The organism is Polaromonas sp. P1_E11 (genome assembly GCF_056405995.1).
The window spans coordinates 225731-283401 of the sequence record NZ_JBFUBA010000002.1; the positions used below are offsets into that span (position 1 = coordinate 225731).

The 57671-nt window shown below is 61.9% G+C and carries 45 protein-coding genes and 4 tRNA genes; 16 read left to right on the forward strand and 33 right to left on the reverse strand.

Annotation, left to right across the window (positions count from 1 at the left end; translation table 11 throughout):
- Positions 1–137: 137 nt before the first annotated feature.
- Positions 138–2135 carry an acetate--CoA ligase gene (gene acs, locus AC1D11_RS08550; RefSeq protein WP_477649752.1) on the reverse strand — a complete coding sequence of 666 codons (1998 nt, stop codon included), beginning with the start codon at positions 2133–2135 and terminating at the stop codon, positions 138–140.
- Positions 2136–2283: 148 nt separating this feature from the next.
- On the opposite strand from acs, the gene AC1D11_RS08555 reads away from it, so the two are divergent.
- Complete coding sequence (locus tag AC1D11_RS08555) at positions 2284–2898, forward strand: YqhA family protein (protein ID WP_477651054.1); 615 nt, start codon at positions 2284–2286, stop codon at positions 2896–2898.
- Positions 2899–2918: 20 nt separating this feature from the next.
- Here the strand turns inward: AC1D11_RS08555 and nhaA are convergent, their stop codons facing one another.
- From nhaA to fumC, 4 genes are all read right to left on the reverse strand, one after another.
- Positions 2919–4112, reverse strand: a complete 1194-nt coding sequence (gene nhaA / locus AC1D11_RS08560) for a Na+/H+ antiporter NhaA (protein WP_477649588.1) — start codon at positions 4110–4112, stop codon at positions 2919–2921.
- A 69-nt stretch (positions 4113–4181) separates the two neighbouring features.
- A complete protein-coding gene (oxlT, locus tag AC1D11_RS08565; protein ID WP_477649587.1) occupies positions 4182–5516 on the reverse strand; it encodes an oxalate/formate MFS antiporter in 1335 nt (444 codons plus the stop codon).
- Positions 5517–5894: 378 nt separating this feature from the next.
- The gene (locus AC1D11_RS08570) at positions 5895–6023 is read right to left on the reverse strand and encodes a hypothetical protein (protein ID WP_477649586.1); all 129 of its coding nucleotides are present in this window, start codon (positions 6021–6023) and stop codon (positions 5895–5897) included.
- A 103-nt stretch (positions 6024–6126) separates the two neighbouring features.
- Positions 6127–7518, reverse strand: a complete 1392-nt coding sequence (gene fumC / locus AC1D11_RS08575) for a class II fumarate hydratase (RefSeq protein ID WP_477649585.1) — start codon at positions 7516–7518, stop codon at positions 6127–6129.
- 184 nt (positions 7519–7702) lie between these two features.
- Here fumC and AC1D11_RS08580 point away from each other — a divergent pair, with 184 nt between their 5' ends.
- Both AC1D11_RS08580 and murI read left to right on the forward strand, forming a co-directional pair.
- Entirely contained in the window at positions 7703–9253 is a 1551-nt protein-coding gene (locus AC1D11_RS08580; RefSeq protein WP_477649584.1) for a fumarate hydratase, read from the forward strand.
- A complete protein-coding gene (murI, locus tag AC1D11_RS08585; RefSeq protein ID WP_477649583.1) occupies positions 9250–10053 on the forward strand; it encodes a glutamate racemase in 804 nt (267 codons plus the stop codon). Before AC1D11_RS08580 ends, murI begins: the two co-directional genes overlap by 4 nt.
- A 79-nt stretch (positions 10054–10132) precedes the next feature.
- Here murI and AC1D11_RS08590 read toward each other — a convergent pair whose 3' ends face one another.
- Positions 10133–11128, reverse strand: coding sequence for a Bug family tripartite tricarboxylate transporter substrate binding protein (locus AC1D11_RS08590; protein WP_477649582.1), 996 nt, complete (start codon positions 11126–11128; stop codon positions 10133–10135).
- A 288-nt stretch (positions 11129–11416) separates the two neighbouring features.
- Positions 11417–12322, reverse strand: a complete 906-nt coding sequence (locus tag AC1D11_RS08595; RefSeq protein ID WP_477649581.1) for a LysR substrate-binding domain-containing protein — start codon at positions 12320–12322, stop codon at positions 11417–11419.
- Positions 12323–12453: 131 nt separating this feature from the next.
- On the opposite strand from AC1D11_RS08595, the gene AC1D11_RS08600 reads away from it, so the two are divergent.
- From AC1D11_RS08600 to AC1D11_RS08620, 5 genes are all read left to right on the forward strand, one after another.
- A complete protein-coding gene (locus tag AC1D11_RS08600; RefSeq protein WP_477649580.1) occupies positions 12454–13041 on the forward strand; it encodes a cysteine dioxygenase family protein in 588 nt (195 codons plus the stop codon).
- A 58-nt stretch (positions 13042–13099) separates the two neighbouring features.
- A complete protein-coding gene (locus tag AC1D11_RS08605) occupies positions 13100–14692 on the forward strand; it encodes a rhodanese-like domain-containing protein (protein ID WP_477649579.1) in 1593 nt (530 codons plus the stop codon).
- A 68-nt stretch (positions 14693–14760) separates the two neighbouring features.
- Entirely contained in the window at positions 14761–15756 is a 996-nt protein-coding gene (locus tag AC1D11_RS08610; protein ID WP_477649578.1) for a Bug family tripartite tricarboxylate transporter substrate binding protein, read from the forward strand.
- 26 nt (positions 15757–15782) lie between these two features.
- A complete protein-coding gene (metC, locus tag AC1D11_RS08615) occupies positions 15783–16988 on the forward strand; it encodes a cystathionine beta-lyase (protein WP_477649577.1) in 1206 nt (401 codons plus the stop codon).
- Between the two features lie 120 nt (positions 16989–17108).
- A complete protein-coding gene (locus AC1D11_RS08620; protein ID WP_477649576.1) occupies positions 17109–18125 on the forward strand; it encodes a YeiH family protein in 1017 nt (338 codons plus the stop codon).
- 66 nt (positions 18126–18191) lie between these two features.
- Here AC1D11_RS08620 and oppF read toward each other — a convergent pair whose 3' ends face one another.
- From oppF to AC1D11_RS08660, 8 genes are all read right to left on the reverse strand, one after another.
- The gene (gene oppF, locus AC1D11_RS08625; RefSeq protein WP_477649575.1) at positions 18192–19178 is read right to left on the reverse strand and encodes a murein tripeptide/oligopeptide ABC transporter ATP binding protein OppF; all 987 of its coding nucleotides are present in this window, start codon (positions 19176–19178) and stop codon (positions 18192–18194) included.
- The gene (locus tag AC1D11_RS08630) at positions 19171–20175 is read right to left on the reverse strand and encodes an oligopeptide/dipeptide ABC transporter ATP-binding protein (RefSeq protein ID WP_477649574.1); all 1005 of its coding nucleotides are present in this window, start codon (positions 20173–20175) and stop codon (positions 19171–19173) included. The genes oppF and AC1D11_RS08630 overlap by 8 nt, the downstream gene beginning before the upstream one ends.
- 8 nt (positions 20176–20183) lie before the next feature.
- On the reverse strand, positions 20184–21107 hold the full coding sequence (locus AC1D11_RS08635; RefSeq protein ID WP_477649573.1) for an ABC transporter permease subunit: 924 nt from the start codon (positions 21105–21107) through the stop codon (positions 20184–20186).
- 12 nt (positions 21108–21119) lie between these two features.
- Entirely contained in the window at positions 21120–22040 is a 921-nt protein-coding gene (oppB, locus tag AC1D11_RS08640; RefSeq protein ID WP_477649572.1) for an oligopeptide ABC transporter permease OppB, read from the reverse strand.
- A gap of 166 nt (positions 22041–22206) precedes the next feature.
- Positions 22207–23829 (reverse strand): peptide ABC transporter substrate-binding protein, encoded by a 1623-nt coding sequence (locus AC1D11_RS08645; protein WP_477649571.1) that lies wholly within the window; start codon positions 23827–23829, stop codon positions 22207–22209.
- Positions 23830–24430: 601 nt separating this feature from the next.
- Positions 24431–25930, reverse strand: a complete 1500-nt coding sequence (locus AC1D11_RS08650) for an efflux transporter outer membrane subunit (RefSeq protein WP_477649570.1) — start codon at positions 25928–25930, stop codon at positions 24431–24433.
- Entirely contained in the window at positions 25923–29102 is a 3180-nt protein-coding gene (locus tag AC1D11_RS08655; RefSeq protein WP_477649569.1) for an efflux RND transporter permease subunit, read from the reverse strand. Before AC1D11_RS08655 ends, AC1D11_RS08650 begins: the two co-directional genes overlap by 8 nt.
- Positions 29103–29114: 12 nt before the next feature.
- The gene (locus AC1D11_RS08660; RefSeq protein WP_477649568.1) at positions 29115–30389 is read right to left on the reverse strand and encodes an efflux RND transporter periplasmic adaptor subunit; all 1275 of its coding nucleotides are present in this window, start codon (positions 30387–30389) and stop codon (positions 29115–29117) included.
- A gap of 174 nt (positions 30390–30563) precedes the next feature.
- Here AC1D11_RS08660 and AC1D11_RS08665 point away from each other — a divergent pair, with 174 nt between their 5' ends.
- A complete protein-coding gene (locus tag AC1D11_RS08665) occupies positions 30564–31235 on the forward strand; it encodes a TetR family transcriptional regulator (protein WP_477649567.1) in 672 nt (223 codons plus the stop codon).
- Here the strand turns inward: AC1D11_RS08665 and AC1D11_RS08670 are convergent.
- The 11 genes from AC1D11_RS08670 to AC1D11_RS08720 form a co-directional block, all read right to left on the reverse strand.
- Entirely contained in the window at positions 31232–31867 is a 636-nt protein-coding gene (locus tag AC1D11_RS08670; RefSeq protein WP_457280301.1) for a DUF6806 family protein, read from the reverse strand. The two genes, AC1D11_RS08665 and AC1D11_RS08670, sit on opposite strands and share 4 nt — an antisense overlap.
- 63 nt (positions 31868–31930) lie before the next feature.
- Positions 31931–32023: transfer RNA gene (locus AC1D11_RS08675), tRNA-Leu, on the reverse strand.
- Between the two features lie 82 nt (positions 32024–32105).
- Positions 32106–32179, reverse strand: a tRNA-Cys gene (locus AC1D11_RS08680).
- A gap of 99 nt (positions 32180–32278) precedes the next feature.
- Positions 32279–32354 (reverse strand) — tRNA-Gly (locus AC1D11_RS08685).
- Positions 32355–32428: 74 nt separating this feature from the next.
- Positions 32429–34858: an endopeptidase La gene (lon, locus tag AC1D11_RS08690; RefSeq protein ID WP_477647653.1), complete on the reverse strand. Its 2430-nt coding sequence runs from the start codon at positions 34856–34858 to the stop codon at positions 32429–32431.
- Between the two features lie 116 nt (positions 34859–34974).
- Positions 34975–36240: an ATP-dependent Clp protease ATP-binding subunit ClpX gene (gene clpX, locus AC1D11_RS08695; protein ID WP_457280299.1), complete on the reverse strand. Its 1266-nt coding sequence runs from the start codon at positions 36238–36240 to the stop codon at positions 34975–34977.
- 120 nt (positions 36241–36360) lie between these two features.
- Positions 36361–37017, reverse strand: coding sequence for an ATP-dependent Clp endopeptidase proteolytic subunit ClpP (gene clpP / locus AC1D11_RS08700; RefSeq protein WP_457280298.1), 657 nt, complete (start codon positions 37015–37017; stop codon positions 36361–36363).
- 157 nt (positions 37018–37174) lie between these two features.
- Complete coding sequence (gene tig, locus AC1D11_RS08705) at positions 37175–38485, reverse strand: trigger factor (RefSeq protein ID WP_477647654.1); 1311 nt, start codon at positions 38483–38485, stop codon at positions 37175–37177.
- A gap of 108 nt (positions 38486–38593) precedes the next feature.
- Positions 38594–38680: transfer RNA gene (locus tag AC1D11_RS08710), tRNA-Leu, on the reverse strand.
- Between the two features lie 118 nt (positions 38681–38798).
- Positions 38799–42044 (reverse strand): efflux RND transporter permease subunit, encoded by a 3246-nt coding sequence (locus AC1D11_RS08715; RefSeq protein ID WP_477647655.1) that lies wholly within the window; start codon positions 42042–42044, stop codon positions 38799–38801.
- Positions 42045–42051: 7 nt separating this feature from the next.
- Positions 42052–43221, reverse strand: a complete 1170-nt coding sequence (locus AC1D11_RS08720; RefSeq protein WP_477647656.1) for an efflux RND transporter periplasmic adaptor subunit — start codon at positions 43219–43221, stop codon at positions 42052–42054.
- 134 nt (positions 43222–43355) lie between these two features.
- Here AC1D11_RS08720 and hpnC point away from each other — a divergent pair, with 134 nt between their 5' ends.
- The 4 genes from hpnC (at position 43356) to hpnE (ending at position 47377) form a co-directional block, all read left to right on the forward strand.
- Positions 43356–44219, forward strand: a complete 864-nt coding sequence (gene hpnC, locus AC1D11_RS08725; RefSeq protein ID WP_477647657.1) for a squalene synthase HpnC — start codon at positions 43356–43358, stop codon at positions 44217–44219.
- Positions 44220–44278: 59 nt separating this feature from the next.
- Positions 44279–45010: a hypothetical protein gene (locus tag AC1D11_RS08730; protein WP_477647658.1), complete on the forward strand. Its 732-nt coding sequence runs from the start codon at positions 44279–44281 to the stop codon at positions 45008–45010.
- Positions 45011–45048: 38 nt separating this feature from the next.
- Positions 45049–45891: a presqualene diphosphate synthase HpnD gene (hpnD, locus tag AC1D11_RS08735; RefSeq protein WP_477647659.1), complete on the forward strand. Its 843-nt coding sequence runs from the start codon at positions 45049–45051 to the stop codon at positions 45889–45891.
- A gap of 214 nt (positions 45892–46105) precedes the next feature.
- On the forward strand, positions 46106–47377 hold the full coding sequence (gene hpnE, locus AC1D11_RS08740) for a hydroxysqualene dehydroxylase HpnE (protein ID WP_477647660.1): 1272 nt from the start codon (positions 46106–46108) through the stop codon (positions 47375–47377).
- Between the two features lie 95 nt (positions 47378–47472).
- Here hpnE and AC1D11_RS08745 read toward each other — a convergent pair whose 3' ends face one another.
- A complete protein-coding gene (locus tag AC1D11_RS08745; protein WP_477647661.1) occupies positions 47473–48105 on the reverse strand; it encodes a glutathione S-transferase family protein in 633 nt (210 codons plus the stop codon).
- Positions 48106–48133: 28 nt separating this feature from the next.
- The gene (locus tag AC1D11_RS08750; RefSeq protein WP_477647662.1) at positions 48134–48829 is read right to left on the reverse strand and encodes an HAD family hydrolase; all 696 of its coding nucleotides are present in this window, start codon (positions 48827–48829) and stop codon (positions 48134–48136) included.
- 33 nt (positions 48830–48862) lie between these two features.
- Here AC1D11_RS08750 and hemH point away from each other — a divergent pair, with 33 nt between their 5' ends.
- Entirely contained in the window at positions 48863–49993 is a 1131-nt protein-coding gene (hemH, locus tag AC1D11_RS08755; RefSeq protein WP_477647663.1) for a ferrochelatase, read from the forward strand.
- A 22-nt stretch (positions 49994–50015) separates the two neighbouring features.
- Here the strand turns inward: hemH and AC1D11_RS08760 are convergent, their stop codons facing one another.
- The 5 genes from AC1D11_RS08760 to AC1D11_RS08780 form a co-directional block, all read right to left on the reverse strand.
- On the reverse strand, positions 50016–51011 hold the full coding sequence (locus AC1D11_RS08760; protein ID WP_477647664.1) for a tripartite tricarboxylate transporter substrate-binding protein: 996 nt from the start codon (positions 51009–51011) through the stop codon (positions 50016–50018).
- Positions 51012–51173: 162 nt separating this feature from the next.
- A complete protein-coding gene (locus AC1D11_RS08765; protein ID WP_477647665.1) occupies positions 51174–52199 on the reverse strand; it encodes a Bug family tripartite tricarboxylate transporter substrate binding protein in 1026 nt (341 codons plus the stop codon).
- 24 nt (positions 52200–52223) lie between these two features.
- On the reverse strand, positions 52224–53729 hold the full coding sequence (locus tag AC1D11_RS08770; RefSeq protein WP_477647666.1) for a tripartite tricarboxylate transporter permease: 1506 nt from the start codon (positions 53727–53729) through the stop codon (positions 52224–52226).
- Position 53730: 1 nt separating this feature from the next.
- Positions 53731–54249, reverse strand: a complete 519-nt coding sequence (locus tag AC1D11_RS08775; RefSeq protein WP_477647667.1) for a tripartite tricarboxylate transporter TctB family protein — start codon at positions 54247–54249, stop codon at positions 53731–53733.
- Positions 54250–54395: 146 nt separating this feature from the next.
- A complete protein-coding gene (locus tag AC1D11_RS08780) occupies positions 54396–55355 on the reverse strand; it encodes a Bug family tripartite tricarboxylate transporter substrate binding protein (protein ID WP_457280283.1) in 960 nt (319 codons plus the stop codon).
- Between the two features lie 156 nt (positions 55356–55511).
- On the opposite strand from AC1D11_RS08780, the gene AC1D11_RS08785 reads away from it, so the two are divergent.
- Both AC1D11_RS08785 and AC1D11_RS08790 read left to right on the forward strand, forming a co-directional pair.
- On the forward strand, positions 55512–56198 hold the full coding sequence (locus AC1D11_RS08785; RefSeq protein ID WP_477647668.1) for a response regulator: 687 nt from the start codon (positions 55512–55514) through the stop codon (positions 56196–56198).
- The gene (locus AC1D11_RS08790) at positions 56195–57658 is read left to right on the forward strand and encodes a sensor histidine kinase (RefSeq protein ID WP_477647669.1); all 1464 of its coding nucleotides are present in this window, start codon (positions 56195–56197) and stop codon (positions 57656–57658) included. The genes AC1D11_RS08785 and AC1D11_RS08790 overlap by 4 nt, the downstream gene beginning before the upstream one ends.
- The last annotated feature ends 13 nt before the right edge of the window (positions 57659–57671 follow it).

A 57671-nucleotide genomic window follows, 5' to 3' on the forward strand; every position in this document is an offset into this window, starting at 1 on the left:
GCCGGCTTCAGAACTACTGCTTTTCAGACAGCTGATCGAGAATGGCAGGGTTTTGTGGCCACGTCACATCGCTTCGCGATATGAGTGTCCCCCAACCCTGCCCCAGCTTCGCTGACGCGGCTACGCCACGTTCTCAATCACTGCTTTTCAGACAGCTGATCGAGAATGGCAGGGTTTTCAAGCGTCGAGGTGTCCTGGGTGATGGTCTCGCCCTTGGCGATGCCGCGCAGCAGGCGGCGCATGATCTTGCCGCTTCGGGTCTTGGGCAGGTTGTCGCCAAAGCGAATGTCCTTGGGCTTGGCGATCGGGCCGATTTCTTTACCCACCCAGTCGCGCAGCTCCTTGGCAATCGCTTTGGCTTCCTCACCCGTCGGGCGTGAACGCTTGAGCACTACAAAGGCCACAATGGCCTCACCCGTCAAGTCATCAGGACGCCCCACCACGGCGGCCTCGGCCACCAGCGTAGAGTGCGCTACCAGCGCCGATTCGATTTCCATGGTGCCCATGCGATGGCCCGACACATTCAGCACGTCATCGATGCGGCCGGTGATGCGGAAATAGCCGTTGTCGACATTGCGCACTGCCCCGTCGCCGGCCAGGTAAATCGTGCCGCCCATTTCTTCGGGGAAATAGCTTTTCTTGAAGCGGTCCGGGTCGTTCCAGATGGTGCGGATCATGGAGGGCCAGGGCCGCTTGACGACCAGCATGCCGCCCGCGCCATTGGGGAGATCCTTGCCGGTTTCGTCGACGATGGCAGTCATGATGCCGGGCAATGGCAGCGTGCAGCTGCCGGGCACCAGCGGCGTGGCGCCGGGCAGCGGCGTGATCATGTGGCCACCGGTTTCGGTTTGCCAGAAGGTGTCCACGATGGGGCAGCGCTCGCCGCCCACGTTCTTGTAGTACCACATCCAGGCTTCGGGGTTGATCGGTTCGCCAACAGAGCCCAGGATGCGCAGGCTGCTCAAGTCGGAGCGGGCCGGATGCACCTTCTCGTCAGCCTCGGCAGCCTTGATCAATGAACGGATAGCCGTAGGCGCCGTGTAGAAAATCGTGACCTTGTGTTTTTCGATCATCTGCCAGAAGCGGCCCGCATTCGGGAAGGTCGGTATTCCTTCAAAGATGATCTGCGTTGCGCCGGCAGCCAGCGGACCGTAGGCCACGTAGGTGTGGCCGGTGATCCAGCCAATGTCGGCGGTGCACCAGAACACGTCGGCGGGCTGGATGTCGAAGGTCCAGTCCATGGTGAGTTTGGCCCAGAGCAGGTAACCACCGGTGCTGTGCTGCACGCCCTTGGGCTTGCCGGTCGAGCCCGAGGTGTAAAGGATAAAAAGCGGGTGCTCCGCGCCGACGAACTCGGGCTCGCACACCGGAGCTGCCCTGGCGGTGATCTCGTGCATCAGGCTGTCGCGGCCAGCCACCATGTTGCAGGCGGTGGCCGTACGTTGGTAGACGATCACGTTTTTAATCGACTCGCAGCCGCCCATGGCGATGCCTTCATCGACGATGGCCTTGAGTGGCAACTCCTTGCCGCCGCGCAACTGGTAGTTGGCGGTGATGACGGCGACCGCACCAGCATCCTGAATACGCTCCTGAAGGCTCTTGGCCGAAAAGCCGCCGAAAACCACCGAATGCGTGGCGCCTATGCGCGCGCAAGCCTGCATGGCCACCACACCTTCGACCGTCATTGGCATGTAGATGATGACGCGGTCGCCCTTTTTGATGCCGGCGCCTTTCAGCGCGCTCGCAAACTGGCTGACCCTGGCATGCAATTCTTTGTAAGTGACGTTGGTGACCTTGCCGTCGTCGCTTTCAAAGATGATGGCTTTTTTGTTTTCGACCGGCGTGCCCAGATGGCGGTCCAGACAGTTGTAGGAAGCGTTGAGTTCACCATCGGCAAACCACTTGTAGAACGGAGCATTGGACTCATCCAGTGTCTGGGTGAAGGGCTTCTTCCAGCTCAGGTTTTCGCGCGCCAGGCGAGCCCAAAACCCTTCAAAGTCCTTCTCGGCTTCGGTGCACAGCGCCTGGTAAGCCGGCATACCCGAAATACGCGCGGCCTTTACAGTGGCCGGTGTCGGCGGAAAGATGCGATTTTCAACCAGGGTGGATTCGATCGCGGATGAAGGGGCGCTCATTGGTTTTGTCTCCTGTTTGTCACTGAATGCGTGGTACTGTCTTCTGCCGCACTTACAAGCCACTGACTGGCTTGAACCTTACAACTTCTGCAATTGAAGGGGTATCTGCGCTCCCCCTACAATGCCGCAAACCCCAGCTTACGCCATCATGACTGAACCCACTCAATCCCCTGCCCCTGCCAAAATCTCACCCCTGCGCCCGCTGCCCAACCTGATTTTCGCCAGCCGCTGGCTGCAACTGCCGCTTTACCTCGGCCTCATCGCCGCGCAGGCCGTCTACGTGGTGCACTTTCTGGTGGAACTGTGGCACCTGATTGAAGCCGCATTCGGGAGCCAGACCGCGTTGCAGGCACTAATCACCAGCATAGGCTACAAGACCGCCATACCCGTCGTGTCGCTCAACGAAACGGTCATCATGCTGGTGGTGCTGGCGCTGATCGACGTGGTGATGATCTCCAACCTCTTGATCATGGTAATCGTGGGTGGCTACGAAACCTTTGTGAGCCGCATGAACCTCGAAGGCCACCGCGACCAGCCCGAATGGCTGAGCCACGTGAACGCCTCGGTATTGAAGGTCAAGCTGGCCACGGCCATCATCGGTATCAGCTCCATCCACCTGCTGAAGACGTTCATCAACGCCGACAACTACACCGACAAGGTCCTGATCGCGCAAACGGTGATCCATATCACCTTCCTGTTGTCGGCGATTGCGATCGCCTACACCGACAAGATCATGTCCGCGATCGCCGCACAAAAGCACTGACCGCGTCACGCCGGGCGGTCCTAGCCCGGCGCCTTTTCGGCAGCGCTTGTGCGCAGCAGCATCAGTGCACCCAGCACCCCTGACAACAACGAACCGCACAGCACACCCAGCTTCAGTTGCGTCTCGTATGCCGCATCCTGGCCGGCGAAAGCGAGCGCACCGATGAAAAGGCTCATGGTGAAGCCCACGCCACACAGCAGGCAGACACCGAAAAACTGGCTCCAGCCCGCCCCTGCAGGCAAGCGGGCACCGGCAAAGCGGATCAACAGCCAGGAAGCGCCAAACACGCCGACAGCCTTGCCTACCAGCAGGCCTGCGGCGATGCCCAGGGGCACGCTTTGAAGGAGCGTTCCTGGCGTCACACCCTGAAGGGACACCCCTGCATTGGCGAAGGCAAACATGGGCAACACAGCAAAAGCCACCCAGGGGTGCAGCGTATGTTCAGCTGTTTTAAGCGGCGAGCCGCCTTTGCCGTCTGAAAGGGGAATCGCCAGCGCGGTAATGACGCCCGCCAGCGTTGCATGAATGCCGGACTTGTAAACAAAGAGCCAGATCACCAGGCCCACTGCCACGTAGGGCCCTATGGCCATCACCTTAGCCCGGTTAAAGGCCAGCAAGAGCAACCCACCGATCCCGGCGGCCAACAACGCCATGACCGACAAACCCTCAGTGTAGAAAAACGCAATGATCAGGATGGCACCCAGGTCATCAATGATGGCGACAGCGGTCAAAAACACCTTGAGTGATGCCGGCACGCGGCTACCCAGCAACACCAGAATGCCCAGCGCAAAGGCGATGTCGGTGGCAGCCGGAATCGCCCAGCCTCGCATCGCGACCGGGTCGCCGGCATTGATCACCATGTAGATGAGCGCCGGCGCCACCATACCGCCCAACGCGGCACCTGCCGGCAACAGCGCCTGCGCAGGTGAGGCCAGTTCGCCCTCAATCAATTCGCGCTTGATCTCCAGGCCCACCAGAAAGAAGAACACCGCCATCCACAAGTCATTGACCCAATGCAATAACGACTTGGAGAGCACCAGCAGATCACCGCCTACCCGCAGCTCCCCTGGCAGTTGCACAAACCGGTTGTAAGCCTCACCCCATGGCGAGTTGCTCAACACCAGCGCAGCCACAGCGGCCAGCGCCAGCACCACGCCCGAAAGCGATTGCGAATTGATGAACTGGTTGAGGATGCGGTGGACAAACTTGAGCATGCCCTATTGTCCCAGACCCGCAAAATGGCGGCCCATCCCGCTGCAGGCTCCAGGCCGCAATCCTGCTCTTTATTGCGCGGACTGCGGAAGAGGACCGAAGCTGGCAGCCTTGTCGGAAGCAGCTGCAGGCAGCACGGCCTTTTCCATCTCGGCTCGCCGCATCGGGCGCAGCACATACCAGGCCATCAGCGCCGCAATCGCATTCATGACGCTGCCAACAATAAAGACGGCGTGCCAGTTGCCGGTCATCGCGGTGAGCACACTGGACAGTGGAACCAGCAGCGACGCCGTACCCTTGGCGGTGTAAAGCAGACCGGCATTGGACGCAGCGTATTTGGAGCCAAAGGTATCGGCGCAGGTCGATGGAAAGAGGCTGTAGATCTCGCCCCAGGCGAAGAACACCATGCCCGTCAGTACCACGAAGGCAACCGGGTTATGGCCAAACTGGTAGAGAGCCAGGATGCCCACCGACTCGATGCCAAAGGCGATCAGCATCGTCTTTTCACGGCCGATCTGGTCCGACACCCAACCAAAGAACGGACGGGTAAGCCCGTTGAGCACGCGGTCAATGGCCAGGGCAAATGTGAGAGCCGGCAGCGCCAGGCCCATGATGCTGACGGGCACGTCGCCGACGTTGAAATCCTTGGCGATAGGTCCGAGCTGGGCCGTAGCCATCAGCCCGCCGGCCGCCACCATCACGAACATGACGTACATCACCCAGAACACCGGTGAACGCAGGACTTCGGACGGTGTGTAGTCGCGCCGGCTCTGCTGCACATTGATCGTGGAGATCGAGCCGCTCTTGGCCAGGTTCGCCGGTGCCCGCGTCAGCAGGAACGACACGACAAATACGATCACGCCCTGAATGATCCCGAAGTACAGGAAGGCAGACTGGTAGCCGCTGCCCTTGATCATGGCCGAGATCGGAAGAATGGTGAGCGCGGACCCCGCACCGAAGCCCGCGGCTGTCAGGCCCGCAGCCAGGCCGCGGCGATCCGGAAACCACTTCAAGGCGTTGCCGACGCAAGTGCCGTACACCGCGCCCGCGCCAATGCCGCTGATCGCAGCTGCGATATAAAGCAGCATCAGCGAATCGGCGAAAGAGTTGATCACCCAACCGATGCCGCAAAGAATGCCGCCGACCATGACCACCGGACGTGGCCCGAAACGGTCAACCAGGTAGCCTTCAATCGGGACGAGCCAGGTTTCGGTCAACACAAAAATCGTGAAGGCCACCTGAATGGCGGCCTTGCTCCAGCCGTACTTGTCGGCAATGGGATTCACAAAAAGGGTCCAGCCATATTGCAGGTTGGCAATCATCGCCATGCAGACGATGCCCAAGAGAAGTTGTATCCAGCGATGGGCGCGGGATGGCGCGGGGGTGGCCGTGTTGGCGTATGTCATTGATGTCTCCTGTCGCTTTTATGCCGTGGAAATTGCAATTGCAATCGTTGATGCTGTTGTTGTGAGCGGATTGTGAGAGCGGACATTTATGAGCCCATTGACCGCGATCAAGTTTGAAAAAAACTTTACACATCGCTCAAAAAAACGAAAGCGAATTGAAAGAATCGCTATGCCAAACCCCGGCCACTGCGATGGATTTGATTTACAGGATGGGGAGTGTGCGTGTTAGCGGCGCTGAGCATGAGCGCGCAATGCGGGATTAGCAGGTGCCCGGCATTGCACCGGGCCCAGAGGGCACTGAAAAGAAAGCGGAAGAAAAAAAGCAACCGCGTGGTGCGGTCTACTGCCGACGGCGCAAACAGCCCCGCAGCAATCAGATTAGCGGGCTCGCAGCGCGCTGATAAAAATAGACAGCGGCGTAGCAGCAATCAACTCACGCAGCACAAGGCGTACGCGCGCTTTGGCTGCGGGCTGGGCAATCGTCAAGTACAGGGCGAAGGCAGTCATGAATTTCCTTTGTGGCGTGAACATCTACGGACACGATCATAGGGTAAACCCTTAATCCACTCAACCCATCCGCTAACCACCCCCGAAACGGGTGTGGCCAGCGTCAGCCCACCATGTTTTCAGGCCGCACCCAGGCATCAAACTGCTCGCCCGTGACATGACCGGAGGCCAGCGCCGCATCGCGCAGGCTGCTGCCTTCCTTGTGGGCCTTTTTTGCGATGAAGGCTGCCTTGTCATAGCCGATGTGCGTGTTGAGCGCCGTCACCAGCATCAGCGAGCGGTCAACCAGCTCGGCGATGCGTTCGCGATTCGGCTCAATGCCGACGGCGCAGTGGTCGTTAAAGCTCACCATGCCATCGGCCAGCAGGCGCACGCTTTGCAAAAAGTTGTGCGCCACCATAGGCCGGAACACATTGAGCTCGAAGTTACCCGAGGCACCGCCGAAGTTGATGGCCACATCGTTGCCGAACACCTGCGCCGCCAGCATGGTGACGGCTTCGCTCTGCGTCGGGTTGACCTTGCCCGGCATGATGGACGAGCCGGGCTCATTTTCGGGAATGCTGAGTTCACCGATGCCGCTGCGCGGGCCGCTGGCGAGCCAGCGCACGTCATTGGCAATCTTCATCATGCTGGCAGCGAGTGTCTTGAGGGCGCCGTGCGCATGCACCAGTCCGTCCACCGAGGCCAGCGCCTCGAACTTGTTGGGTGCGGTCACAAAAGGCAGGCCTGTGAGCGTGGCCAGTTCGGCCGCCACTTGCTCCGCATACCCCTTCGGTGCATTCAGCCCCGTACCAACGGCAGTACCGCCGAGTGCCAGTTCATACAGGTGCGGCAACGCGGCACGCACATGCTTTTCGCCATGGTCCAGTTGCGCGACATAACCCGAGAACTCCTGGCCCAGAGTGAGTGGCGTCGCATCCTGCAGATGGGTACGTCCAATCTTCACGATGCTGTCGAAGTCTTTGGCTTTTTGCGCCAGCGTCGCGCGCAACTTCGCAATCGCTGGCAGGAGCTTGTGGGTCATGGCCTCCACAGCGGCCACATGCATGGCGGTGGGAAAAACATCATTGGACGACTGGCTGCGGTTGACATCGTCGTTAGGGTGCACCAGCCGGCCTTCGCCGCGCTCGCCGCCCAGGATTTCACTGGCGCGGTTGGCCAGCACCTCGTTGACGTTCATATTGGTCTGCGTGCCCGAGCCGGTTTGCCAGACCACCAGGGGGAATTCGTCCGCATGCCCGCCCGCGATCACCTCGTCGGCTGCGGCCACAATGGCCTTTGTTTTTTTCTCGTCCTGAAGGCCCAACGCATGGTTGACCCTGGCCGATGAGCGCTTGACCTGCGCCAGCGCCTTGATGATTTCGCGAGGCTGCTGCTCCCCCGAGATGTCGAAATTCTGCAGCGAGCGCTGCGTCTGCGCTCCCCAGAGTTTGTTGGCCGGCACCTCGATAGGGCCAAAGGTGTCGCGCTCCGTGCGCGTGCTGCTTGTCGTCATGGAAATATCCTGCACGTCAAAAAAAGATGGTGAAGAGTCCTAGTATGACCGCAGACGAGAAAGATTCTCATCTGAAGGGTTTTGGATCCTCTCGCCCGACATGCCCGAGTCGCCCGCCCAAGGGCGGATAATTGTGGGGTTTGCCCGAAATGTTCCCGAAACGCCCTCATAACGACGACCCACCATGACCACGATCAAGCAAGCCGACCTCATCGAATCCGTAGCCGCTGCCCTGCAGTACATCAGCTACTACCACCCCACCGACTACATCGCCCACTTGGCGCGCGCCTATGAGCGCGAGCAAAGCCCGGCCGCCAGGGATGCGATTGCACAGATCCTCACCAACAGCAAGATGAGCGCGACGGGCCAGCGCCCGATCTGCCAGGACACCGGCATCGTCAACGTGTTCCTCAAAGTCGGCATGGACGTGCGCTGGGAAGGCTTCACCGGCAGCATTGACGACGCCATCAACGAAGGCGTGCGCCGCGGCTACAACCACCCCGACAACACCTTGCGCGCCTCTGTGGTGGCCGATCCGCAGTTCGACCGCAAAAACACCAAAGACAACACGCCGGCCGTGATCTTCACCGAGCTGGTGCCCGGCAACAAGATCGACGTGACCGTAGCGGCCAAAGGCGGCGGCAGCGAAAACAAAAGCAAGATGGTCATGCTCAACCCTGGTGACTCGGTGGTCGACTGGGTGCTGAAAACCGTGCCCACCATGGGCGCCGGCTGGTGCCCGCCCGGCATGCTTGGCATAGGCATTGGCGGCACCGCCGAAAAAGCCGTGCTGATGGCCAAGGAAAGCCTGATGGACGACCTCGACATGTACGAGTTGCAGGCCAAGTCGTCCTCAGGCGCCAAACTGACCAAGACCGAAGAGCTTCGGCTCGAACTGTTCGAGAAGGTCAACGCGCTGGGCATAGGCGCGCAAGGCCTGGGAGGCCTCACCACCGTGCTCGACGTCAAGATCAAGATGTACCCGACGCATGCAGCCAGCAAGCCCGTCGCGATGATCCCAAACTGTGCCGCCACGCGCCACGCGCACTTCGTGATGGACGGCAGCGGCCCGGTCTACCTCGACCCGCCTTCGCTGGATCTCTGGCCCAACGTGAACTGGACGCCCGACTACAAGAAGAGCAAAAAAGTCGATCTCAATACGCTCACGAAGGAAGAAGTTGCCAGCTGGAAGCCAGGCCAGACCCTGCTGCTCAACGGCAAGATGCTGACCGGCCGCGACGCCGCGCACAAGCGCATTCAAGACATGCTGGGCAAGGGCGAAAAGCTGCCGGTGGATTTCACCAACCGCGTCATCTACTACGTCGGCCCGGTCGACCCGGTTCGTGATGAAGCCGTAGGACCTGCCGGCCCCACCACCGCCACCCGCATGGACGGCTTCACTGAAATGATGCTGGCCGAGACCGGCCTGATCTCGATGATCGGCAAATCCGAACGCGGCCCGGTCGCCATCGAAGCCATCAAGAAGCACAAGAGCGCCTACCTGATGGCCGTCGGCGGCGCTGCCTACCTGGTCAGCAAGGCCATCAAGACCGCCAAGGTCGTGGGCTTTGCCGATCTGGGCATGGAAGCGATCTACGAATTCGACGTGGTCGACATGCCGGTGACCGTGGCGGTGGATGCGGGCGGCACCAGCGCGCACATCACCGGCCCAGCCGAGTGGCAAAAGAAAATCGCCACCGGCGAGTTCAAAAACATTCCCGTCGCAGCCGCGTGAGCGAAGGCCATGCCGGCGTCGACCGGCCGGTCGGCGTGTTCGACAGCGGCGTGGGCGGCCTTAGCGTCTTCAAGGCATTGCGGGCCCAATTGCCCGCGGAGTCCTTCGTCTACCTGGCCGACGCGGGCTTCGCGCCTTATGGCGAGCGCGGCGACGCTTTTGTCATTGAGCGCACGCGCGCCGTCGTGCGCAAATTGCGCGAAGAGCATGCGATCAAGGCACTGGTGATCGCGTGCAATACCGCGACGGCGGCCGCCGTTCACCTCATACGAACCGAGCACCCGGACTTGCCGCTGGTCGGCGTCGAGCCGGCACTCAAGCCAGCCGTTGCCCTGAGCAAGACGGGCCGCATCGGTGTGATGGGGACGCGCGTCACGATGACCAGCGCCAAGCTACGCGCCTTGCACGACTCGCTGAAAGACCAAGCGGAATTCATCCTGCAGCCCTGCGACGGCCTGGCCGATGCGATCCAGAACCACGATGTGGCGCGGATCGGCGCGCTATGCGAGCAATACACGCAGGCGATCGGGTCTTTCGGCGGCCAGGCCGGGCAGGTCGACACCCTGGTACTGGGCTGCACGCATTACGCCTTCGCATGGGACACGCTGCAGGCGCTGGTCGGCCCCGATGTCCGCCTGATCGAAACCGGCGAGCCGGTCGCGCGGCAGACCCGCCGTTTGCTCGAAGCCGCCGGGCAGTTGCGGCGAGGCGACGCACCCGGCCACATCACTTTGCTGACAACGGGTCAGCAGGAGGCGCTGAACGCAGCCGCGCGACGCTGGCTGGACCTGCAGCTATAGCACCGCAGTGCCGGCAGGACTCGCCGGCGCTGGTACTCATCGACTCAGTGATGAGCCGAATCCTTTGAAGCAACTGAAGTTATTGCGGCTTCAGTCCCACGTTACGCGCCAGAGTGCGCCAGCGCTCCGACTCCGCCCGAAGGAATCCACGCAACTGGTCGCGTGAAGTACCTTTCATTTCCACACCCAAAGCAGACATACGTTCCACCACCTTGAAATCCGACATCGCACTCAGGAGTTCGAGGCGAAGCCGCTCGGTAACTTCTAGCGGAGTGGTCGCCGGTGCAACAAGCGCCCACCATTGCGCCACATCCATGTTCTTCAAGCCGAGCTCTGTCATCGTCGGCAAGGAGCGCAGGATAGGGACGTCCGAGCGCTTGCGGCCCGTCACCGCCAGCGCCTTGACCTTTCCGGAGGCCATCAGGCTGGAGCCGGTCGCCAGCGTGGCGAAGTAAGAGGACACCTGGCCGGCAGCCAGGTCAACCATCGCCGGCGCACCGCCGCGGTAAGGCACCATGTTGAACTTGATTTTGGTTTCCTGGGAAAACAGCTCGCCCACCAGGTGGCTGATAGACCCTGTGCCGCTGTTCGCCATGGCAGGTGGCCCACCCTTGGCGGTTGAAGAAGTTTTCAGGAAAGTCTTGAAGTCGCTGTTTTCGGGGCCCATGCCGGTAAACAGCACCATGGGCGATGTACCCACAAGCGTGATCGGCGTGAAGTCACGCAGCATGTCGTAAGGCAGGTTGGCAACAACTGCGGGCGCGTACACGTGCGACAACTCCACGATCGCCAGCGTATAGCCATCGGGTGCCGACTTGGCGGCCTGGTCAATGCCCACGTGGCCAGCGCCACCCGGCTTGTTGTCGACGATCACGGGTTGCTTCAGCCCCTCGCTCAGCCGCTGTGCGAGCACGCGGGTAATGGCATCGGTGCTGCCGCCCGTTGCCCAGGGAACGATGATCTTGATGGGCTTGTCGGGGTAGGCAGCCCATGCGGGCGCAGCGCCAAGCGCCAGGGTGGCTGCAGAACCAGCAAGCAGCGTGCGCCGCCTGATGGGGAATGTTGAAACTGACATGAACTCTCCTTGCATTGATCGGATACGCGAGACAACCCCACCTCCTCGTGGGCATCGTCAGCGCCCGGCGAGCGTACACCGCAGATGACGCATGCACCGTGTTACCACGCAGATACAACCGCTACATGTGGCTCGCGTCCAACGTTTTTCGCGCGTTTATTTTTTGTGGTCTCGCGACACCGCAAATTCACATGCGCATACTTTCAGCAAAGTAATTAAAAAGTCTGCAACACATTCGCGGATGCGTTTCCCCCCGGAATTCCGGCCGTTCGCTTTTTCAGACGGCGCTTAAATTTCCCGATCGGCACGCGCGGCGGGGATGGCCGGGTCCGCCGCGCTGCGAATCAAACCGAGGTTGGATTTCAGCATCTCGAACACCTTGCGTGTCACCGGGTTTATGACATTCTTTCGAATGAACAGGTAGTAATCAAGCTCAGGCAAACGCGGCAGTCCATCGTTTTCGCCCAGCACGCGAAGGTCGCTGCCCGCCATCTCGATGCCGCGCGCAGTCACGCCCAAACCCGCACGCAGCGCAGCCTTGATGCCGATCAGGCTGGAAGCGGTATAGCTCGGCGACCAGGGAATTCCGGCAGCGTCCAGTGCCTCTCGCGCCAGCCTGTGAAATACGCTGGGGCCCTCCACCAGAATCAGCGGCACCGGCTTGGCGCGATCATGTACGTAGCTGGCTGAGCACAACCACACCGTGGGTGACGTACGCAGCACCACGCCGTCGAGCGCCGGGTCGTTGCGGTTGGAGATAGTCATGTCGATCTCCCCGCGCTTGAGGGATTCCATCAGGAAAGGGCTGCGCCCCACATGGATGTCGAGCTGCAACAGCGGCGAAGCACGCGCCACCTGTGCCAGCAGCGTCGGCAGCATGGTGTCGGCCACGTCGTGCGGCGCGCCTATGCGCAGTGCACCCTCCAGGTTGCCTTGCTGCAGGCTGCGCAAGGCATCATCATTGATGGCCAGCAGGTGGCGCGCGTAACCGAGCAGCTTTAACCCATGCGGCGTCAGGCGCTTCTGGCGCCCATGCTTTTCAAACAGCGGGTGGCCGATCTGGTCTTCCAGCCGCTGCATTTGCTGCGTCACCGCAGATTGCGTTTTGCCCAGCTGCACGGCGGCGCTGGCAAAGCTGTCCTGCTCGTCGATGGCCACCAGCGCTCGCAGTAATTCCAGATCAAGGGTTTTCATTTCCAAGCGTTTTGCCAATATCTACTTATTACAAATGTTAATGTATTTATCTCTATTTCTGAGTTGTTTCAGAAATGCGAGTTGACTATATTAGGCCAAGTAAACCCAAAACTTCACTCAGGAAGATGCCCATGACCGCAGCAGTCGAGCGCAACCAGGTAGTTGGCGCCGCCATTCAAAACATTAAAATTATTGTTGGGAGCGGCGAGGCCAATCGCCAGTCCCTGGCCAAAGTGCTGGCCGTGTTGAACCAGCTGGCCGGCCAGAAGGAGCTGTGGAGCGCCACGGATTTCGCTGCGCCCGAAAGCCCCGAACTGCAGGCGCGCTACCTGATCGCTGAAGACGCCGACCAGAGCTTTGCGCTTTACCTCAACGTGATGCGTCCCGGCAAACGCATCGTGCCGCACAACCATACGACCTGGGCCTGCATCAGTGCCGTGGAAGGCTCCGAGATCAACCGCGTGTACGAACGCCAGGATGACGGCTCAGTGCCGGGCAAAGCGCAGCTCAAGGAGGTCAACGCCGTCGTGGTCGAGCCCGGCACGGGCATCGCCCTGATGCCCGAAGACATCCACTCCGTGGAGATTCCGGCCGGCCAGGTGATACGCCACTTGCACATGTATGGCCGCGCGCTTGAAACGCTGAACACGCGCACCGGCTACGACCTGGAAAAAGGCACGTACGAAACCATGGGCATCGGCGTGCAGACACGCCGCTGAACCCCCGCGCACCCTTACCCCCTTCCCTGAATTTCCGAACCTACACGCCCCCTATCCCATGACACGTTTTGTAGACGCGGCCACGCTGAAAGCCTGGCTGCACGACGGCGCGGAAATCGCACTGTTTGATGTGCGCGAGCACGGCCAGTACGGCCAGTCGCATTTGTTTTACGGCATCCCCCTGCCCTACAGCCGTCTTGAGCTGGACGCACCGCGCCTAGCGCCGCGCCGCAGTGTGCGGCTAGTGGTTTATGACACCGACGGCAGTGGCGCAGCACCTTTGGCCGCGCGCCGCTTCAGCGCACTCGGCTACAGCGACGTGCAGGTGTTGCAGGGCGGCACAACCGGCTGGCAAGCCGCCGGTTTCCCTCTGTTTGCCGGCGTCAACGTGCCATCCAAGACTTTCGGCGAACTGGCCGAGCAGGTCTATCACACGCCCCGCGTCAGCGCGACCGAACTGGCAGCCATGCTGGCGCGGAAGGACGACGTCGTGGTGCTGGACGGGCGGCCGTTTTCGGAGTTCCGCAAGATGAACATCCCGACGGCGATCAGTTGCCCCAACGGCGAACTGGCCCTGCGCATCCGCGACCTGGTCCCCAGCGAGAACACCCACATCGTGATCAACTGCGCAGGCCGCACGCGCAGCATCATAGGCGCGCAAACGCTGATCAACCTTGGTCTGCGCAACCCTGTATCGGCGCTGGAAAACGGCACCCAGGGCTGGTACCTCGCCGACTTCAAACTCGAGCACGGCGGCACGCGCCGCTACAAGGACTCGGCCCAGCCCACAGAGCCCGCCGGCATGCGCGCGGCAGCCCAGGCGCTGGCCAAGCGTTTCGATGTACCTGTCGTTGACGCGCAGACTGTGCGCGGCTGGGCCGGCGACACGCAGCGCACGCTCTTTTTGTGCGATGTCCGCAGCCCCGAAGAATTTGCACGCGGCAGCCTGCCCGGCGCGCAGCACACGCCGGGCGGCCAGCTAATCCAGGCCACCGACCAGTATGTGGGCGTGCGCCAGGCCCGGCTGGTGCTGTTTGATACGGACGGCATACGCGCGCTGACGGTCGCCAGCTGGCTGCGCCAGCTGGGTCACGACGCCAGCGTGCTGGACCAGGGCCTGGCCAGTGGCCTGGCGCTGCCCGCCACGGCGCCCGTGGCCCTGCCCGCGCTGCCCGCCACCACCGCACCCGCCCTGTCGGCCGGGCTGGCCGATGGCACCGTGGTCGCCATCGACCTGCGTCCCAGCATGCAGTTTCGCCAAAACCACATCGCGGGTACACGCTGGTCCATACGGCCGCGCCTGCCGCAGGCGCTGGCCGGTGAACACCGCCCGGTGGTGCTGATTGCCGACGAGCCCGCTGCGGCCGCCTGCGCGGCCGTTGACCTCCAGACATTGGGACTGAAGGCCAGCCTGCTCGAAGGCGGCCTCGATGGCTGGCGCGCCGCCGGCTTTGCGCTGCAGGCCACTGACAACATTCCCGCCGACAGCGACTGCATCGACTACCTGTTCTTTGTGCATGACCGGCATGACGGCAACAAGGAAGCTGCCCGCCAGTACCTGGCCTGGGAAGTGAACCTGATCGGGCAGCTCGACGCGCTGGAACTGAAGGCATTCCAGCTGCCTGATGCCCCGGCCGCCCACCCCGCGTAATACCGACTTGGCCCGCGCCGCCTCTTTTTCTTTATTCATCTTTTGCCCCAATTCATTCAGGAGCCCTCATGCTTGCCAAACTGAAATTCACCGCAGCCTCACTGTGCTGCGCCCTGCTCGCCGTGCACGGTGCCGCCTCTGCCCAGCCCATGCCCCAGGTTGGCGGTTTCCCGAACCAGGCCATCAAGTTCGTGTCACCCTTCCCGGCAGGCGGCGGCAATGACGCCACGACGCGCTTCGTGACCAGCCGCCTGTCCGACATCACCGGCCAGAGCGCCATCGTCGACAACCGCGGTGGTGCCGGCGGCAACATAGGCGCCAAAGCCGTTGCGGACGCCAAGCCTGACGGCTACACCGTGCTCACGGGCCAGGTCTCGTTGATGGCCGTCAATCCCTCGCTGTATGCCTCGCCGGGGTTCGATCCGCTGAAGAACTTCCTGCCCATCACCCAGATCAATGCCGCACCGCTGGTGCTGGTAGTGGCCAGCAACTCGCCCCTGAAAAGTTTTGCCGACCTCGCCGCGCAGACCAAAGTCCCAGGCGGTCGAGTTACCTATGCCACGCCCGGCAATGGCACACTCTCGCACCTCGTCGGCGTGGTTCTGGAAAAAGACAGCGCCATCAGCATGACCCACGTGCCCTACAAGGGCGCGGCACCGGCCATCACCGACCTGCTGGGCGGCCAGGTGGACGTGCTCATCACTTCCACCGCCTCGGTTTCCAGCTTCATCCAGAACGGCAAGATGCGCGCCCTGGCCGTCACCAGCCCGCGCCGCATCGGCGTGTTCACCAAGGTGCCGACGCTGGAAGAGCTGGGCTACAAGAACACGACCTTTGAAGACTGGTACGGTTTCTTCGCACCGGCGGGCACGCCACCCGAACGCGTGGCTTACCTGCACGACAGCATCGTGCGCTCGCTCAAGTCGCCGGAAGTCAGCAAGCTGATCACCGACGGCGGCAGCGAAGTGGTGGGCAACACGTCGGCGGCTTTTGCCGCGCAGCTCAAGGCGGACATTGCCCGCTGGTCGCGCGTCGTCAAGCTCTCGGGCGCCAAGCTAGACTGACCCCGGATTCATCAAACCGCCCCGACATGAGCAAAAAAACACCACCGGCCACCGCACCCAGTGCGTCACCCCTGACCCGCCTGGTCCACGCCGGCAAGCAGCCGGCCTATGACGGAGGCCGGCCGGTCAACCCGGCCGTGGTGCGCGCCAGCACCGTGCTGTTCGACAACACGGCGCACCAGCACGAGATGCGCCTGCGCCGCGGCGAGGAGCGCGTGTTCACCTACGGGGCGCGCGGCAACCCGACCAACTACGCGCTGGAAGACATGGTCAGCGAGCTTGAAGGCGCGTACCGTACGCGTCTCTTCCCTACAGGCCTGGCCGCCATCGCGATGACGCTGCTGTCCTACCTCAAGCCCGGCGACCACCTGCTGATGTCGGACAGCGTCTACGAACCGGCGCGCAAGCTGGTGGAGTCCTTCCTCACGCCCTACAACATCCGCTGCACTTTCTTCGCGGCCGACGGCAGCGACGTGGAAGAAAAAATCGAGCCCGGCACGCGCATGATTTATGCCGAATGCCCGGGTTCGCTGGTTTATGAAATGTGCGACCTGCCGCACCTGGCCGGCATTGCCCGTGCGCGGGGTCTACTGCTGGTGGCCGACAACACCTGGGGCTCAGGCTACCAATACCGGCCGCTGGCGCTGGGCGCCGACGTGTCCATCATGGCGGCCACCAAATACCTGTCGGGACACTCCGACGTGATGATGGGCACCGTAGCCACAACGCAAGCCGCCTGGCAGGCGCTGAACGAACGCAGCGATGCCTTCGGCATGACGGTGAGCCCCGACGATGCCTACCTGGTGCTGCGCGGCACACGCAGCATGGCCGCGCGCCTGGCCCTCCATGAAAGCGGTGCCCTGAAGGTGGCGGCCTGGCTGCAAACGCGCGGCGAAGTGGCAACCGTGTTCTGCCCGGCCCTGCCCGGCCATCCGGGCCACGCCATCTGGCAACGCGACTGCAAGGGCACCAATGGCCTGCTGTCCTTCGAGCTTCAGCCCACCTTCGACCAGGCTGCCGCCGAGCGGCTGATCGACGGCCTGCGGCTGTTTGGCCTGGGCGCTTCATGGGGCGGCTATGAAAGCCTGGTTACGCTGACCAACATGCGCGGTGCCCGCAGCGTGACCGACTGGTCGGGCCACGGCCAGATCGTGCGCCTGCACATCGGACTGGAAGACCCAGCCGACCTGGTGAGCGACTTGCAGCAGGGGCTTGAAGCATTGACTGCCTGAGGGTTTTACCTCCGTGCCCTGGCTTCTATCCTAGTCCCCAGCCTCTTTCTCCCCCACTCCTTTTCATCCGCCTTTTCGCGGCGGATTTCGCCTGCCCTTTTTCTTCAGGTTTGCATCACCATGCCCAGCCACGCACACCTTTGGCTTCAATACACCCGTAATCTCTGGCCCGGCATTGCCTCGCCGCTTCTCATCATGCTGGGTGCCAGTTTCCTGTCCGAGCATTACGGCGGCCCGCAGCTGCTGTACGCGCTGCTGTTCGGGCTGGCGTTTCATTTCCTGTACCAGGATGCGCGTTGCCGCCCCGGCATCGAGTTCTGCGCCAAAACCCTGCTGCGCATCGGTGTGGCCTTGCTGGGCGCCCGCATCACGCTGGCGCAAATCGGCCAGCTCGGCATCGGCCCGCTGGCCACTGCCCTGCTGGGCGTTGCCAGCACCATTGCACTGGGCGCCTGGCTGGCCCGGCGCCTGGGCCTTGCCACCGACTTCGGCCTGCTCTGCGGTGCAGCCGTGTCCATCTGCGGCGCGTCGGCGGCACTGGCGGTTGCGGCCGTCATGCCGAAAACCGAGGAGAACGAGCGCCACACGCTGCTCACCGTGGTCGGCGTAACAGGCTTGTCGACGCTGGCAATGGTGGTCTACCCCTTGCTGGTCAAGGTGCTGGGCCTGGACGAAACCAGCGCCGGCATCTTTCTGGGCGGCACGATCCACGACGTGGCACAAGTGGTAGGTGCAGGCCTGATGATTTCCCATGATGCCGGCGATGTGGCGGTGATCGTCAAGCTGTTCCGTGTCACGCTGCTGGTGCCGGTGGTAGCGGTGCTTGCCTATTACTGGCGGCGGCAGATCAGCACACCAGGCAATGCTGGCCAGCGCGCGCCTTTGCTGCCTTTTTTCCTGGTGGGGTTCATGGCGCTGGTACTGCTAAATAGCGCGGGCGTGGTCACACAGCAGCTCACAAACGCGCTGGGCCATGTCTCCCGGGTTTGCCTGGTGATCGCCATTTCGGCGCTGGGCATTAAAACCTCGTTCGAGGAACTGGTGCGGCTGGGCTGGCGGCCCATGGCGTTGATGCTGGTAGAAAGCGTGTGGCTCGCCGCGGTGTTCGCCGCGTACCTCTGCGTTCTTCGGGCCTGAACCAGATTGCTATTGTTTTAATAGCTGCTAGCGCCCGCCCTTATTAGGCTGCAGACATAAAACCCCTCAAGCCAGCAGGCAAGCTGCTTCCGTCTGGTCGTCCAGGCGGCGAAGCTCAGGCACCTCTTCAGCGCAGCGCGCAATGGCCTGCGGGCAGCGCGTTCGGAACACGCACCCCGACGGCGGCGACATCGGCGACGGCAAATCGCCCTGCAGCAGCTGGATCACCTTCTTGCGCTCCAGCGCCGGGTCGGGAATCGGGATGGCCGACAGCAATGCCTGCGTGTAGGGGTGGCGCGGCGCGGCATACAGCGCTTTCTTTTTTGCCACTTCCATTTCATGCCCGAGGTACATCACCAGGATACGGTCGCTGATGTGTTTGACGACGGCCAGGTCATGCGCGATGAAGATCAGCGCCAGGCCCATGGACTTTTGCAGTGCCTTGAGCAGGTTGATGATCTGCGCCTGGATAGACACATCCAGCGCCGACACCGGCTCGTCGCAGATGATGAGCTTGGGCTCCAGGATCAGCGCCCGCGCGATGCCGATGCGCTGGCACTGGCCGCCTGAAAATTCATGCGGGTAGCGATTGATCTGCTGCGCCATCAGGCCGACGCGGCCCATCATGGCCTTGACGCGCTGCATCACTTCGGCCTCGGGCATGCGCGGGCGATGCGTACGCAGAGGCTCGGCAATGATTTGCGCAATGGTCATGCGCGGGTCCAGCGAAGCCAGCGGGTCCTGGAAGATCATCTGGATGTCTGCCCTGACACCCAGCCAGGCCTGGGGAGAGGCGCCCGTCATCTCCTGCCCCATCCAGACAATGCTGCCGGCGGTGGCGGGAATCAGGTTCAGCACCGCACGCGCCAAGGTGGATTTTCCGCAGCCCGACTCACCCACCACACCCAGCGTTTCGCCCGCATGGATGTCGAAGGAAATGCCGTCCACGGCTTTCAGGATTCGCGCCGGCGACCAGGGCCAGGCGCCGCTTTTGATCCTGAAGTGCACCTTCAGGTCGCGCACCGACAAAATAGGTTGAGAGGCATCACGCATGGACGGCTCCCCTGGCAGCAAGTTCAGACACAGCCTCGCTTGATTTGTGACAGGCCCTCAGCACCGCCGGGTTGTGCGAGGCCGGCAGTAACGCAGGCATCACATCACGGCACTGCGCGACGGCCAGCGCGCAGCGCTCGCTGAACGGGCAGCCCTTGGGAAGCCGCGCCATGTTGGGCGGTGCACCGGGGATGGCCACAAGCGCTTCGTCGTCCGCGTCCAGGCGCGGTATGGCGCCCAGCAGGCCCACGGTATACGGGTGAGAGGCACCATAAAAAATGCTGTCGGCGCTGCCCTGCTCCATCACACGCCCGCCGTATAGCACCATGACTTCATCGCACAGACCGGCTACCACGCCCAGGTCGTGCGTGATCATGACAATCGCGGTGCCGAAGTCACGCTGCAAGTCACGCAGCAAGGCGATGATCTGCGCCTGCACAGTCACGTCCAGCGCCGTGGTGGGCTCGTCGGCGATCAACACTTCGGGCTCGCAGAGCAAGGCCATGGCGATCATCACGCGCTGGCGCATACCGCCCGAAAATTCGTGCGGGTACATGGTGATGCGGCGTGCGGCTTCCGGGATCTTGACCGCATCGAGCAGTTGCACCGACCTGGCGCGGGCGGACTTGCGGTCAAAGCCCTTGTGGAACTGCAGCACCTCGGTCATCTGCCGCTCTACCGTCAGGTAGGGGTTCAGCGAAGTCATCGGGTCCTGGAAGATCATGGCCACGCGGTTGCCGCGTATCTTGTTGAGCTCGGCCGGCTTCATGGCCAGCAGATCCTGGCCCTTGTACAAGGCCTGACCGGTGGCTTTGCCGTTACCGGCAAGCAGCCCCATCATGGCCAGCACGCTCTGGCTTTTGCCGGAGCCACTCTCGCCGACGATGCCCAGGGTCTGGCCGCGCTCCAGCGCAAAGTTGATGCCGTTGACGGCATAGACCAGCCCGTCCTGGGTCTGGAACTGGACGCCGAGGTTGTTGACTTCAATCAGGCTCATGGTGCGGCTCAGCGGTCTTTGGGGTCGAGCGCATCACGCAGGCCGTCCCCGATGTAGTTGAAGCAATAAAGGGTCAACGAGAGCATGCCCGCCGGAAACAACAGCATCCAGGGCGAGACTTCCATGACGGACGCACCGTCGTGGATCAGCACACCCCAGCTCGTCATGGGCTCCTGGATGCCCAGCCCCAGGAACGACAGCACGGACTCGACCAGGATCACGGCCGGCACGGTGACCGTGGTGTAGATCGCAACGATGCCCAGAAGATTGGGAACAATGTGCTGGAAGATGATGCGCCGCGTGGGCACACCCAGTGCGCGGGCTGCTTCGATGAACTCCTTGGAACGCAGCGACAGCGTCTGGCCGCGCACCACGCGTGCCATGTTCATCCAGGAAAATACCGTGATGGTGATCACCACCAGGTAAAAAGCCCGCCCCAATATGGTCACCATCAGGATGGCGATCAGCAGGTAAGGCACGGCATACATCATGTCGACGACACGCATCATGAAGGCGTCTACCCTGCCGCCGATGAAGCCCGCCGTCGCGCCCCAGACAATGCCCAGCGTGACGGCCGACATCGTCGCGAGGAACCCTACCAGCAGCGACACGCGGCCGCCCACCAGGCTGCGCACCAACAGGTCGCGGCCGGACTCGTCGGTGCCAAAAAAATGGGCATTCTTGAGCGTGGGTGGCAGGCTCATCGCGTCCCAGTCGGCCGCATCGAAGGCATGCGGCAGCAGCCAGGGCCCGACGATGCAACACAGCGTGATGAATGCCAGCAGGTACAGGCTGAACACCGCGGCCTTGTTGCGCATGAAGCGTACGCGCGCATCCGCCCAGGGGCTGCGGCCGTGGATCTCGGCGTCGGCCAGCGTCTGGCCAACAGCCGCGGCGAGCTGGTCTTGTCTGGTTTTTTGTTCAAACAACATGCAGATCCCTGCTCAGTACCGGATTTTCGGGTCGAGCAAGGCGTAGGCCAGGTCCACCAGCAGGTTCAGCGTGACGGCAATCACGGTCACCAGTACAACGAGGCCCAGTACCAGCGTGTAGTCGCGGTTGGCGGCGCCGTTGACGATCAGCTTGCCGATGCCCGGCAGGGAGAACACCGACTCGGTCACGATAGCCGACGTGATCGATGAGATCGCCAGCGGACCCATGACGGACACCACTGGCAGAAGCGCGGGCTTGAGGGCGTGGCGCAGGATGACGGTGCGCATGGGCAGGCCCTTGGCGCGCGCGGTGCGGATGAAGTTGCTGTGCAGCACCTCAATCAGGCTGCCGCGCATGACGCGCGCGATGGTGGCCACGTTGATGAAGATCAGCAGCAGCATGGGCAGGATCATGAAACGCGGGGCGAAATCGCTCCAGCCCCCGGCCGGCGCCCACTTGAGCCAGACGGCGAACACCAGAATCAGGACCGGGCCGATCACAAACGACGGAAACACATGCCCGGCGTTGCCGAGCAGCATCACCCCATAGTCGACCGCACTGTTCTGGCGCACGGCGGCCACCGTGCCAAGGAACACACCCAGAAAGAAGGAGATCACGATGGCGCCCCCACCTATTGCCGCGGAAACCGGCAGCGCATTGGCGACCAGTTCATTGACAGACCAGTCGGCATAACGAAACGAAGCGCCCAGATCGCCATGCAGGAGGCTGTTGAGGTAGTACAGGTATTGCTGCCACAGTGGCAGGTCGAGGTGGTACTTGGCCTGCAGATTGGCCAGCACTGCCGCGGACACCTTGCGCTCGTCGTCAAACGGCCCGCCCGGCGTGCCGTGCAGCAGGAGGTAGCAGACGGTGACGACGGCCAGCAAGGTGGGGACCGTCGCGAGGATGCGCCTGAAGGTGTAGGACCACATGGGGAATATCTCCGGGCTAGGTCAATGTCAGTGTGAGCGCCTGAACGCGTGGGCCAGACACAGCTTAGCCCTGAAAAGCCTGCGAGGCATCAGAAAAAAACATTGAAAGGCGGTGGAAGGCAGATCAAGGACAGACAGGCGCACGGCGGCGCCCGCCATTCGGACATCAATGCTTGATGATGTACAGGTCCTTGCCGCGGTAGCGGTCCAGCGCGTTGGTGGTCGAGTACCCCCCCACATAAGGCTTGACCAGCCGCGGCACGGTGTATTGCAGCAAAGGGATGATGGGATAGTCTTCCATGATCATCTTTGCGGCTTGCGTCAGCAGCACCTTGCGCTTGGCCGGGTCCATCGACTGGTTGCCTTCATCGATCAGCGCCGAGGCCTTGCGGTTGCAGCTGTTGTGGTAGTTCTGGTCGGAATCGCACTGCACCAGCGTGAGCCAGGTGGTGGCGTCGTTGTAGTCGGCGATCCAGCCGTTGCGGGCGATCTGGTAGTCCTTGTCGGTGCGCTTCTTGATGAGCACCTTGAACTCCATCGCTTCGAGTTCAACGTCCAGGCCCAGCTTGGTCTTCCACTCAGAGGCTGCGAAGATGGCCATTTTCTTGTGGTAATCGCTGGTGTTGTAGGAGAACTTGAGCTTGGTGCCGGGTGGAAGATTCGCTTCCTTCAGGAGCTTTTTGGCTTCGGCGATCCGCTTGTCGGCGGGCCATTTGGCCCAGTCGTAAGAGGTCACGTCAGCGCCCGAGGTGCCTTTGACGATCACACCGTAAGCAGGTGTCTGGCCGTCGGCCGTCACGCGCTGCGCGAGGATGTCGCGGTCCAGCGCCATCGACAGCGCCTTGCGTACACGGACGTCCTTGAGTGCCGGGTCCGCATTGTTGAGCGAGTAATAGCGCAGGCCCAGCATGTCGGTGTTGCGGATTTCCTTGGGGTACTGTGCCTTGTACTTGTCGAAGGTGCCGGGCGGCAACTGGTACACCCAGTCGTTCTCGCCCGATTCATAAAGCTTCACATCGGCATTGCCGTCTTCGACCGAGAGGTAGGTGAGCTTGGTGAGCTGGACGTTCTTCGCATCCCAGTACGCCGGGTTTTTGACCAGGATGATCTTGCTGTTGACCTGCCAGTCTTTCAGCGAGAAGGCGCCGTTGTTCACCATGTTGGCGGGCCGGGTCCAGTCTTTGCCGAATTTCTCGATGGTGGCTTTATGCAGGGGTGCGAGCTGCGGATTGGAAACGACCTCGGGCAGGAAGCCGACCGGGAAAGGTGTCCTGATTTCCAGGGTATAGGGGTCGATGGCTTTCACGCCTAGTTCGGTAACGGGTTTCTTGCCTTCAATGATCTCTTTGGCATTGAGCAGGAAGACGCCGTAGGTGGAAGCGTATTTGGAGGCGGTCGCCGGATCGACGAAGCGGCGCATGCTGTAGATGAAGTCTTCGGCCGTCACCGGGTCGCCGTTGGACCATTTGGCGTTCTTGCGCAGCTTGAAGACCCAGGTCAGGGGGTCGACCTGCTTCCAGCTCTCTGCCACGGCAGGGACGATCTTGCCGTTCTGGTCGGCAGCCGCCAGCCCTTCGAACATGTCACGGATCACGTTGTTGGCCGGAACACCGGTCGCCAGTGCCGCATCCAGGGTTTCAGGCTCGGAACCGTTGTTGCGGACAAGCTCCTGCGTTTCATGCAGCTTCACGCCCGCGGGCACCGTGGCCGCAGCCGCCAGGCCAGCCAGGCCGGCCGAGGCCAGCAGCACGGCGCTTGTCAGCGCCTTCATCGTCCAGTTTGAGTTCATGCCTGTTGCACTCCCGAATAGAAAATTGGCGGGCTTGTGGCCCGCCATGGTTGATGGAACGGGGACCCTTTCGTGAGAGGAGCCCCCGTTTGCCTGTCAGTCGGCGCGAATATACCGCCGCGCCAGGCGCGGCCCCGTAGGGAGTAACCCTTCAGCAATTAACGTGCCTTCGCGAAGCCATGGGTGGCGCGGAAGTCAAGGGGATACATAGGGAACACTTGCTCACAATTGAACGAGCGAGGCGGCAGCCACCGGGCACGGACAGGTACCGCGATTCAAGCCGTGCATCGCGGCACGGGCGGAGCCAGTGCCTGGCTCAAGCCTTCACGCAATTCCGGCGGCGAAGCGGCGGCGCCTTCTGACGCCATGGCGAGTGTCCGCAGGGTTGCTATTGTTTTGATAGCAGCTTGCGCCCAAGATGATTGGCTTGCAGGCACAAATCACCTGAATTTTGGGTGCCGGAAGAAAGCCGACCGCCCCGCTCTTGTGAGAATTTAAATAAAAATAGCTGCCAGCCCAATAACCGTGGGCGCAAGCAGCTATCAATCTTGTAGCACGGGTGTCTGGCCCCTGCGGACGCCCTCAGGCGCCGCGCACCCGCTCAGCGGCTGAGCTGGGTGGACGCCTTCAGGCTCAAGGCTTCCTCAGGCGGCTCTTTCCAGCCGCCACCCAGGGTCTTGTACAGCGTGACCTGGCTTTGCAGCTGGGCCAGCCGGGTTTGCACCACCGCCTGGCGTGCGGCGAACAGCGAGCGCTGCGCATCGAGTTGGTCCAGGTAGCTGGACACACCGTTCTGGTAGCGCAGATCAGCCAGCTTGAAACGTGTTGCCTCAGCATTGGCCTGCGCCTGCTGGGCACGCAGCTGCTCGCCCAAGGTGTCGCGGCCCGCCAGCGCATCGGCCACTTCACGGAAAGCTGTCTGGATGGACTTTTCGTACTGGGCGATGGCAATATCACGCCCGGCGTTGGCCGAATCCAGCCCGGCACGGTTACGGCCCGCATCAAAAAGCGGAAGGATCAGTTGCGGCGCCAGCGTCCAGCCGTAGGATCCGCTCTTGAACAGGCCCGACAGGTGCGAGCTGGCGCTGCCGGCAGAAGCCGTAAGTGAGATGCGCGGGAAAAAAGCCGCGCGGGCAGCGCCGATGTCGGCGTTGGCGGACAGCAGCTGTTGCTCGGCCTGGCGGATGTCTGGGCGGCGTTCCAGCAAATCAGACGGCAACCCCGCTGGCACGTCCACCATCATGGGTGCGTCGGCCAGGCCTTTGCCGGCAGGCAAGGCCACCGCCAGGTCACCGCTCAACGGCTGGCCGATCAGCAGGGTCAGGGCGTTCTGGTCCAGCGCACGCTGGCGCACAAGTTGGGCCAGCGATGCGCGGGCCGCTTCGGTCAATGACTCGGCCTGGCGGAAATCCAGCTCGGAAGCTACGCCGTTGTCAAAGCGCAGCTTGCTGAGCTTGAAGGATTCTTCCCGCGTGGTCAGTGTTTGCTGCGTGATGGCCAGCAGTTCTTCGTCGGCCAGCAGGCTGAGGTAGGTGTTGGCCACCGACGCAATCAGGCTGATCTGCGCCGTCTTGCGACCTTCTTCCGTTGCCAGGTACTGCGCCAATGCCGCTTCTTTCAGGCTGGAGACCCGGCCGAAAAAGTCGAGCTCGTAGGATGGCATCAACAAACCGCCGGTGTAGGAGCTCGTGATGCTGCCGTTACCGTTGGCATTGGGCTGGCGCGAACCGGTGATGCCGGCATTGATCGTGGGGAATTGGTCGGCACGCCGGATCCCGTACTGGGCCCTGGCCTGCTCGATGTTGAGCACGGCAATGCGCAGGTCGCGGTTGTTGCGCAGCGCGGCCTCAATCAGCTGCCGCAGTTTGGGGTCGCTGAAAAAAGCCTGCCACTCGATGTCGGCTGCCGCGACGGCCGGGGCGGCAGCAACGGGCTGCGCCTGCGCGGAACCAGTGGTGAAACCGGAAACAGCCGGCCACTGGTCTGCGACGGGCGCAGCCGGACGCTCGTACTTCGGGATCATCGAGCAGCCGGCCAGCAGTGCCGCAGCACCAACCGCCAAAAGCTGCGGGAACCTGGGTTTCATGCTGGATTTACTCATGAGCTTTACCTTCACTTCCTTCTTCTCCGGTGATGCCTGCTGCTTTGGCATGCTCCGAATACATCCTGTTTTGCCGCTCGCTGCCCTTGAAGAGGCCGCGCACGACCACAAAGAACACCGGAACGAAAATCACAGCCAGGATCGTGCCGGTGATCATGCCGCCGATCACGCCGGTGCCGATGGCGCGCTGGCTCGCGGAGCCGGCGCCGGAAGCCAGTACCAGCGGCAGCACGCCCAGACCGAAGGCCAGCGACGTCATGACGATGGGTCGGAACCGCAGATGCGCGGCAGCCAGTGCCGACTCGATCACGCCCTTGCCCTGCGCCTGCAAGTCCTTGGCAAACTCGATGATCAGAATCGCGTTCTTCGCCGACAGGCCGATGATGGTGATCAGCCCCACCTGGAAGTACACGTCATTCGAATAACTGCGCAGCAGCGTTGCCAGCAAAACACCGATCACGCCTAGCGGCACCACCAGGATCACCGCGAGCGGAATGCTCCAGCTTTCGTACAGGGCTGCAAGGCACAGGAACACCGCGAGGATGGCGAAACCATAGAGCAACATGGCTTGCGAGCCGGCGAGTTTTTCCTCACGCGACTGGCCCGTCCATTCGAAACCGAAGCCCTGCGGCAGTTGCGCTGCGAGTTTTTCCATCTCGGCCATCGCTGCGCCCGAGCTGTAGCCTGGGGCTGCGCTGCCGCTGATACGCACGGCGGGGTAGCCGTTGTAACGCACTGTTTGCATGGCACCCTTGATCCACCGCGTGCTGGCAAACGACGACAACGGAACCGGCAGGCCGCGGCTGTTGATGGCGTTGAGCCGGAGCAGGTCGTCGGGCTGCATGCGCGAAGGCGCGTCGGCCTGGACCACCACGCGCTGCAGGCGTCCCTGGTTGGGGAAGTCGTTCACATAGCTGGATCCCAGCGAGGTGGACAGGACCGCGTTGATCGCGTCAAACGGCACGCCCAGCGCATTGGCTTTGTCGCGGTCAATGTCGAGCTGCAGCTGCGGCGCGTCTTCCAGGCCGTCGGGCCGCACCTGTGTGAGCACCGGACTCTTGGCAACCATGCCCAAAAGCTGGTTGCGTGCGTTGATAAGCGCATCATGGCCCGCACCGCCGCGGTCCTGCAGGCGGAAGCTGAAGCCCGAGGCCGTGCCCAGTTCGGGAATGGGTGGGGGGCTGAGGGGAAAGATGAAGGCATCACGCACACCCATGAGGGCGCCGAAAGCCCGTCCTGCTATCGCTGAGGCCGAATGCGCTTCGCCGTCGCGCTCGTTCCAGTCCTTGAGCGTCACGAACGCCAGCGCGGCATTCTGGCCCTGGCCGGAAAAGCTGAAGCCAAGCACGCCGACCATGCTTTCGACTTCCGGCTGCTTGAGCATGAAACCTTCGACTTTCTCCATCACCGAAAGCGTGCGCTCGTAAGTTGCGCCCGGCGGCAATTGCACGTTCACCAGCAGGTTGCCCTGGTCTTCATTGGGCAGGAAGGATGTGGGCAAACGCAGGTATACCACCGCCACAGCAGCAATGATGGCCACATAGATCACGAGGTAACGCGCGGCGCGCTTGAGAATGCGCGCGACCATGCTTTCATAGCTTTTTGCGGTGCGCGAGAACCCCCGGTTGAACCAGCCGAAAAAGCCCTTCTTTTCGTGATGGTGCCCAGCCTCAACCGGCTTGAGCAGCGTGGCGCAAAGGGCCGGCGTGAGCGACAGGGCCAGGAAGGCGGAAAAGCCGATGGACGAAACCATCACGGCGGAGAACTGGCGGTAGATGTTGCCGGTCGAGCCCGCGAAAAATGCCAAAGGCACAAACACGGAAATCAGCACCACGGTCACACCGATGATGGCGCCCGAAATCTGGCCCATCGCCTTGCGGGTGGCCTCCAGCGGCGGCAGCCCCTCTTCGGTCATGATGCGTTCGACGTTTTCGACGACCACGATCGCATCATCGACGACGATACCGATCACCAGCACCATGCCGAACATGGTGAGCACGTTGATCGAGAAACCGAGCGCCAGCAAGGTGGCAAAAGTACCCAGCAATGCAATCGGGACCACGATGGTCGGGATGATGGTGTAGCGCCAGTTCTGCAGGAACAGGAACATGACCAGGAACACCAGGGCTACGGCCTCGAACAATGTTTCAGCGACCTGGGAGATCGAAATCTTGACGAAACGCGAGCTGTCGTAGGGGATGCTCCACTTCATGCCTTGCGGAAAATAGCGCTCGAGTTCGGTCATCTTGGTTCGAACGGCCTTGGCAGCGGCAAGCGCGTTGCCGCTGGGTGCCAGCTGAACACCGATACCGATCGCCGTCTTGCCGTTCAGGCGAGCCGACGTGGCATACGTCTGGCCACCCAGTTCAATGCGGGCCACGTCTTTGAGGCGCACCGATGAACCGTCGGTGTTGGCGCGAAGGACAATGTTGCCGAACTGCTCGACATTGGCAAGCTGGCCGGTAACTACCACGGTGGCAGCAATGCCTTGCCCCGCTACATTGGGGCGGTCGCCGATGCTGCCGGCCGACACTTGGGCATTTTGCGCGCGGATGGCGTTGTTAACGTCATTTGCCGACAGGCTGAAACCCGTGAGCTTGGCCGGATCCAGCCAGATGCGCATGGCGCGCTCACTGCCGAAGAGCTGGGCCTGGCCGATTCCTTTGACACGCTGGATCTCGGGCACGATGTTGCGCGAAGCGTAATCACCGAGCGCGACGGGGTCGTGCGCGGGATTGTCGGACGACAGCATGATGAACAGCAGGAAGTTGGAGCGTGATTTGTCGACGCGAACGCCTTGCTGCGTGACGGCGGCGGGCAGCCGCGGTGAGGCGCGCGACAGGCGGTTCTGCACATCCACCTGCGCGAGATCGGGGTTGGTGCCGGGCTCGAAGCTCAGCGTGATGCTGCCGGAGCCGTCAGCCTGCGCCACCGACTCCATGTAGATCAGCCCGGGTGAACCGTTCATTTCGCGCTCGATCACCGACAACACGCTGTCTTCGAGCGTCTGGGCAGAGGCGCCCGGATAGGCGGTGTTGACGACAATCGAGGGCGGCGCGACGGGCGGGTACTGTGCAATCGGCAACTGCGTGATCGCCACGCCGCCGACCACCAGGATGAACAGTGCGATCACCCAGGCAAAGATCGGCCGATCAATGAAAAACTTGGCCATGTATTTGGCTCCTTACTTCGCTGCTGCAGAAGCAGCGGAGGCAGCAGGCGCAGCGGCTTGCGCGCCGGAGGCAGCTGATACCGGGGCAGAAGCCGCATCCGCCGGCTTCGTGCCGGCCGGTTGCCATGGCACGGGCTTCACGGGTGCACCTGGCTGCAGTTTCTGGAACCCATCCACCATGACTTTTTCACCGGTCTTCAGGCCGTCGAGCACCACCCACTGGTTGCCCTTGGCGGAGCCGATCTTGATGGGACGCGGGCTGACTTTTCCGTCGTCACCCACCACCATGACAGTGTCGCCCTGCGCAGTGCGCGTGACAGCTTGCTGGGGCAAGGTGATGGCGTTGCTGGCCTGCGCCTGCTCCAGGCGTACGCGCACATAGAGGCCGGGCAGCAACTGACCACCGGGATTGGGCACTTCAGCCCTCAGGGTCACCTGCCCCGTCGTGGAGTCGACCGTCAGGTCGGAAAACAGCAAGCGGCCGGGGCGGGCGTATTCAGTGCCATCTTCGAGCACGATGCGCACGCTGGCCGCTTCGGCACCGGTGGCACGTTTGAACTGGCCACTGTCCATGGCGGCACGCAGCTTCATGATTTCAGGAGCGGATTGCGTGAAGTTCACATACATGGGGTTGATTTGCTGGACCACAGCCAGCTGGGTGGCCTCACCCTGGCCAACCAGCGCGCCTTCGGTGACCAATGCGCGGCCAATGCGGCCCGAGATCGGGGCCGTCACTGCGGCGTAGCCCAGGTTGATGCTGGCTGTCTGCACATTCGCCTTGCCCACGGCAACGTCGGCCTCCGCCTGCTTTTGTGCCGCGACAGCGTTGGCATACTCCTGTTTGCTGATGGCGTTGGCTTCTACCAGCGGCTTGTAACGCTCGGCCAATGCGGCGGCCTGGGCCAGATTGGCCTCGGCACGCGCCTGGCCCGCTTTCGCGCTGGCAGCGGCGGCCGCATACGGTGCGGAATCAATCGTGAACAGCGCCTGCCCTTCTTTTACGTCGCTGCCTTCACGAAACAGCCGTTTTTGCAAGATACCGGCCGCGCGAGCCCTGACCTGTGCCACGCGTGAAGCCTCAAGGCGGCCCGGCAGCTCGGTCACCAAACCGACGTCACCCTGGGTGACTGTCACCACACCCACTTCCGCAGGAGGCGGTGCTCCGCCGGGAGCGCCGGCCCCCTTGCCGCATCCGGCCAGGAACAATGTGAGTGCAGCAACCAGGACGAGAGGCTGGTATGGCGCAAACTGAAACAAAGGCGAATGGACAATACGGGACTTGGGCATGCTGATCCTCAAATTTGGGAAAAAAGCGAAGAGCGGAATATGTGAGCGGCGTTTGATGCAAGTCATCGTTTTGCCGAAAACAAAAAGAATAAGGGTTTTTACGAGTGATATAGTTTACATACATTTGTGAATGTATAACGACAACCCTCTAAATTGGCTTGCAGGAGACATTGATTGGCCCGTCGGACAAAAGAAGAAGCCATGGCAACCCGGCACAAGCTGCTGGATGCCGCTGAACATCTGTTTCAGGCGCAAGGTGTCTCACGCACAAGCCTGCAGGACATTGCACGCCGCGCGGGGGCCACACGCGGTGCTGTCTACTGGCATTTCAAGGACAAGGCAGACCTGTTCAATGCCATGATGGAACGGGTCACCCTGCCCATGGAGAACGCGTTCAACCAGGAAATTGACCCACAGCAACATCCCGGCGAGGACCTTCTCAATCCGATGGACAGGATACGACGTTCCACTGCCAACGCGCTGCGACAAATTGTGACCGACGCGCAAACGCGGCGCGTCTTTGAAGTAGCGACCCAGAAGGTCGAGTATGTGGAGGAACTCCAGGCGGTTCGTCTGCGTCACCTGGCAGTGCGCGGTGGTTTTTTATCCGGCATCCAGCAAAGCATGGAGGCGGCAGCTGCACAGATGCGCCTCCAGTTGCCTGCGCCGGCTTCAGCGGCGGCGCAGGGGCTGCATGCGCTGATTGATGGCCTGATACAGAACTGGCTGCTGGATCCGGGGGCTTTTGACCTGCTGGAGGTCGGCCAGCATGCGATTGATGTTTACCTGCGGGGACTCGGCTTTCCTGGCTCGCCTGCAGCCTCAGGCTCGCCCAAGCCGGCTTAGTGCAAATGCCGGGGCTTGCGGCCACCGCCGCCGTGGCCCGAACCGCCCTGCGGTCCGCCCAGGCCGCGCGGCGGTTTACCGAGTTGCATGGAGTTCACCAGTGCATCAAAGCGCTGCTCGAACAGCTTGTCGACGGCCGCAACGACCTCACCGAGCTCTGATCCGTCAAAGTGGCGCTCCATCAGGCCGATCATGTCCTGGACAAGAAGATCGCGCTGCACCTGCATGATGGCTGCCGGCGTGGGGCCCACAAAATACATCGCGAAGTCATCACGGGCCTCCTCTTCGTCGGCGCCTTCATCTTCGTCAAAGTCGGAGTCGTAGAAGGTCACTTCGATGGGAGCACCCGCTTCAGCGAGGTCGTTCAGGCCCATGCACATTTCGTCGAGCGCCTGGCGAAAGTCTTCATCGCCAGGGACTGTCCAGCACATTTGCAGCAAATGTTTTTGTGCGTCAAACCGGATGCCCGGCTCTTCCTCATAAGCGCTGGCTGCACCTGCCGCCAGAGACTTGGAGCCGGTGTACTTCCACAGCGGCTTGAGGGCCTCCTGCAGCTGCTCAAAATTGACGTCCGCGCGCAATGGCACTTCGCCGTGGACGTGGATCTCAAAAGGTGTGTTGTAGCGGGACATGATGGAATTTATCTTACCCAGTTTTCAAAAGCGCGCCCGGCGCGTGGGTGAGCCGCCCAATCGTGGTGCCTGAGACCGGAATCGAACCGGTACGCCCGTTATTCACGAAGCGGCGGATTTTAAGTCCGCTGTGTCTACCTATTTCACCACTCAGGCTCAAACGCCGTATTCAAACGTCCGGCAGCGTATTGTCAAACAAAAAAGCCCCATAACTGGGGCTGGTTGCAGGGAGCTGTGATGGAGGCGCGGGCCGGAGTCGAACCGACCTACTCGGATTTGCAATCCGGTACATAACCGCTTTGTTACCGCGCCGTATTCTGTCTGCCTGATAAAGCCCAACGGCTTTACCCAATAATCCAACGAAACCCCCAATGAAAAAGGACAGCATTTTTAAAGTGCTGCCCTTTGAATTGGAGCGGGAGAAGAGTCTCGAACTCTCGACCTCAACCTTGGCAAGGTTGCGCTCTACCAACTGAGCTACTCCCGCGATTACAGCCTCAAATTATAGCGCAGTTTTTTGGGCTTTTCCAAAAGCCGCAAAAAACTTTGCGAAAGGCCTCATTAATGCTTCACCGTCCCCGCTGCTTCCGCAGGCGGAACCACGGCGGCCGGCGCAACAACCGCAGCCTCCTCGTCGGTCAGTGGAACAGGCTGGCGCTCGAGCGCGACCTGCAACACCTGGTCTATCCATTTCACCGGCACGATCTCCAGGCCGCTCTTGACGTTGTCTGGAATCTCCTGCAGGTCCTTGGCATTTTCCTCGGGGATCAGCACGGTCTTGATGCCACCCCTCAAGGCGGCGAGCAGCTTTTCCTTCAGCCCACCGATGGCCGTGACCTCGCCGCGCAAAGTAATCTCGCCCGTCATGGCCACATCACCGCGCACAGGGATACCCGTCATCGCAGAAACAAAAGCGGTGGTCATCGCGGCGCCCGCGCTGGGACCGTCCTTGGGCGTTGCACCGTCCGGTACGTGGATATGGATGTCACGCTTTTCGAACATCTCGTCCTTGATGCCGAGAACCTTGGAGCGGCTACGCACCACCGTGCGTGCGGCCTCGACCGATTCCTTCATGACATCGCCCAGCGATCCCGTACGCGTAATCACGCCCTTGCCGGGCATCATGGCAGCCTCGATCGTCAGCAAGTCGCCACCGACTTCCGTCCATGCCAGCCCCACCACCTGGCCGACCTGGTTTTGCTGTTCGGCACGGCCATAGTTAAACTTGCGCACGCCCAGAAAATCGTTGAGATTATCGGGCGTCACGACGACCTTGGGCGTCATCTTTTTGAGCTGGATACCCTTGACCACCTTGCGGCAGATCTTGGAGAGTTCACGCTCAAGCGAGCGCACGCCGGCTTCACGTGTGTAGTAACGCACGATGTCACGCACAGCCTGTTCCTGCACTTCAAGCTCTTCTTCCTTCACGCCATTGTTCTTGACCTGCTTGGGCAGCAGGTAGCGCATCGCGATGCTGGTCTTTTCGTCTTCGGTGTAACCGGACAGGCGAATAACCTCCATGCGGTCCAGCAAGGCCGGCGGAATGTTCATCGAGTTCGAGGTTGCCACAAACATCACATCGCTCAGGTCGAAATCGACCTCGACATAGTGGTCACCGAAGGTGTGATTCTGCTCAGGGTCGAGCACCTCCAGCAGCGCGCTGGACGGGTCACCACGGAAGTCGGTGCCCAGCTTGTCGATCTCATCCAGCAGGAACAGCGGATTGCGCGTGCCGGCCTTGGTCAGGCTCTGCAGGACCTTGCCCGGCAAGGCCCCAATATAGGTACGACGATGGCCACGGATTTCGGCTTCATCGCGCATGCCGCCCAAAGCCATGCGCACATACTTGCGGCCCGTGGCCTTGGCGATCGACTGGCCCAGGGAGGTTTTTCCAACCCCTGGAGGCCCAACCAGGCACAGGATGGGAGCCTTGAGCTTGTCCACACGCTGCTGCACCGCAAGATACTCAACAATGCGGTCTTTGACTTTTTCAAGACCATAGTGGTCTTCGTTGAGAACGTTCTCGGCGTTGCCCAGGTCGTGTTTGATCTTGGTCTTTTTGCTCCACGGCAGGCCGGTCAGCACATCGATATAGGTGCGCACCACGGTCGCCTCGGCGGACATGGGTGACATGAGCTTGAGCTTCTTGAGCTCGCTCTCGGCCTTTTTTCGGGCTTCCTGCGGCATCTTGGCGGTCTTGATCTTTTTCTCGATCTCTTCGATGTCCGCCCCCTCTTCGCCTTCGCCTAGTTCCTTCTGGATGGCTTTGACCTGCTCGTTGAGGTAAAAATCGCGCTGGTTCTTTTCCATCTGGCGCTTGACGCGCCCACGGATTTTTTTGTCGACATTAAGGATGTCGACTTCGCGTTCGAGTTGCTCATACAGGTTCTCAAGACGGGCCTTGACATTGTCAAGATCCAGGATTACCTGCTTCGCGTCCAGCTTGAGCGGAAGGTGCGCGGCGATCGTGTCGGCCAGGCGCCCCGCGTCGTCGATGCTGGAGATTGAGGTGAGGATCTCAGGTGGGATTTTCTTGTTCAGTTTGACGTAGTGGTCAAACTGCTGCATCACGGCACGACGCAATGCTTCGATCTCACTGGTCTTGTCACCGGCGATCACAACCACGGACTCTACAGGTGTGACATTGGCCGTGAAATGCTGCTCGCCTTCTTCGATCTTGTTCACGCTGGCGCGCTGCTGCCCTTCCACCAAAACCTTGACAGTACCGTCAGGCAATTTGAGCAGTTGCAGGATCGTGGCAACGCAGCCCACCTGGAACATATCTTCCACCGAAGGCTCATCCTTGGCCGCGGCCTTCTGCGCCACCAGCATGATGCGGCGCTCGGCCTCCATCGCCGACTCCAGCGCCTTGATGCTCTTGGGGCGGCCCACGAACAGCGGGATCACCATGTGCGGAAAGACCACCACATCCCGCAAAGGCAGGAGAGGAAGGTCAATGGGGGTGGAAGGCAATGAAGTTTGTCCGGACATATAAACCTTAAACGTTAGCCGTGACGGCCAGTTGCATGGCCCGGCGAAACACAATCAACCCAGACATGGGGCGCAGGAGGCGCTTTTCAAGCATTCCGGCCAGCCTTTTGGGGTGTTCAGGCTTTTTTGGCCGCCTCACGGTACACAAGCAAGGGAGCTTTGTTTTCTTCGATTGTGGACTCGTCCACCACCACTTTATCCACATTGCTGGCATTCGGCAGGTCGAACATGGTGTCGATCAGCGATTGCTCCAGGATGGAACGCAAGCCGCGCGCACCGGTTTTACGGGCCAGCGCCCTGCGGGCAATGGCTTTGAGTGCGGAGGGCCGGATTTCCAGATCAACCCCTTCCATGGCCAGCAACTTGCTGAATTGCTTGACCACGGCATTTTTGGGTTCTGTCAGGATCTGCACGAGTGCGTCTTCCGTGAGTTCGGCCAGCGTCGCCACGACCGGCATCCGGCCGACCAGTTCAGGAATCAGACCGAACTTGATCAGGTCCTCAGGCTCGACATCCTTGAAGGCTTCGGTCAGGCTGCGGGCCTTCTTGCTTTTGACGGCCGCGCCAAAACCGATCCCGGAAGCTTCGGTGCGGTTCTCGATGACCTTTTCCAGACCCGAGAATGCACCACCGCAGATAAACAGGATATTCGTGGTGTCCACCTGCAGAAAGTCCTGGTTAGGGTGCTTGCGGCCGCCCTGTGGCGGCACTGACGCCATCGTTCCTTCAATCAACTTGAGCAGCGCCTGCTGCACACCCTCGCCTGACACGTCACGCGTGATGGAAGGATTGTCGGACTTGCGCGAAATCTTGTCGATTTCGTCGATGTAGACGATTCCCTGCTGGGCACGTTCAACTTCGTAGTTGCAGCTCTGCAGCAGCTTCTGGATGATGTTTTCGACATCCTCGCCGACATAACCTGCTTCGGTCAGCGTAGTAGCGTCGGCCATCACAAAGGGAACGTTCAGCGTACGCGCCAGTGTTTGGGCCAGCAAGGTCTTGCCGGAACCGGTGGGGCCGATCAGCAAAATATTGCTTTTGGTCAGCTCCACATCGTCTTTTTTTGCCTTTTCCTTGTGGCGCAGGCGCTTGTAGTGGTTGTACACCGCCACTGCCAGCGTGCGCTTGGCCGGTTCCTGGCCAATCACATAGCCGTCCAGTGTTCCCTTGATCTCTGAGGGCGTGGGCAGGTCGGTGCGCGTCTCACGAACGTCGTCACCCGCGGGGAGTTCGTCGCGAATGATCTCGTTGCAAAGATCGATGCACTCGTCACAGATAAAAACCGAAGGGCCAGCGATCAGTTTTTTGACTTCGTGCTGACTTTTACCGCAGAAGGAGCAGTGCAAAGTCTTTTCGCTGGAGGAGCCTTTTTTCTCGGCCATTGGGGGGATGCCTTTAAGGAGCCTGGAGGGGAACTGTTACCTAATGATAACCAATAAAAAAACGGCGTTTCTGTTACAGAAAACGCCGTTGTTGCAGTGCAACTGAAGAGCTTTCGACGCTCAGGGCCGCTTGGAAATGACCTGGTCGACCAGCCCGTACTCTTTGGCATCTTCCGCAAACATGAAATAGTCACGTTCGGTGTCGCGCTCGATCTTTTCGATAGGCTGGCCGGTATTGGCCGCCAGGATGCGATTGAGCTGGTCCCGCGTCTTGAGAATGTCGCGGGCGTGGATTTCAATGTCCGACGCCTGGCCTTGCGCGCCACCGGATGGCTGGTGAATCATGACGCGCGAGTTGGGCAGCGAAAAGCGCTTGCCTTTGGTGCCGGCCGACAGCAGGAAAGCACCCATGCTCGCCGCCATGCCCACGCAGAGCGTGGAGACATCCGGTTTGATGAACTGCATGGTGTCGTAAATCGCCATGCCGGCCGTCACGGAACCACCGGGGGAGTTGATGTAGAAGGAAATGTCCTTGTCCGGGTTTTCGCTTTCCAGGAAGAGGAGCTGGGCCACCACCAGGTTGGCCGTCTGGTCATTGACCGGGCCCACCAGGAAAATCACGCGTTCCTTGAGCAGGCGCGAGTAAATGTCGTAGGAGCGCTCGCCGCGGCCGGACTGCTCGATGACCATGGGCACCATGCCCAGGCCTTGCGCATCCTGGGCGCCTGCTTGCGGGCCGGTATAGCTGCCGCCGTAAATACTGTTTCGGACCATCATGTTTTCTCCAGAGATGTTTGTACTGTACCCAAAAACTCCCCCAGGGAGTTTCGGCGATGGCTGACAACAGATTCGCGAGCTGTTGTGCCGTAGCTCAAAGAAATTGGGGCCTGTGCCGCAAAGCACAAGCCCCAATGTCAGCAATAGCGCTGAAGAATCAGTTCTGGCCCATCAGCTCGTCGAAGGAGATGGTTTTCTCGCTGACTTTGGCCTTGCCCAGCACGAAGTCGGTGACGTTGTTTTCAATCACGACAGCCTCGACTTCGGCCATGCGGCGGTTGTCGCTCAGGTACCAGCGCACCACGTCTTGCGGCTTCTCGTAACTGGCGGCCAGCTCTTCGATGTGGGCCTTGAGCTGCTCGGGCTTGGCCTGCAGGTCATTGCTGCGCACCAACTCGGCCACCACCAGGCCCAGGCGAACGCGCTTTTCGGCTTGCGGGCGGAAGATTTCTTCGGGAATCGGCGCCTTCTCGGCGTCCTTGATGCCGCGCTGCTTCAAGTCGGCGCGGGCGCCTTCGATCATTCGGTCCAGCTCGGCCTGGACGCTGGACTTGGGCAGGTCGAGCTCGGCGTTGGCGACCAACGCGTCCATCACTGCGTTCTTGTTACGGGCCAGCAGGCGGAACTTGACTTCGCGCTCGAGGTTTTTCTTGATGTCGGTGCGCAGGCCCTCGACCGTGGAGTCAGCGATGCCCAGGGACTTGGCCAGTGCTTCATTGACTTCAGGCAGGTGAGCTGCTTCGATCTTTTTGACCGTCACGAGGAAGTCGGCCTGTTTTCCGGCCACATCTTTACCGTGGTAGTCGGCGGGGAAGTTCAGGGGGAAGGTCTTGCTTTCGCCGCTTTTCATGCCGCGCACGGCGTCTTCGAATTCCTTGAGCATCTGCCCGTCGCCGATCAGGAACTGGTAGTCCTCGGCCTTGCCGCCGGCGAAAGGCTCACCGTCGATCTTGCCTTCGAAGTCGATGGTGGCGCGGTCGCCGTCTTGCGCCGGCGCATCTGCTGCGCGCTGGGCGAAGGTACGGCGCTGCTTGCGCAGGATGTCCAGGGTCTTGTCGATGGCGGCGTCGCTGACTTCAGCGCTGACCTTTTCGACTTCGGCACCGGACAGATCGGCGATCTTGACTTCAGGGTAGACCTCAAACACCGCGTCAAACACCAGCTCGCCCTCAGGCGCGCCTTCTTTTTCGCTGATGCGGGGCTGGCCGGCGACGCGCAGCTTGGCTTCATTGGCGGCCACGGCGAAGGCTTCACCGACCTTGTCGTTCATGACTTCGTAGTGCACCGAATAGCCGTAGCGCTGGGCCACCACGTTCATGGGGACTTTGCCCGGACGGAAGCCGTCCATCTTGACCGTACGGGCCAGCTTCTTCAGGCGGGTATCAACTTCCGACTGAATGGTGTTGACGGGCAGCGAGAGCGTCATTTTGCGCTCGAGCTTTTCAAGGGTTTCAACAGTCACGGCCATGATGGTTCCTAAGATCAAAAATAGTCAAAACAGGTTTTCACCTGGCATGTTGCGGGATCTCCGCAACGGCTGAGCGCACGGGGCAACAGATGCCCACAGGTCTCAGGGTGGTGCGCGGGGGGGGACTCGAACCCCCACACCATTGCTGGCGTCAGGACCTAAACCTGGTGCGTCTACCAATTTCGCCACCCGCGCGCCGGAAATAAAAACGGGAATCCGAAAAACCTCCGAATCCCCGCTTGAAATCGGTCAACTCTCTATTTTAGCCGTTATCGGGCCCGGTTTTTCGTCCGGAACCGGTGGCCAGAGAGAATCAGGCCGGTAGTGGCTTTTCGCCCGTATGTGGCTTAACTTCCAGCTTGTCTTCCCGTTTGACACGGAACCACGCTGCATACATGGCAGGCAGGGCCAGCAAGGTCAGCACCGTCGCCACCACCAGGCCGCCCATAATGGCGACCGCCATAGGCCCCCAGAACACGCTGCGCGACAGCGGGATCATGGCCAGCACCGCGGCGGCGGCGGTCAACACGATGGGCCGAAGCCTGCGCACGGCAGATTCGACGATCGCGTCCCAGGCCGGTACGCCTCGCGCGCGGTCCTGTTCGATCTGGTCAATCAGGATCACGGAATTGCGCTGGATCATGCCCATCAGCGCAATCACGCCCAGCAGGGCAACGAAACCAAACGGCCGTCCCAGCAGCAGCAACGCCGCAGCCACACCGGCAATGCCCAACGGACCCGTCACGAAGACCAGCATGGTCCGGCTGAAGCTTTGCAGTTGAAGCATCAACAGGGTCAGTATCAGGAAGCCCGCGATGGGCAAGCCGGCAATAATCGACGACGAACCCTTGCTGCTTTCCTCCACCGCGCCGGCCACCTGGATGCGGTAGCCCGCCATGCCTTTGTCCAGCCATTTGGCTTCCAGCGCCTTGAGCTTGGGCATCAACTCCTGCGTCACCGTGGCGCCCTGCAAGCCTTCGACGATGTCGCTTTGCACCGTGATGGCGTAATCGCGGTTCTCGCGCCACATCACACCCGGCTCCCAGGTGAACACCGGTTTTGCAATCTGCGTCAGTGGAATCGACTTGCCTGAAGCCGTGGGCAGGTAGGCGTTGCCGATGTCGGTGATTGCGTTGCGCTCGTCCAGCGGCTGGCGCAGCACGATGTCGATCAGCTTGTCACCCTCACGGAACTGGCCGACTGAGGTACCCGCCAGGATGGTGCGTGAAGCCTGTGCAATCGACTGGCTGGTCACGCCCAGCGCACGCGCCTTGGCCTGGTCCACCTCCAGCCGCAACACTTTCACCGACTCGTTCCAGTTGTCGTTCACACCGCGGGTGTTGCCGCTCTCGCGCATCACCGCCTTGACTTCGTCGGCGCGGTCACGCAGCACCAGCGGGTCAATGCCAACCACACGGAACTGCACCGGGTAAGGCACGGGCGGCCCGTTGGGCAGCAGCTTGACCCGGCCGCGTACTTCGGGGAATTCGGTGGCTAGCAGGGCCGGCAGCTTGATGCGCAGCGATTCGCGCACCTTCAGGTCCTTGGGCAGCACAATCATCTGCGAGACGTTGGTTTGCGGAAAGACCTGGTCCAGCGGCAAATAAAAACGCGGCACGCCCGAGCCCAGCCAGGTGCTGACCGAGCTGACGCCCTCTTCCTTCATCAGGCGCTGCTCCACCCGCCTGGCGGTGGCCTCATTGGCCGCAAAGGAGGTGCCTTCGGGGAACCAGATATCGACCATGATCTCGGGCCGGCTCGAATCAGGGAAAAACTGCTGCTGCACCTTGCCCATGCCGACGATGCCCAGCGCAAAAATCAGTACCGTCGAGCCGATGGTGATCCAGCGGTGCTCCACGCACCAGTTCACCGTTTTGCGAAAGGTGTTGTAGAACGCGCTGTCGAACATCTCGTGCGGGCTGTCCTGGCCGGCGGCCACTTCCTGCACATGCGGCGGCACCTTGAGCAGCAACGTGCCCAGGTAAGGCACGAAATACACCGAGACAATCCAGCTGAGCACCAGCGCGATCACGGTCACCGCAAAAATCGCGAAGGTGTACTCACCGGTAGTGGACTTGGCCAGGCCGATGGGTAAAAAACCCGCGGCGGTAATCAAGGTACCCGTCAGCATGGGCATGGCGGTGATCTCATAGGCGAAGGTGGCGGCGCGCACTTTGTCGTAGCCCTCCTCCATCTTGCGCACCATCATCTCGACGGCAATGATGGCGTCGTCCACCAGCAGGCCCAGCGCGATGATGAGGGAGCCCAGCGAAATCTTGTGCAGCCCGATACCGTAGTACCACATGGCCAGAAAGGTCAGGCTCAGCACCAGGGGAATGGTGATGCCCACCACCAGGCCGGGCCGCATGTCGATGTAATAGCGCTTCCACAACGGCAACTGGCCGGGGCCGTTATGCGGACGCTTGTGGAAACCGAGGCTGATGAAGCTCACCGCCAGCACAATCACCACGGCTTCAATCAGCACGCGGACAAACTCGTTCACCGAGGTAGCTACCGCCTTGGGCTGGTTCTGCACATTTACCAGCTTGATGCCGGCCGGCAAGGTTTTCTCGATACGGTCCGAGAGGGTCGTGAGCGACTTGCCCAGTGCGATGATGTCGCCGCCCTTGGCCATCGAAACGCCAAGCGCAATCACCTCTTTGCCCTGGTAATGCACCTTGACGGATGGCGGATCCACATAACCGCGCTTGATCTCGGCGATGTCGCCCAGCTGCAGCTGGTTGCCGGAGCTGCCACGGATCGGCATGATGCGCAATTGTTCAATCGCCTCGAACTGGCCCGCCACCCGCACCTGCACCACATCCAGCGGCGTCTGCACCGCACCGGCAGATTCCACCGCGTTTTGCTGGCCCAGTTGCGCCAGCACCTGGTTCAGGTCCAGCCCCAGTTGTGCCAGGCGTTTTTGCGAAATCTCAATGTAGACTTTTTCGTCCTGTACGCCAAACAGCTCCACCTTGCTCACGTCGGGTACACGCAGCAGCTGCTGGCGCACATCGTCGGCAAAGGTCTTGAGTTCGGCGTAATTAAAACCGTCGGCTTCCAGCGCGTAGATCACGCCATACACATCGCCGAATTCGTCGTTGAAGAACGGGCCCTGGATGCCGCCCGGCAGTGTGCCGCGCATGTCGCCGATTTTCTTGCGCACCGAATACCAGACGTTGGCAACATCACCGGGTTTGGACGAGTCCTTGATCTGGAAAATGATCTGCGACTCGCCGGGCTTGGAGTAGCTGCGAATCCTGTCGGCATAAGGCGCTTCCTGCAGCGTGCGCTCCAGCTTGTCGGTCACCTGCTCGGCCACCTGCTGCGCCGTGGCGCCCGGCCAGTAGGTGCGCACGACCATGGCGCGGAAGGTAAAAGGCGGGTCTTCGTCCTGCCCGAGCTGGAAGTAGGCGGCAAAGCCCAAGATCATCAGCACCAGCAGGAGGTAACGCGTGAGCGCCGGATGGTCCAGCGCCCATTTGGAAAGGTTAAAACGGGTCGAGGGCGAAGCCAGTTCGCCGGCAGCACCGCTGCTGTCTGGGTGGGGTTGCGTCATGCCGTTCTCACTTCGCGGCAGAAGCAGCGGAAGCGGCAGCCGGCGCCGCCACGGGTGTTGCTACAGAATTGATAGCCGTTTGCGCCGGACTGGCACCGGCTACAGCCACACTTGGCTGGTAAATACTGACTTTCTGGCCCGGCGAGAGCACATGCACGCCGGCGCTCACCACCAGCATCCCGGGCTGCAACCCGGAAGCCACCACCACATCATTGCCGTCTGCCGTGGCAACCTGAATGAGTTGCGGCTTGACGGTCATGGTGGCCTTGTCAACCACCCATACCGCCGTGGCCTTGCCCTCCTGGCGCAGCGCTGTTGTCGGCAGCTTGATGACCGGCGCACCCACCACGCTGCCGGCCTGCGGCACCACATACACCGTGGCGCCCAGCGGCGGCGGCTCTTTCGCGTCAACGGAAACCTTGACGGTGTAGGTCCGCGTGACGGGGTCGTTGCTGGCCGCCACTTCGCGTACTTTTCCGGTCAATTCGGCGGTCTGGGACCACACGCGAATACTGACCGGCGAGCCAACCTTGATCGCCGCCACCTTGTCCTCGGGCACAGAGAACACCACATCACGCACACCATCCGCTGCAATCCGCACCACCGGTGCGCCGGCCGTCACGACCTGGCCAGGCTCGGCCTCGATGGCGGTGACAACCCCTGACACATCCGCAACCAGCGCCGCGTAGTTGGCCTGGTTGCCCTGCACGGCCAGCTGGGATTGGGCCTGCTCCAGTTGCGCCTGGGCCGCCTTCAGCGTGGTTTCGCGGCGCTCAAGCTCGGCACCACTGATGAAGTTCTGCTCTTTCAGCTCCCTGTAGCGCTTGAAATCGGCGGCAGCAAGATCGCGGTTGGTGGCGGCGGCGGCGACCTGCGCTCGGGCCGCATCGGCCGCGAGCTTGTAATCCTGGGGATCGAGGTTGGCAAGCACTTGCCCGGCCTTGACGCGCTGGCCCAGTTCAGCCTGCCGCTTGATGATCTTGCCCGCAACCCGGAAGCCGAGCCTTGACTCCACCTGGGCGCGAACCTCGCCGGCATACTCATGGCTGGAGGAAAAGGCGTTGGTCCCGACAGTGATCACCTTGACGGCGCGGACCGGCTCTTCTGGCGGGGCGGGTTTGGAACAGGCTGCCAGCAGGACGGCGGCGCCCACCAGGGAGAAAACGGTTTTGTTCATGATCTGATCGGGATGAAACCCGCTTGGAGAGCAGGGTAAAAAATGAGCCTGGAAAAGGGTCGGGAAGCTGCTACTGACTGACCGGTTAGTAATCTAGGGTAATTACCCAGGCTTGTCAAGCGACAATCGCCCGCATGACCCCAGGCTCACCATCGCCGGCCACCCTGACGCCTTCTCTCCAAGGCGTGGCCCATTATGAAAACTTCCCGGTAGCGTCGCTGCTGTGCCCACCGCGCCTGCGCCCGCCCATCGCAGCAATTTACTGGTTCGCGCGTACGGCGGACGACATCGCCGATGAGGGCGATGCCTCGCCTGCGGCACGCCTGGCTGACCTGGCGGCCTACCGCGCGGACCTGGTGGCCGCCTCTGCAGGCCTTGCACCTTCACCTCGCTGGGCCCCGGTGTTTGCGCAGCTGACGCCCATGATGGCGGAGTTCGAGTTGCCGGTAAACCTGCTGGCTGATTTACTTAGCGCCTTTGAGCAGGACGTCGTCAAACAGCGTTATGCCGATGAAGCCGAGCTGCTCCACTATTGCAACCGCTCGGCCAACCCGGTGGGCAGGCTGCTGCTGCACCTGTACGGCATCCATGACGCCTCCTCGCTGCACATGAGCGACTGCATCTGCACGGCCCTGCAGCTCATCAATTTCTGGCAAGACCTCTGCGTGGACATTCCGCGCGGGCGCATTTACCTGCCGGCCGATGCCTGGGCCCGCCATGGCGTTGACGAAGCGCAACTGCTGGCACTGGATGCCAACCCATCCACTATCAATTTGATAGCTGCTTGCGCACGCTCTGCAAGGGCCACCATGCTGAAAGGTTTGCCACTCACGGAAAGAATACCAGGCCGCGGCGGCTGGGAGTTGCGCCTGGTGGTGCAAGGCGGCCTGCGCATCCTCGAGAAAATCGAGGCCCAGGGATTCAATACCCTGCACCGGCGCCCCAAGCTCGGCCCCCGGGATGTGCTGGTGATGGGCTGGCGTGCGCTGTTCATGTAGGAAAACAACCGGATCTCACCAGGACGGACAGATCTATCAACAAACCCACAGAAAGCCACATGGCAACGCCACCGGCAAAACTGCCGCCTTCGGGCCTCTATCGCGCGCTGGTGTGGGGCCTCTTCCTCTTTTGCATCAGCTTCGCGCTGATAGGCGGCGTCATGGCAGAGCAGGCGCTTGCCGCCCTCAATTGCCAATTCCATGCAGACCCGCGAGCCGGAACGAGTTCCTTCTTCCAGAACGCGTTGGCGTCAAGGCTCGCACCTTTTCTGTCTGCGCAGACTCCGCTGGATTACCCTTTCATCCTGTTGCGCAACTTCTGGTGGCTCATCCTGGCCTGGCTGGTCGCCATCGGCTGGAGCCGCCATGCATACCAAAACCCCAAGGCCATTACTGCCCCGCGTATGCCTGCCGCCACGGCAGTGCCAATGCAACGAAGGTTGCACCAGTTCCTGCAAGCCAGCTTCTGGATCCTGCTGCTGGGACTGATCGCGTTTTGCATCGCCTTCGGCACGCCCTTCCTGAGCACGTATGTCTCGCGCGAAATATTGCAGGCTCTCGGGTGCAACCCCGGCACCTTTGACCCTCTGGTATCAGCCTGCATGTCCAGACCTGGTTTCTGGACACCCCGGCTGCAGCCATTCCTGCTGCCCTTGCTGGGTCAACTAGGCTCCCCGCTCTGGCTCTTCTGGCAATTCGGTGATGTATTGATCATCTGGGTCGTCCTGATTGCCGTGGTGTTTGCGCTGAAGCTTTACTTCGCCGAACGCACTGCCCCCAAAGCATCCTGATACCCATCGGCCAACAAGTCCCATGTGACAATTACCGTATGACGCCTGAGCAATATGTCCAGCAAAAAGCCGCCGCATCCGGCAGCAGTTTCTATTACGCCTTCCTGTTCTTGCCCAAGGAACGGCGCGCCGCCATCACCGCGTTCTACGCCTTTTGCCGCGAGATCGACGACGTCGTCGACGAAATTACCGATCCCGGCGTAGCGCGTACCAAGCTCGCCTGGTGGCAAGGCGAGGTGCTCAACGCCTATGCCGGCAACCCGACGCATCCGGTGATGAAGGCGCTGATGCCGCACGCCCCCACCTACCGCATTGAGGCGCGCCACCTGCAGGCTGTCATCGACGGCTGCCAGATGGACCTGGAACAGAACCGTTACCTGGATTTTCCCGGCCTGCGGCAGTATTGCCACCTGGTCGCGGGCATCGTGGGCGAAGTGGCAGCGCGCATCTTTGGCCAGACCGACGAAGCCACCACCGCCTACGCGCACAAGCTCGGCCTGGCATTCCAGCTCACCAACATCATCCGCGACATCGGCGAAGACGCGATGCGCGGCCGCATCTACCTGCCCGTCAACGAGCTGCAGCAATTTGACGTGAAGGCGCACGAAGTCCTCAAGCGCCAGTACTCCGACCGCTTCAGCGCGCTGATGAAATTCCAGACCGACCGCGCGCTGGCGCTCTATGACGAGGCACTGGCCATGCTGCCCGAAGCCGACCGCCGCGCCCAGAAGCCCGGCCTCATGATGGCCAGCATCTACCGCACCCTGTTGCGCGAAATCGCCGCCGACGGCTACCAGGTACTTCACCAGCGCGTCAGCCTCACACCGCTGCGCAAATTTTGGCTGGCGTGGAAGACCCAGGCCTTCGGCAAAATCCAATGAGCCCCCACGCTCCCCACTTCGTGTGGTTCGCGAGGCCTTGCAGGCCGCGGCTCGCGAGACGCTTCGCCTCTGTCGCCCGTCCAAGCCTGCGCAGGCAGGCTTGGAGCCGCGGTCTCCAGCCCCGCGGGGGCGCTGCGCCTGCGGCCCGGCAAAGCCGGTTCCGCGGCCCCTGCTGGCATGTCCCTGTGGCGATTGCGCAGCACGTGTGCGGATCATGAGGGTTGCCGTGATCGGCGCCGGCTGGGCCGGCTGCGCTGCGGCTGTCGAGGCCACGCGGCTGGGTTACCAGGTCACGCTGTTTGAGGCCACCCGCATCGCCGGCGGACGTGCGCGCCGCGTTGGCGGCACGGTGGCTGGTGAGCCGGTGGTGCTCGACAACGGCCAGCACATCCTGATCGGCGCCTATGCCGAAACGCTGCGCCTGATGAAGGACCTGGGTGTCGACGCAGAAACTTCCTTGCTGCGGCTGCCGCTGACGCTGCGGTTTCCGGACGGCAGCGGCCTGAAGCTTCCGCAACTGCCGGCCCCACTTGATGCGCTGGCAGGCATCCTCCTGGCACGCGGCTGGTCCTGGGCCGACAAGCGCTCGATGCTCAAGGTCGCCGTTGGCTGGCAGCTCGCGAAATTCAAGTGCGATCCCGGCGTGTCGGTGGCCGACCTGTGCCGCGGCCTGTCACCCGGTGCCATGGCCTCATTGATCGAGCCTCTCTGCGTCTCGGCGCTGAACACGCCTGCAGAGCGGGCCAGCGGCCAGGTTTTCCTGCGCGTTATGCACGACTCGCTGTTTTCGGAAAGCGGCGGTTCCAATCTTTTGCTGCCGCGCACTGACCTCAGCACCCTGCTGCCCGACGCTGCGTTGCGCTGGCTGGCGGCTCAGGGCAGCACCGTGCGGCTCGGGGCCCGCGTGCAATCCATCGCGCCTCTTGGTTCGAGCTGGGCGGTCAGCACCGACATCAGCGCGGCCTTCGACTGCGTGGTGCTGGCCTGCCCACCCCATGAAGCGGCACGGCTTGTGGAAAGCAGCGGCCTGCAACCCGGCGACTGGCTGGCGCAGGTGAAAGGCCTTCAACACGAAGCGCTGACCACGGTCTACGCCTGGGCAGCAGGCGTGCGCCTTCAGCAGCCCATGCTGGCCTTACCCGCCAATGAGACGGCTCCTGCGCAATTTGTGTTCGACCGCGGGCAACTGGGCGGGCCCACCGGCCTGCTGGCTTTTGTGATCAGCGCCAGCACGGGCGATGGCGCGACGCTGGCTGCACAGGTACTGGCGCAGGCGGCACAGCAACTGGGCCTGGACACCTTGCAGGTGGTGCAAACCATCGTGGAAAAGCGCGCGACTTTTGCCTGCACGCCGGGCCTGATGCGCCCGGCAATCGACGCAGCACCACGTCTTTATGCCTGTGGCGACTACATCGCCGGGCCTTATCCGGCCACGCTGGAAGGCGCCGTGCGCTCGGGGCTGGAAGCGGCGCAGCGCCTGCATTGATCTGCCCCGGCACATCCGCGGTTCGCGGTCATCGCGGCCACGTCACGCGTATTGCTATCAATTAAATAGCTGCCTGCGCTCATTCACAGTGGGTTTCAGGCACTTTTCGCCATCAATCTCACCGCACGGTAGGCTGGCCGCGCAAGACAGCGCTTGAGCCACTCGTCCACTGCCGGGCATTGCGCCATCAGGCCCGCAGCGCCCTGAATCCACGCCAGCACGGAAGCCACGCAGATATCGGCCGCCGTAAAGCGTTCACCCGCCAGGTAGCTGCGCGACTGCAAATGCTGTTCGAGCACCCGCAGCGGGCCCAGCAGATGCCGTTCGGCATCCTCGGCCAACTGGGGCTTGCGACGCTCGGCCGGCATCATGATGCGGTGCATCAGGAACGCCAGGGCGTCCTTTTCACATTCCGTCACCACCCAGAAGCTCCAGCGCAGGATGTCTGCCTGCTCCGCGGAACTCTGCGCGGCAAGGCCGGATGCATCAGCGCTTTTGAATCGCTCGGCCAGGTAAAGCACACAGGCCATCGACTCCCAGACCAGCACCCCATCGTCATCCACTACCGGGATGCGGCCGTTCGGGTTGATGGCGAGAAACTCCGGTGTGCGCGTGGCGCCGCCCACATACGGCAGCGCAATGTGTTCATAGGCCAGGCCCATTTCCTGTACCGTCCACAGGGGACGCGCTGCGCGCGAAGCGGCTGTGCCGTAGATTTTGAGTGTCATCGCAAGCGCCCTCTTGAAAGTCAACCGTTCACTGCGGGAACAAATCGCACAGCTCGGTCAGCGTGGTCACCGTTTCGTGCGGCACCGCGGGGTGCGCCCACATCTGGTCGGAGCGATTCACCCACACCGTCTGCATGCCGCAATTAAGCGCGCCCAGCACGTCCAGCGTGGCGTCGTCACCTACATGCAATACTTCCTGGGGCTGCACCTCCACGGCCCCAGCTGCCGCATGAAAAATGCGCGGGTCGGGCTTGCCCACACCGAACTGCTGGGCGCTGATGGCCGCCCTGAAATACCGGCCTATACCGATACGTTCGACGTCCGCGTTGCCGTTGGAAACCGCCACCAGCGGGTAACGCCCGGACAGGAATTCCAGCGCCAGCACCGCGTCTTCAAACAAGGTGACCCGGTTGCGCTCTTCAAAGAAGACGTTGAACGCAGCTTCCGCCAGCAACGGGTCTTCGCCGGAGCGGTACAGCGCCACCCGTATCGCCTCCCGGCGTATCGCGCTCAGGTTGTATTTGAGCTCCGGGCGCGAGCGTGTGACGTGCTCCCGGATCTCATGGCGCGCCGCCGGATTGGAAAACAGCGCCGCGGTCATCGGTGCATGCTGGCTGAGCCAGTCGTCCAGTGCTTTCTCGGCCCTTTCAATGGCAGGCCAGATGGGCCACAGGGTGTCATCGAGGTCAAGTGTGATGGCTTTTATGGTGGACAGGTCAAGCATAGGCAGCGTCAATGGGATAGGCGAGAATAACCCATGTCTTTTCGCTCGCGCCTCCTCACACCCTTCAACCCCGAGCCCCCCTTCACGCACGGTGCAGCGCCGGCCACGCCCACGGCCTGCGGCACGGCCGTCCTGCTCTGCAACCTGGGTACGCCCGATGAGGCGACGGCACCGGCATTGCGCCGCTACCTCGCGGAGTTTTTAAGCGACCCACGCGTGGTTGAAATCCCCAGAGCGCTCTGGTGGCTGATCCTGCACGGCGTCATCCTGCGCGTGCGGCCCAAAAAGTCCGCAGCGAAATACGCCAGCATCTGGATGAAGGAAGGCTCGCCGCTGCGGGTGTGGACGCAAAAACAGGCCGTCATGCTGCGCGGTTACCTGGCAGTGCGCGGACTGCCCGTCGAGGTGCGTTACGCCATGCGTTACGGCCATCCATCCATCGCCTCGCAGCTTGATCAGCTCAAGGCCGACGGCGTCGCCCGCGTTCTCATCCTGCCAGCCTATCCGCAATACAGCGGCACCACCACGGCCAGCGTTTTTGATGCGGTCTACGCCTGGGCGGCGCGCATACGCCGCATCCCCGAGTTCCGCTTTGTCAACCACTACCACGATCATCCCGGCTATATCAGCGCGCTGGCGGCCCGCGTGCGCGAACACTGGCGCACTGCCGGGCGCGGCGAGCAGCTGGTCATGAGCTTTCACGGGGTGCCCGAACGCACGTTGAAGCTGGGCGACCCGTATCACTGTGAATGCCATAAAACCGCACGGCTGCTGGCCACCCAACTGAGCCTGCAGCCTACGCAGTACAAGGTGACCTTCCAGTCGCGCTTTGGCAAGGCCAAATGGCTTGAGCCGTATACCGAGCCCACACTGGTGGCCCTGGCAAAGGCAGGTGTCGGGCGGGTCGATGTGATTTGCCCCGGCTTTACCGGCGACTGCCTCGAAACGCTGGAAGAAATCAACATGGAAGCCCGCGAAGCTTTCCTGCATGCGGGCGGCAAGGAGTTCAGCTATATCCCTTGCCTGAACGACAGCCATGAATGGATTGCGGGGCTTGCCGAGCTGGCGCAGTTGCATCTTTCAGGCTGGCCGGTAGCCGGTGCAGAAGCTGCGGAATTGGCCAGCACACGCCAGCGCGCACGGGCCCTGGGCGCCAACCAATAAGCCATATCCCTTGCGGTGGCTATCAAGCCTTGAGCTTGAGCAGCTGCATCACTAGCTGTGTGGTCTTGGTATCAAAGTCGATAAAGTTGGTGAGGTCGGCCCCGGACAGCCAGGACTGCTCCCAATAACTTTCCTTGAGCGTTTTTTTCCACAGCTCGTAGGCCAGCGACGCCTTGATGCCTTCAACCATCTCCGACTGGCGCGCGGGCGTGACGCCCTGGCCGGTGAAGACGGCCCGCCAGTTCGCCATGTCCAGGTCCAGCCCCTGCTCCCGCACGGACCGCACACCGTAGCTTGTCTTCTTGGATGACACACCCACCGCGCGCAGCTTGCCGCTCGCCAGTTCTGCGCTGAAGGTGCCGTATCCGGAAACACCGGCCACCGCCTTGCCGGCCAATACCGCATCCACCAGCTCAAAATTGCGGGCAAAGGGCAGGTACACCGGGTCTTCAGGGCGGCTACCGGCCGACTTGGCCAGCAGGCCGGCAAACACGTGGTCCACACCCCCAACAGAACCAATCGCCATGGGCGTCAGCTTGGGGCTGGTACGCAGGCGCTCGGCCAGTTCGTTGACGGTCTTGATGGGCGAGTTGCCGGCGACCACCACCACCAGGTAGTCGCTGGTCAGGCGGGCCACCGGGCGGAGCCGGGTCAGGTCCACGGCTGGTTTTTGCAAAGCCACTGCGCCGACCAGGTTGCTGTCGCCCATGAAAAGCGCATTGGGATCGGAGCCGTACTTGCCGGCATACCAGGCCAGCCCTGTGGTGCCGCCGTGCCCCTCCTTGTTTTCGTATTCAATCTCGTCGCTCAGGCCCAGACCGACCAAGGCATCGCCGAGGGCACGGCCCGCTTCATCCAGCGTGCTGCGCGAGGCGGCTGGTATGACGATGCGCAACCTGGGCGCAAGCTTGCCCTTCACGGCAGCCTGTGCCCACAAGGGTGCAGGGACAACGCCGGCGGCAGCTGCGCCCAGGCAGGAGAGCCCACCGAGAAAAATACGTCGTCGAACAGTCGGCATGAGATTCTCCAGCGGTGGTGGCATGTATCAGGCAACAGGCCGGCATTTTGCCGGCTTCCCCAACAGGTACAGCACTTTCCATGCCATCCATCAGATGGACGCCGGAGAAAGAAAAGGGGTGACCTACGCGGTCGCTCCTTCCGAAAACCCTGCCGCAGAGCGTCAGGCTTTGAGCTTGAGCAGGTGCACCATGACTCGCGAGGTCGTCAGGTCAAAGTCAATGAAGCTGGCAAAACCGGGCCCCGAGAGCAGTGAAGAGTCCCAGTGGTTCTGCTTCAGTGTTTTTTGCCAGGACTCATACCCTGCGGCGGCTTTCACCGCTTCGACCATTTCGGCCTGGCGGGCGGGTGCCACGTTTTGGCCGGTAAACACGCCACGCCAGTTGGCCATGTCCACATCGAGCCCCTGCTCGCGAATCGAGGGAATGCCAAAAACCGTGCGCTTGGACGACACGCCAACGGCACGCAATTTTCCGCTGGCGAGTTCATCGCTGAACTCGCTGTAGCCCGATATGCCGGCCACTGCCTTGCCACCCAGCACAGCCTGCACCACCTCGGCACCGCCGGCGAAAGGCAAATACACCAGTTCTTCCGGTTTGCTTTGCGAGGCTCGGGTCAATACCCCTGCAAACACGTGGTCCACACCACCGGCCGATCCGCCGGCGATCGGCACGTCTTTGGGGTTGGTGCGCAGCCGGCTGGCAAGATCGGCAACGGTACGGATCGGCGAGCTGGCAGCCACCACCACCACGAGGTAGTCACTGGTCAGGCGGGCTATCGGCTGGATGCGAGTCATGTCGACCGCAGGTTTTTGCAAGGCAACCGCGCCCACCATGACCATACCGCCCATCAACAGGGTATTGGGATCGTTGCCGTATTTTTCGGCGTAATAAGCCAGGCCGATGGTGCCGCCCTTGCCGCCCTTGTTTTCGTATTCGATCTCGTCAGCGGCGCCGACACCCAGCAAGGCCGTACCCAGCGCACGGCCGGTCTGGTCCCAGCCCCCGCCGGCATTGGCCGGTATCACAATGCGCAGTTTCGAAGTTAGTTTGGCGGCCTTACCTTTTGGAGAAGCGACAGCTGCCGGCGCCTTGGCGGATTGCGCCAAGGCGGGGAATGTACTGCCCAATGTGGTCAGGCCCAACCCGGCGAGCCCACCCAATGCGGTGCGTCGTTTGATGTTCAGCATGTCATCTCCTTTTAGTAATAAAACTCAACTTGCAGGTTTTTTCGCCTTCCAGTATTTAGCCATACGCGGAAGCACCAGCACCGCCACCACAATCACGACCAGCGTGATCGACATGGGGCGCTGAAAAAACACGGCGGGGCTGCCTTCGCCGATTGACATGGCATTGCGCAATTGAGCCTCAGCCAGCGGGCCAAGGATCATGCCCACCACCACAGGGGCAGTCGGAAAGTCAAAGCGGCGCATCAGCACACCGAGCAGGCCGATGGCGTACAGCAAAAAGAGGTCGAATGCACTTTGCCGCATGCCGTATGCGCCCACCGTCGCAAAAATCAGGATGCCCGCGTACAGCTGCGGTTTGGGAATTTTCAGCAGCTTGACCCACAGGCCCACCATGGGCAGGTTCAGCACCAGCAGCATCACGTTGCCGATGTACAGCGAAGCGATTAGTGCCCACACCAGGGCAGCCGAGGTGGTAAACAGCTGCGGGCCGGGCTGGATACCGTAGTTCTGGAACGCGCCCAGCAAGATCGCCGTGGTGTTGGAGGTCGGGATGCCCAATGTGAGCAGCGGGATCAGCGCAGCCGTCACCGTCGCATTGTTGGCAGCCTCGGGACCGGCAACTCCCTCGATAGCGCCTTTGGTGCCGAACTCCGCACTGTGCGGTTGGTTTTGCGCCAGCTTCTTTTCCGTTGCATAGCTCAGGAAAGTAGGGATCTCGGTGCCGCCCGCCGGGATACACCCGAAGGGCGTGCCGATGGCCGTGCCACGCAACCAGGCGGGGATCGACCGTTTCCAGTCCGCCTTGGTCATGTGCACGCGGCTGAGCTTGTTCTGCTCTTCCACCATGCGGCCTTCATACAGCACTGCATAAAGCACTTCGGCAACCGCAAAGAGGCCCACGGCCACCAGCACGATTTCAATGCCGTCAAGCAGCTCCGGAATGCCGCCGGTATAGCGGCCCTGGCCGGAGATCTGGTCCAGCCCCACACAGCCGGCGGCCAGACCGACCAGCAGCGCAGTCATGCCGCGCAGCGTGCTTTTGCCGAGCACCGCACTCACCGTGGTGAAGGCCAGAAGCATCAAGAGGAAGTATTCCGGCGGACCCAGCTTGACTGCGAACTCGGCCACAAAAGGGGCGAACAGAGTGACGATAACAGTGGCAATCGTGCCTGCAACAAACGAGCCGATAGCAGCCGTGGCCAGCGCGGCGCCCGCGCGCCCGCTCTTGGCCATCTTGTTGCCCTCCATGGCGGTGACCATGCTGGCGGTTTCGCCCGGCGTGTTCAGCAGGATGGAGGTGGTCGAGCCGCCGTACATCGCACCGTAGTAAATCCCCGAGAAAAAAATCATTGAAGCGGTGATGTCGACCTTGGCGGTGATGGGCAGCAGCATGGCCACTGCTACCGCAGGGCCGATGCCGGGGAGCACACCTACCGCTGTGCCGAGGGCGCAACCCACCAGGCACCAGAGCAAATTCACCGGTGTGATCGCTGTCGCGAAACCCGCCATCAGGGCATTAAAAATGTCCATATCAGATCCACCCCGTTGATGTCAGGCCTGGCAGATTGATCGCCAGGAATTTCGTGAACATCCAGAACACCGGTGCGGAAATCGCGAAACCCACCCCAAAATCGGTGACCCAGGTCAGCGGCGCATTGACGCTTGTCTGGCCACCCGCACGGCGCAGGCCTTGCACAGCCAGCAAGTAACACAGCGTGCAGCTCAGGATAAAACCGATGGTGGTAATGAGGGCGGCATTGAGCAACAAGCCCGCCGAGACCCATATAAAACCCGGCCAGTAGGCTTGCGCCGCACCGGAAGGCAGGTCCAGGTCCCGGAAGCCGCCGCTCTGCGCTTCCCAGATGATGAAGGCGCCACAAATGGCGAGGCCCACCGACACCACCCAGGGCAGGAAGTTGGGGCCTACACCGCCATAACCGGCCTCGGACGAAATGCTGATCGCGCCAAAGGCCAGCGCCAGGCCGGTCAGCAGCACACCGGCCCCGACCAGAGTTTGCGGCCAGACGGCCGAGGGATCTGAAGTTGTCATCGTTATAGTTCCCGAAAGGCGGGGAAGGTTGGGCCAGACATGAGCAGTCTGGGGGCACGCGGGCCTTTCGTCAAATTTTCATCAAATTTGACGGAACCGCGTGCCGCTGATACGCGAAAGCGCGGGAGGCGTAAAAACGCGGAAGATCAGACCATGCCGGACTTGACCATCGTGGCGCGCAGCGCCGCAAAGTCGTCGTCCACGAACTTGGCAAATGCCTCGCCCGTCAGGACTGCGGGAGTCCAGTCGTTCTTCTTGACGGCTTCGGCCCAGGCCGGCGACTTGAGCGCGGCCAGCACCATGTCGGTCAGGGCCTTGCGCTGTGCGTCCGTGATGCCGGGGGCACCGTAGACCCCGCGCCAGTTGCCGATTTCGACGTCAATGCCCTGCTCCTTGAGTGTCGGCACATCCACACCGGGCAGGCGCTTGCCCGAGGTCACGGCAATGGCCTTCATCTTGCCGGCCTTGATGTACTCGGCAAATTCGCTGTAGCCGCTGCCGCCCACTGTGACGTTGCCGCCCAGGATGGCCGCCGTGGCTTCACCGCCGCCACGGAAAGCCACATAGTTGATCTTCGAGGGGTCGGCGCCGACCTTCTGCGCGATCATCGCAGCCGCGATGTGCTCGGTGGAGCCGCGCGAACCGCCGCCCCACTTCACGCTGCCGGGGTCCTTCTTGAGCTGTTCGACCACGTCCTTCATGGACTTGAATGGCGAGTTGGCAGGCAGCACAAACACGTTGTATTCGCTGGACAGACGTGCAATCGGGGTGGCTTGCGACAGGCTGACCGGCGGCTTGCCGGTGATCAATCCGCCGAGCATGACGGCGCCCATCACCATCAGTGCGTTGGGGTCGCCCTTGGATCCGTTGACGAACTGGGCCAGGCCCAATGCGCCGGCGGCGCCGCCCTTGTTGTCATAGGTCACGGTATCGGCGGCCTTGGAGTCCGTCAGGGCTTTGCCCAGGGCACGGCCCGTGGTGTCCCATCCGCCGCCGGGATTGGCGGGAATCATCATCTTGACGTTGGCGGCGGCAAAAGCCGGCAGGGGCAAGGCGCCTGCAGCCGCCATGGCTGCCAGGGATTTAAGAAAGGTATCGCGACGCATGAATGTCTCCTTGAAAATAGGATTGTGAAATTGTTGAGCTTGCCGGGCTGGCGAAGGCATCCAGCCGATCACGGGCTTATCATGCGCTTCGTTTCTGTCAAACGGCTGTCCGCAAGTATTGGGGAAAGTGCTAATGTCCAGCTCATGCTGCCCCCCATGAAATTGTTACTGATCGAAGATGATGCGTCGATGCAGGCCGCGCTGCAGCGGGCCCTGGGCCGGCGCGGCATGGAGGTTTTCAGTTGCACCGACGGGCGCCTGGCGCTGGCGCAATGGACGGACACACAGCCCGATGTGGTGGTGCTGGACCTCAGCCTTCCCGGCATGGACGGCTTGCAGGTGCTCGAGCAGGCGCGTCTCAAGGGTCTTGCCGCGCCGGTGCTGATCCTGACCGCTCGCGGCACGGTAGGCGACCGCATCATGGGCCTCAATACCGGGGCCGACGACTACCTGCCCAAACCCTTTGACCTGGACGAACTGGAAGCACGTCTGCGCGCCCTGAGCCGGCGGCGTGCGGCAACCGCCCTTCCCCCGGAAAATGATGCCGGCGCACAAATCGTGGGCGAGTTGCGCTATGAAAAAGACAGCGGGGCCATCTACCACCGCGACCAGGTGCTGGAACTGACTCCCCGTGAACTGGCGCTGCTGCAGGCCCTGATCGCCAAACCCGGCCATGCCGTGTCAAAAGAGCGCTTGTTCGAGCTGGTGTTTCCCGGCGAGGCGGACGTGCAATACGAGGCGGTGGAAGTGGTGGTGTACCGCCTGCGCAAGAAACTGGCGCAAACCGGTGTCACCCTGGTCACGCTGCGCGGCCTGGGATATTTGTTGAAAGTGGATGCATGAGCTCCCCGCAGCCGCGACAGGACATCCAGGCAGTTCCCCCCGCAGCACCCGAAACAACACCAGGCGCAGGCGCCATCTCCCTGCGCAGATACCTGCTCATCGGCATTCTTTTGCCGGTGGGCCTGCTGGTCGTGGCCAACACCTTCAGCCTGTACCAGCAGGCATTGGGCGCGGTGAACACGGCTTATGACCGTACGCTGCTGGCTTCTGCCAAATCCATCGGCGAGCAGCTCGATGTGACGGGCTACGACGAGCAATCCGAGCTGCGCGTCACGGTGCCCTACGCAGCGCTGGAAGCTTTTGAGGCTGACAACCAGAGCCGGCTTTTTTACCGGGTGTCCAGTCTGGGCGGCAGCCTGGTGTCTGGTTTTTCGGAGTTGCCGTTCTGGCACGGGCGCATCCCGGCACGGCCGCCGTATTCGGCACTGGTGGACTTTTACGACGACGTTTTCATGGGCGACGATGTGCGGGTCGCGGTTCTGCTCCAGCCCGTGGCCAGTGCAAAAGGCCGCGCCATGGCGGTGATTCAGGTAGCCGAAACCCTGGAACTGCGCAAAACACTGGCCCGCAAAATCCTGTTCGACACACTATGGCGCCAGGCCCTGCTGCTGGCGGTGATCGCCCTGGTGGCGGTCGTCGTGGTGCAGCGCGCCACCCGGCCCGTACGGCGCCTCAGCGCCGAGCTGCAGGCCCGTCCCGAAGGCGACCTGACGGCAATTACCGCGCCCGATGCACCCCGTGAACTGCTGCCGCTGGTGGAGGCCACCAACGAGGTCATGGGCCGGTTGCAGCATCTGCTGGACAACCAGAAGCGCTTCGTACGCGACGCAGCGCACCAGCTGCGTACACCGCTGGCCGTACTCAAAGTGCAGGTGCAATCCGCGCTGCGCGGCGACATGGATGCGCGTGACGCGCTGGCAGAAATCAACCAGACGGTGGACCGCGCTACCGTCCTGGCCAACCAGATGCTGGCGCTGGCCAAGGTGGAGCAATTGCGCCAGCAGGCCGACCTGCAGGCCATCGACCTGGCGCAGGTGGTGCGCTCGGTGGCGCTGGACCTTTCGCCCCTGATCGCCGAGAAAGACATTGATTTCGAGATTGAAACCGTGCCTGCGCGCGTCACATCGCACGAATGGATGCTGGGCGAACTCACGCGCAACCTGCTGCACAACGCCATCAAGCACACGCCGGCCGGCGGCACGCTGGCGGTGCGCATTGTGCGCGACGCCCGGGTGGTCGCCATGACCATCAGCGACAGCGGGCCGGGCGTATCGGCGGAGTTGTCGGCGCGGCTCTACCAGCCTTTTTCCGCAGGCAACGTGCGCCACGGCTCCGGCCTGGGCCTGGCCATTTGCCGCGAGATCACCGAAACCATGCATGGCAGCATTTCGCTGGAAAACCGCGTCGTGCACGGCCGCGTGACGGGCCTGGACGCCACGGTTCGCCTGCCCACGACGTGAGAACCTGTTCACG

What these genes read in the sequence shown, in the direction of transcription:
- acs (WP_477649752.1), bottom strand. Translation starts at nt 2,135, where the DNA reads ATGAGCGCCCCTTCATCCGCGATCGAATCCACCCTGGTTGAAAATCGC.
- AC1D11_RS08555 (WP_477651054.1), top strand. Translation starts at nt 2,284, where the DNA reads ATGACTGAACCCACTCAATCCCCTGCCCCTGCCAAAATCTCACCCCTG.
- nhaA (WP_477649588.1), bottom strand. Translation starts at nt 4,112, where the DNA reads ATGCTCAAGTTTGTCCACCGCATCCTCAACCAGTTCATCAATTCGCAA.
- oxlT (WP_477649587.1), bottom strand. Translation starts at nt 5,516, where the DNA reads ATGACATACGCCAACACGGCCACCCCCGCGCCATCCCGCGCCCATCGC.
- AC1D11_RS08570 (WP_477649586.1), bottom strand. Translation starts at nt 6,023, where the DNA reads ATGACTGCCTTCGCCCTGTACTTGACGATTGCCCAGCCCGCAGCCAAA.
- fumC (WP_477649585.1), bottom strand. Translation starts at nt 7,518, where the DNA reads ATGACGACAAGCAGCACGCGCACGGAGCGCGACACCTTTGGCCCTATC.
- AC1D11_RS08580 (WP_477649584.1), top strand. Translation starts at nt 7,703, where the DNA reads ATGACCACGATCAAGCAAGCCGACCTCATCGAATCCGTAGCCGCTGCC.
- AC1D11_RS08590 (WP_477649582.1), bottom strand. Translation starts at nt 11,128, where the DNA reads ATGTCAGTTTCAACATTCCCCATCAGGCGGCGCACGCTGCTTGCTGGT.
- AC1D11_RS08595 (WP_477649581.1), bottom strand. Translation starts at nt 12,322, where the DNA reads ATGAAAACCCTTGATCTGGAATTACTGCGAGCGCTGGTGGCCATCGAC.
- AC1D11_RS08600 (WP_477649580.1), top strand. Translation starts at nt 12,454, where the DNA reads ATGACCGCAGCAGTCGAGCGCAACCAGGTAGTTGGCGCCGCCATTCAA.
- AC1D11_RS08605 (WP_477649579.1), top strand. Translation starts at nt 13,100, where the DNA reads ATGACACGTTTTGTAGACGCGGCCACGCTGAAAGCCTGGCTGCACGAC.
- AC1D11_RS08610 (WP_477649578.1), top strand. Translation starts at nt 14,761, where the DNA reads ATGCTTGCCAAACTGAAATTCACCGCAGCCTCACTGTGCTGCGCCCTG.
- metC (WP_477649577.1), top strand. Translation starts at nt 15,783, where the DNA reads ATGAGCAAAAAAACACCACCGGCCACCGCACCCAGTGCGTCACCCCTG.
- AC1D11_RS08620 (WP_477649576.1), top strand. Translation starts at nt 17,109, where the DNA reads ATGCCCAGCCACGCACACCTTTGGCTTCAATACACCCGTAATCTCTGG.
- oppF (WP_477649575.1), bottom strand. Translation starts at nt 19,178, where the DNA reads ATGCGTGATGCCTCTCAACCTATTTTGTCGGTGCGCGACCTGAAGGTG.
- AC1D11_RS08630 (WP_477649574.1), bottom strand. Translation starts at nt 20,175, where the DNA reads ATGAGCCTGATTGAAGTCAACAACCTCGGCGTCCAGTTCCAGACCCAG.
- AC1D11_RS08635 (WP_477649573.1), bottom strand. Translation starts at nt 21,107, where the DNA reads ATGTTGTTTGAACAAAAAACCAGACAAGACCAGCTCGCCGCGGCTGTT.
- oppB (WP_477649572.1), bottom strand. Translation starts at nt 22,040, where the DNA reads ATGTGGTCCTACACCTTCAGGCGCATCCTCGCGACGGTCCCCACCTTG.
- AC1D11_RS08645 (WP_477649571.1), bottom strand. Translation starts at nt 23,829, where the DNA reads ATGAACTCAAACTGGACGATGAAGGCGCTGACAAGCGCCGTGCTGCTG.
- AC1D11_RS08650 (WP_477649570.1), bottom strand. Translation starts at nt 25,930, where the DNA reads ATGAGTAAATCCAGCATGAAACCCAGGTTCCCGCAGCTTTTGGCGGTT.
- AC1D11_RS08655 (WP_477649569.1), bottom strand. Translation starts at nt 29,102, where the DNA reads ATGGCCAAGTTTTTCATTGATCGGCCGATCTTTGCCTGGGTGATCGCA.
- AC1D11_RS08660 (WP_477649568.1), bottom strand. Translation starts at nt 30,389, where the DNA reads ATGCCCAAGTCCCGTATTGTCCATTCGCCTTTGTTTCAGTTTGCGCCA.
- AC1D11_RS08670 (WP_457280301.1), bottom strand. Translation starts at nt 31,867, where the DNA reads ATGTCCCGCTACAACACACCTTTTGAGATCCACGTCCACGGCGAAGTG.
- lon (WP_477647653.1), bottom strand. Translation starts at nt 34,858, where the DNA reads ATGTCCGGACAAACTTCATTGCCTTCCACCCCCATTGACCTTCCTCTC.
- clpX (WP_457280299.1), bottom strand. Translation starts at nt 36,240, where the DNA reads ATGGCCGAGAAAAAAGGCTCCTCCAGCGAAAAGACTTTGCACTGCTCC.
- clpP (WP_457280298.1), bottom strand. Translation starts at nt 37,017, where the DNA reads ATGATGGTCCGAAACAGTATTTACGGCGGCAGCTATACCGGCCCGCAA.
- tig (WP_477647654.1), bottom strand. Translation starts at nt 38,485, where the DNA reads ATGGCCGTGACTGTTGAAACCCTTGAAAAGCTCGAGCGCAAAATGACG.
- AC1D11_RS08715 (WP_477647655.1), bottom strand. Translation starts at nt 42,044, where the DNA reads ATGACGCAACCCCACCCAGACAGCAGCGGTGCTGCCGGCGAACTGGCT.
- AC1D11_RS08720 (WP_477647656.1), bottom strand. Translation starts at nt 43,221, where the DNA reads ATGAACAAAACCGTTTTCTCCCTGGTGGGCGCCGCCGTCCTGCTGGCA.
- hpnC (WP_477647657.1), top strand. Translation starts at nt 43,356, where the DNA reads ATGACCCCAGGCTCACCATCGCCGGCCACCCTGACGCCTTCTCTCCAA.
- AC1D11_RS08730 (WP_477647658.1), top strand. Translation starts at nt 44,279, where the DNA reads ATGGCAACGCCACCGGCAAAACTGCCGCCTTCGGGCCTCTATCGCGCG.
- hpnD (WP_477647659.1), top strand. Translation starts at nt 45,049, where the DNA reads ATGACGCCTGAGCAATATGTCCAGCAAAAAGCCGCCGCATCCGGCAGC.
- hpnE (WP_477647660.1), top strand. Translation starts at nt 46,106, where the DNA reads ATGAGGGTTGCCGTGATCGGCGCCGGCTGGGCCGGCTGCGCTGCGGCT.
- AC1D11_RS08745 (WP_477647661.1), bottom strand. Translation starts at nt 48,105, where the DNA reads ATGACACTCAAAATCTACGGCACAGCCGCTTCGCGCGCAGCGCGTCCC.
- AC1D11_RS08750 (WP_477647662.1), bottom strand. Translation starts at nt 48,829, where the DNA reads ATGCTTGACCTGTCCACCATAAAAGCCATCACACTTGACCTCGATGAC.
- hemH (WP_477647663.1), top strand. Translation starts at nt 48,863, where the DNA reads ATGTCTTTTCGCTCGCGCCTCCTCACACCCTTCAACCCCGAGCCCCCC.
- AC1D11_RS08760 (WP_477647664.1), bottom strand. Translation starts at nt 51,011, where the DNA reads ATGCCGACTGTTCGACGACGTATTTTTCTCGGTGGGCTCTCCTGCCTG.
- AC1D11_RS08765 (WP_477647665.1), bottom strand. Translation starts at nt 52,199, where the DNA reads ATGCTGAACATCAAACGACGCACCGCATTGGGTGGGCTCGCCGGGTTG.
- AC1D11_RS08770 (WP_477647666.1), bottom strand. Translation starts at nt 53,729, where the DNA reads ATGGACATTTTTAATGCCCTGATGGCGGGTTTCGCGACAGCGATCACA.
- AC1D11_RS08775 (WP_477647667.1), bottom strand. Translation starts at nt 54,249, where the DNA reads ATGACAACTTCAGATCCCTCGGCCGTCTGGCCGCAAACTCTGGTCGGG.
- AC1D11_RS08780 (WP_457280283.1), bottom strand. Translation starts at nt 55,355, where the DNA reads ATGCGTCGCGATACCTTTCTTAAATCCCTGGCAGCCATGGCGGCTGCA.
- AC1D11_RS08785 (WP_477647668.1), top strand. Translation starts at nt 55,512, where the DNA reads ATGAAATTGTTACTGATCGAAGATGATGCGTCGATGCAGGCCGCGCTG.
- AC1D11_RS08790 (WP_477647669.1), top strand. Translation starts at nt 56,195, where the DNA reads ATGAGCTCCCCGCAGCCGCGACAGGACATCCAGGCAGTTCCCCCCGCA.